This is a genomic window from Amycolatopsis sp. cmx-11-12, assembly GCF_046269425.1.
Classification (GTDB): Bacteria; Actinomycetota; Actinomycetes; order Mycobacteriales; family Pseudonocardiaceae; genus Amycolatopsis.
Window position 1 is genome coordinate 1 of the sequence record NZ_JADNQM010000038.1, and the last position, 57,671, is coordinate 57,671.

Below are 57,671 nucleotides of genomic sequence, written 5' to 3' on the forward strand. Positions count from 1 at the left end.
TAACTACATGGAGAGCCCGTTGCGGCGAGAGTCGCACGGCGGGTTCGGCGGGCGGCCTCTGGGAAACGCACCCGAGGAAACTCGGGCGGCGCGCCCAGGGCCGACCCATCTGCCACCGCCCCGCCCAAGCCTGCGACCTCGACCATTCGGTGCCCTGGCAACACGGCGGCCACACCAACGCCGACGACCTCGTCAGCTTCTGCCGCCGCGACCACCGGCTGAAAGACGAACCCGGCTGGACCTACCAGCTCGCCCCCGACGGCACCCTCACCGTCACCACCCCGACCGGACAGACCTACGACAGCACACCACCGCCTCTTCACGAACCCCGCGAGCGAACACCTCTCACCGACGAACCACCACCGTTCTGAACCCCATTACCGGAAAACGGCTACCGGTTTTGTCCCATGCGAGTCAGGCCGGGGTTCGGGCAAGTGTCGCCGCCCTCCTCGTTGCCGGAAATCGGCCACGCGTTCTTCCGCGTCACGCAAAGACCCGGTGCCGCCAGTTCCGCGGGTTGTCGGTCGTTCTGCCAGTGGAACCGTCGTCGCTGGATCGGTGAGGTGTGGTCTGTTCTCCGTCACCGTTCTGGGCCCGTTGCCGAAATTCGGCCATCGCTCTCCGGACCGCTCACGAACTCAGTGTTGCCGGCTGCGTGGTTGTCGGTCCTTCCACCAGAGGAATCGTTGTCGGTTTTTGTTCCTGCGACTCAGGCCGGGGTTCGGGCAAGTGTCGCCGCCCACCTCGTTGCCGAAAATCGGCCACGCGTTCTTCCGCGTCACGCAAGGACCCGGTGCCGCCAGTTCCGCGGGTTGTCGGTCGTTCTGCCAGTGGAACCGTCGTCGCTGGATCGGTGAGGTGTGGTCTGTTCTCCGTCACCGTTCTGGACCCGTTGCCGAAATTCGGCCATCGCTCTCCGGACCGCTCACGAACTCAGTGTTGCCGGCTGCGTGGTTGTCGGTCCTTCCACCAGCGGAATCGTTGTCGGTGGATCGGTGCTTACCGTCCCTATTTCCACACACCCCCTACTCGACGCCACCTTTGCCGTACCCCTCGATAACCCGAATCGCCACTCACGACCCCCGCGCCCTACGAGAGCCGAACAGTGTGCCGAGCCCTGGCCGGACAGGCCGTGTGGCCAGAGCGCGCAAAGCGTCCCAGAGCGTGACCGCGGTCGCCGTAAGCACGGGTTTGCCGAGGCTGAGTTCGAGGTCGTCGAGCAGCGGGGTCGTGTGGAGCGCGGTTTCTGGGACGAGCACGGCTTCCGCTTCAGCGTGGTCGGCCGCGGCCGTGAGTTCGGCGATCCGGTCGCCGGACCAGGCGGTCAGCGCGCGATCCGACGGCGCGTCCGCGGAAACCGAATGAACGGTGGTGACGCCTGCCTCGGTAAGGAAGTCTACGAAGCTCGCCGTCGGGTCGCGGTGGTAGACCGACGCCAGTGCGACGCGATCGATGCCCAGGTGAGTGAGAGCGGTGAGGAAGGCCAGAGAGGTGCTGCTCGCGGGAACACCGAGTCGGCCGCCGAGCACTCGAGTCTGCTCACGCGCGCCTTTCAGACCGCGCGTGAAGCTACAGCTGGAGCAAAGCCCAGGGACGTACGCGAAGTCCACCGCCGGCTCCGGGGCCAGTTGCCTTGCCAGCGCGAGGAAATCGTCCTCGCCGCAAGATAGAGCAGGCCGATCCGCCGGGGCGGCTGACAGGGCGTGCTGGACAACGGTGGCCTCCTCCCGCGCGGGTTCTGCCACTCGGTGGCCCTTGTCCGGTCCGGGCAAGGGCCACCGAGTGGACGGTCAGAGTTTCAGCGCGAAGCCGGAAGCGCCGAACTCCGCTTCGATGATGCCGTCGAGCAGCGGGAAAGTCGCCCAGTCGTTGTTGGTGTGGACGGCCAGCGTGTGGGAACCGTCGGGAGTACCCATCACGAAGGTGCACGTGCCATAGCTTTGCCCGGTGCCGCCGCGCAGCGTCATGCCGTTGGACAGGGTCAGTTCGTACAACCCCAGGCCGTAGCGGGTGTTCGCGAGCCAGTGTGCGCCTTCGGTGGAGACCGTGGTCCACATCTTCTCGTGCTGCGCGGGTGGCAGCAGGCTGCCTTTGAGCATCGCGGTGAAGAACACGAGCAGCTCGTCGAGCGTCGACACCACGTTGGCCGCGCCCCACCCGGCCGAAGTGTTGACCTCCGTGACATCGAAGGGCGGCAGTGCCGGGTCTTCCAGCATCGAGAGCCAGTTCTCCGGGGTGACCTCGTCCGGGCGGATCCCTTCCCTGAGGAAGACTTTCGAGTAAGCCCGGGGATGGCGTCCCCGGTACCCGGTTTCCTCGCGGTTACGCGCGAATGTGTGCTTCAGCCCCAAAGGTTGCACCAGCGTCCGGTCCACTTCGGACTCGAAGCTGCTTCCAGTGGCCTTCTCGACGATCGCCGCGGCGAAGCCGAATCCGCCGTTCGAGTACCAGAAGGCTTCTCCCGGCTGGTACGCCGGAGGCTCCGACACGGCGAGTTCCAGTACGGCTGCGGGCTCGAAGACTTCGAAGCGGTGCTCGTCGAAAGCGGACCGGACGTTGTATCGGCGCTGCACCTCCTTCGCCATGCCCGTGGCAAAGAGGCCGCTGGTGTTGGACAGCAGCTGCCGGACGGTGATCTTGGTGCCGTCGTAGGCACTCCCGTCCATCGTTCCCGGCAGCCAGTGCTCGACGGTGTCGTCGATGTCCAGCAACCCCTCGGCCTCGAGCTGGAGCACGGTTGCCGCGGTGAACGCTTTGGAGATGCTGCCGGTGTGCAGGTGCTCGCCGGGCACCCGCTGGGCGCCGGTCGCCGTGTCGGCCTGCCCGGTGGAGCCGTACCACGTGCCGTCGCCGTCCTGGATCTGGACGACGACGCTGGGCGCGCCCAGCTCCCTCACCGCGCGGTCCATGGCCTCGCGTACCTTCGGGCGTCCCGTGCTCTCGACGTTTGTCATGCCGATTCCTCTCAGCTGGTTGTCGTAGGCCCCAACGGTGACCGTCGGTGATGACAACCGGCTTACAAGACGCTGACAGGGGCTGAGTGCGCTGCCAGCCGGGTGGTCGCGTCGTGCCAGGTGAGCTGCGCACCCGCCCGGAACGCGTTGTCGTAACCGCGTTCGCCGAGCCGTCGAACGAGTTCGGCGACCAGGTCGCGCAGCTCCGGATCGCCATGGTCGAAGGCTCCGCGAATCGCCTGGCTCAGGCCGAGCGCCGTCGCCGCGCCGACCGGGTCGTCTTCGAGGAACAGCAGCCGCGCCAGCTGTTGGGCGGCCGGGGCGGAGGCTCTGTTGGCCTGCGCCGCGGCGATCGCGGCAGGCAGCAGTTCGCGGGCGCCGTCCGCGTCCCCGGTCGTGAGGCGGAGAGCGAACCTGGCCGGTGCCAGGACGGTCTCCACCTCCGGCAGCCTCAGCCGTCGCGCCAGCGCGGCCAGCTCGTCGAGTTCCCGCTCCGACCGTCGGAATTCGCCGGAGCGCCGGTGGATCTCGGCGCGGCCAAGGCGGATTTCGAACTCCATGTATCGCAGGCCGAGGGCCCGTGTCAGGTCTTCGGCTGCGTCGATGTCCCGTCCGGCGCCGTCGAGGTCGCCGGCGCGCATCCGTACCGCGGCCAGCCCGACCAGGTGGGCGACCTGGTCCTGCGAGCCGGACCCGGCGGACAAACCGACGGAGTGTTCCAGTGCGGCGATCGCCGCGTCGTGGTCACCGCGGACGAGGTGGACCTCGGCCAGGAGGGCCGTCGACACGGCCGTCCACAGCCGGTCACCGGTTTCGGCGAACTCGGCCGCTGCTCGCCCGCGTGCGGCGGCCGAGTTCGCCCAGTCGCCTCGATTCCCGGCCGCGGTGGCTTCCAGCAAGGACACGCAGGCCCAGGCCCAGGCGTCGGAACCGTTTCGCGCCCTGGCCATCTCTGCCGCGACCAGGTCGTCGAGACCCATCTGCTGGGCAAGGGGCAGTGTCACCAGCAGCAGAAACGGATACCGCTCGAAGGCGCCGGTCTCCGAACATCCGGCGACAAGGGCACGCATCCGGTCCGGATCGGTGCACGGCGCGTTCTCGCCGATCAGGGCGTCGATCGCGGCGAAGGTGGCACGGGCGTCGCGGGGGAGCGCGTCACCCAGTGTGAGCGCCTCGGCGATCAACGACTCCGTCCGGGCGTCGTAGCGCACCGCGTACCAATACCAGTGCAGCAGTCCGAGCAGCCGCACCACGGCGTCCGCGTCCCGGCCATCGAGCGCCACCCTCAGCGCGAACACCAGGTTGTCGTACTCGGCCGCGACGACCGCCAGTGAGGAGTGTTGGGAGTGAGACCGTGCGAGAGCTTCGTGTTCGGCGGCCAGCGCGGCGAAGTGGCGGAGATAGCGGTCTTGGATCATGTCCCGTTCGCCCGCTCGGGAAAGCTCCTCGGCGGCGAAGGCGCGGATGCTCTCCAGCATTCGGTAGCCGTTCTCGCCCCGCTCCACGAGCGACTTGCCGACGAGCGAGTCGAGCACGTAGAGGGTGTCCGAGCAAACCGCTTCGATCGCCTCGAAGGTGGCGGTGGCCGGGAAGAAGGCCAATCGGCGCGCCACTGTCCGTTCGCGATCGCTCAGCAGGTCCCAGCTCCACTCGATCACCGCGCGCAGGGTGCGCTGGCGGGGAAGGGCCGCCCGGTTCCCGGTGGAGAGCAAGCGGAACCGGTCGTCGAGATGCCGCGCGACCTGGCCGACGGTCATCGAACGCAACCGTGCCGCGGCTAGTTCCAGAGCGAGCGGCAAGCCGTCGAGGCGGCGAACCACCTCCACCACCGAGTCCACTGTGGACTCTGTGAGGGCGAAGCCGGGTTGAACGGCGGCCGCGCGGTCGGTGAACAGCCGCACCGCGGCCGATTCGCCGGGATCGGTGTGCTCGGCGGGAAGGTCGAGCGGGTCGAGGCGGCAGAGCGCTTCGCCCAGGACGTCCAACGGCTCCCTGCTGGTGGCCAGGACGGTCAGCCGCGGCCGGGTTTCGAGCAGGTACTGGGCGACGCGCGCGACTTCGGCGACGAGGTGCTCGCAATTGTCCAAGACCAGCACGGCGTCATCCCCGCCGAGCAGGATGGCCGCCCGATCCAGCGGCTCGGTGGCGCCGGCGGTGAGACGGGCGCCGCTGAGCGCGCCGAGGACCGCGTCGGCGACCCCTTCCGGCTTCTCGACGCCGGCCAGCGGGACGAGCCACAGCCTGCCGCTTTCGTACGCGGGATGCCGGGACGCCACTTCCAAGGCCAGCCGGGTCTTGCCGACACCGCCGGTACCGGCGACGGTGACCAGACGGGAAGTCTCCATCAGGTCCGCGAGTAACGTCGAATCACCGCCGCGGCCGACGAACGACGTCAGCCGGGACGGCAGCCTGCCCGGCGTGGGCCCGGAGCGGGCCGTCGTCCGATCCACCTCTCCGCGCAGCACGGCGAGGTGGGCCTGCCGCACCACAGCGGAAGGATCGACACCGAGTTCGACGGCGAGCCTGCCCCGGATGTCCTCGTACGCGGCGAGCGCCTCGGACTGGCGGCCCGCCGCCGAAAGCGCGCGCATGCGCAACGCGGCCAGGCGTTCCCGCAAAGGTCGCCCGGCGCACGCCGCCTCCAGATCGGGCAGTACCCCGGAGTGCCTGCCCAGCCGCAGTTCCGCTTCGAAGCGGTCTTCAAGTGCGGCCGCTCGCAATTCCTCGAGGCGCGCACCGGCGATTCCGGCGTACGGAGCCGCGAGTATGTCCGCGAACGCGTCACCGTGCCACAACGCGAGCGCGTCCCCGAGCGTCGCGGTCGCCTGTTCGGGAGCGTCGGCCAGGAGTTCGCGCCTGCCACGCGCCGTCAAGACTTCGAACCGGTGCGCGTCCACGCTGTCCGCGGGCAGGGCGAGCCGGTAACCCCCGGCCGGCGACTCCACGACTTCCGGTTCCGGCAGCGCCCTGCGCAGCCGGTGCACCAGCGCGTGCAAGGTGTTCGTGGTGGCCGACGGCGAGTCCGTTCCCCAGATGTCCGCGATGAGCGCACCGGGTGACACCGTCTCGCCCGCCGACAGCGCGAGCCTGGCCAGCAGCATGCGCGGCTTCGCGCCGCCGGTATCGACCTGTTCGCCGTCGTCGCCGAAGACCCGCACCGGTCCCAGCACCGTCACCCTCAACCCCACGGCAAGAAGCCTAGGCCTTGCTAGTCGTCGGGACCGCGCAACGTCAGGACGACCCGGAGTACGTGTTCGACGGCGGCGGGGAACACGGCCCCGCGCAATTCGCCGCGGCTGGCGAGGGTGAGCCCGGCGAAGTCCAGCATCCGGTCTTCACCAAGACGCCGGACGGTCAGCGTGGCTACTTCTTCGAGGTCGAGGCCGGGATGGTCCAGGCGGGTCAGCGCGAATTCGACGATGAGCTGCTCGTCCGTCACTTCACCACCACCTCCTCGTGCGTTCGAGAATAGTTCGGGTGGCTGACCGCGTCGCAAATGCCCGATTAAGCCTGCGCGGCAGCGGGTAACCGTACCCATGGCGGAGCGACCGTGAACGAAACGGAACTACTGCACACCCTGACCAAGGTGGTGACCACTTTGGACGGTACGTCGGTGCGGTTCGCCGTCGCGGGCGGCCTCGCCGTCTACGCGAGAGGTGGCCCGCCGTCCGACCACGACGTCGACATCTTCCTCAAACACGAAGACGTTCCCGAGGCGGCGGAAGCCCTGGTAGCCGCGGGGCTGAGACGCGTGCACCCGCCCGAGGACTGGCTCACCAAGGTCTACGACGGTGACTGCCTTGTCGACCTGATCTTCCGGCCGAATCACCGCCCGGTGACCGACGAAATGCTGGACCGCGCGTCGCTGATGCGTGTCGGGGCGACCGCGGCGCCGGTGCTCAACGGGACGGACCTGCTCGTCGACAAGGTTCTCGTGCTCAGCCCGCATCGGTGCGATTTCGCGCCCCTGCTGCGGATCGCCCGCGATCTCCGCGAGCAGGTCGACTGGCACCGGGTGGCTGAAGAGACTTCCGAATCGCCGTACGCGTGGTCGTTCCTGACCCTGCTCGCGGCACTGTCCATCATCGACGGGAAGGAGCTCCCGATGCCCGCGGAAGCACCCCAGTACCTGGTCGCCAGGCTGACCAAGGCGCTGGCGGAGGACCCGAGGACCGCCGAACTCGGCGTGCACGTCACCGTGCGCGGCGACCAGGTCCGGCTCAGCGGCGAGGTGGCGTGCGCGAACCGCAAGGCCGACCTCGAGGCCGTCATCTGCGAACACATCGCGGCCGAACTGGTGCACAACGACGTCCGGCTCGCCGATGTGCGCGAGCCTGCGCGGGCCGAGGAGATCCGGTGATCCGGGTCGCCGCGGTCGGGGACGTCCACCTCGGGGAGGACAACCGGGGCCTGCTGCGGCCGGTACTGGACAACATCGCCGAACACGCCGACGTCCTGCTGCTCGCCGGTGACCTCACCCGGCACGGCACCGTCGAGGAGGCCAGGGTGGTGGCCGACGAGTTCGCCGGGCTCGACGTCCCGGTGGTTTCGGTGCTGGGCAACCACGACTACCACTCCGACGCGGCCGAAGCGGTCAGCGGTTTGCTGGAGGAAAGCGGGATCACCGTCCTGGAGGGCTCCGCCACCACGGTGAAACTCGACGGCGGCACACTCGGCGTCGCCGGGGTGAAGGGTTTCGGCGGCGGGTTCGCGGGCAAATGCGCGAGCCGCTTCGGCGAACGCGAAATGAAGGACTTCGTCGAACACACCATGGCGGCGGCCAAGCGGCTGCGGACCGCGCTGGAAGGGCTCGAACACGAGGGCGCCGACGTGATCGTCGCGCTGACGCATTACTCGCCGATCCCCGGGACGCTGCACGGTGAACCGCCCGAGATACACCCGTTCCTCGGGTCCTATCTGCTGTGCGAGCCGATCGACGACGCCCAGGTCGCCCTCGCGGTGCACGGGCACGCGCACTACGGCAGCGAACAGGGTGTGAGTCCGGGCGGTGTCCCGGTGCGGAACGTCGCCCAGCCGGTGATCCGGGCCGCCTACGCGACGTACATCCTCGAACCGGCGAAGGCCTTGGTATGAGGGAACGATTCCAGGGACAACTGAGTATCCTCGGCGACCGGTTGTCGGATATGTGCGGCATGGCGTGCGACGAGCTACGCCTGGCCAACCGGGTCTTTCTCGACCGCGACCTCGCGGCCGCCACCGAACTGGCGACCGTCGAGGCGTGGATGAACGCGGCACGGACCGAGTGCGAGGAGACCGCGCAGAAGCTGCTCGCCTTGCAGGCGCCGGTGGCGGGAGATCTGCGGACCGTACTGGCGGCGGTGTACTGAGCTGACCGGCTGGAGCGGATGGGCGACCTCGCCCAGCACATCGCCGAACAAGCCGCCCGGGCGCCGAAGTTCGCCGTCCCCGAGGTGCTCTCCGGGCGATTCTCTGAGATGGCCGGGCTCGTCTGCTCGATGGCGGAAGACCTCGGCGCGGCGATCGAAGGGTCGCCTGCCGAGGTGTTCCACTCGCTGGCCCGGTCCGATCAGCGCGTCGACGCGCTTTACGAGGAACTGATGACCGAAGTCACCGACCCGGCTTGGACCCACGGTGTCGCGCCCGCCATTTCGGTGGCGCTGCTGGCGCGGTTCTACGAGCGGTTCGCCGACCAGGTCGTCTCCGTGGCGCGGCGAGTGGACTTCGCGCTGACGGGGGAGCTGCCCGAATCGGCCCTGCGGGACGCTTCCACCCCGGTTGGCGGGAGCGCTCTCCGATGAGGCTGCCCGGAACTGATCACTTGCGATGTGGCCGGTTCCTGGGGTTCTGGGCTCGTGAAGGATAGGTGGGAGATCCGGGGTAGGGCAAAGGTGACGCCGGGTGAGAGGTGTGTGGAAATAGGGACGTTGAGTGTCCCTATTTCCACACACCCCCTCCAGATCCCGGCGGTCACAGGGACTTTCGTGCGGGACTGTGTGGATTTTGGGTCATCTGACGTCCCAAAATCCACACGGTGAGGGTCGCGGTCCGGGATCGGGACCGGTCACCGAACATGACACCTTTGCCTTACCGTCAATAGCCGCCAGAAAGTGTCCCTTGTGGACAGTCAAGGGCGCGGCCGGTTCTCGTGGGCCGGTCCGGCCCGCGCCGCGGTCATCACAGCACCGCCAGCAGTTCGGCGGCGGCGCGGCGGCCGCTGTCGATCGCGCCGTCGATGAAGCCCGGCCACCGCTGGGCGGTGTGCGCGCCGGCGAAGTGCACCATGCCCTCCGGCACGGCGAGATCCTGTTCGTAGCGGGAGATCTGCCCGGCCCGGAACGTCGTCCAGGTGCCGCGCGACCATTCGTCGTCCACCCATTCGTATGTGGTCGCGGCGACGACTTCGGCCTCGGGCGCGAACTCGCGCACCGCCCGCTGCACGTCCGCCACGTCGTGTCCGTCCACCCGGTCGTGCTCGGGTGCGAAGCACACCAGCACCACGCCCTCGGGCACGGTGTACATCGCGCCGACGTAGTCGAACGCGGTACCCCAGCCGTACCCGCTCAGGTCCTCCGGCACGTTGCGGGCCAGCGCCCACACCTTCTGCCCCTGACCGGCATGGTTCTCGGTGGAGATGGCCAGTTTCGCCGCGGACAGCGCGGGGGTGAACTCGATGTGCCGCTGCACGCCGATGGGGACGGTGATCAGCACCCGCCGTGCCGTGACCGTGCCGCCATCGTGGCCGACGACCACGTGGTCCGCTTCCTGGCGCACCCACCGCACGGGCGTGCTCAGCCGGATGTCCGTGCCGCCGTCCTCCGCCAGTGCCGTGGCGAGTGAGGCGGTGCCGTCGTCGAAGGTCCGGCCGAGCACGCTGGCCCGGACCATGCCCCAGACGGAGTTGCCCATGGCGGCGAGCCAGCGCAGCACGTCCAGGGCGGAGCCGGTGTCGGCCGAGGCGTTGCCGCATCCGCAGAACCAGGAGATCAGCAGTTCCCGCGCGTTGCCCTTCAAACCGGCCTCGTCGGCCCACTGGCGGATCGGCACGTCGAGATCGGCAAGGCCCTGTCCGGCCAGTGGGCGGTCCACGTCGAGCCGCGCGCCCGCGGCGATCAGGGCGCGGACCGCCTGTTCCAGGTCCTCCAGTTCGGCGGGCGGCACCGGCAGCAGCGACTCCAGTACGCGGCCACGGTCGGACCAGGTCATCCGGGCGGGCAGTTCGCTGTCGCTGACCGCGATCCCGTAGCGGCGGACCTCCTCGGTGACGAAGGTCTGCTCCGGGACGATCCACGTGCCGCCCATCTCCAGCCCGACCCCGTCGAACAGGTCGGTCCGGTACCAGGTGCGGCCGCCGATCCGGTCGCGCGCTTCCAGCACGCGCACCGTCCGCCCGGCCGCGCCGAGATCGCGTGCGGCCGTCAGCCCGGCGAATCCAGCGCCCACGATGACGACATCGACTTCCGGAGAAACCATCGAACACCTGCCTTCTGTCAGCGTGCACGGCAACGTACGTGCGCCGCCCCGCACCGGTCGATGGACACGAAGTCCAATTCAGTCGATCACTGTGGACGCGGTGACGAATCCCGGCCGGTCTCGGCGTAGGCGAGCGCGTCCCTGGCCTCCAGCGCGAGCCACAGCTCGTAGCGCGCGGACGCGGTCGCCAGCGTCCGGCCGGTGAGATGCTCGATCCGGTCGATGCGGTTGCGCACGGTGTGCCGGTGCACGCCGAGGCGCTGCGCCGTGACGTCCCAGGCGGAGTTGGCGTCCAGCCACGCCCGCAACGTGGCCAGCAGCTGCCCCCTCTGGTCGGCGGCGTCGACAGGCGCCAGCACGGTGTCGGCGAACGACGCCAGCAGCTCCGGTGGCCCCAGGGTGAGCAGCAGCCTGCTGGTGCTGTGCTCCCCGGCCTCGGCGGGACGGCCAAGGCGCGCGCTGGTGGCCAGCAGCGCCCGCGCCTGCCGCAGCGAGACGGCCGCCGAGCCCGGCCGCAGTGCCGCGCCGACGCCCGCCGGGCGCTCCGGTGCGAACCGGTCGAGCAGCGCGGTCACGTCCACCTCGTCCACGACCAGCGCCTCCACGGTGTCCTCGGACCACCGCACGAGACCACCGGGCAGCACGAGAGCGAGATCGGCCGCCAGGTCGTCCGCTTCCCCTACCCCAGCCACCACCGCCAGGCCGCGCACCGAGGGAGAGGCCAGCCCGAACGTGGTCAGCAGCGACTCGGCCCGGTCGTCGGGCAGCCCGTCCAGCAGCCGGGCCAGCGCCTCCGCACCGGCTCGCCGTCGCGGTTCGTCGGCCAGATGCCTGCGTTCCAGTTCCAGCGTCAGCAGCGACACCAGCGCGGCGTCCAGCGTGCCCGGCTGCGGTTGGGGCGGCCGGGCGAGCAGCACGTGCCCGCGCAGCCGCCGGGCACCGATCGGTTGCACGGCAACGGTCAGCCCGTTCACCGCGACCGACGCGCTGCCCAGCAGACCGCGGCCGCCGACCTCGTCCAGCACCGTGCGCCCGGCGGCGAGCAGGGCGGGCGCGGATTCGCCGACGGCGACCAGTTCGCGGCCGAGCAGGTCGGTCACCACGGCGGCGCGACCGGTCGAGTGCAGCCACACCTTGAGGATCGCGTTCAGGCCACCGCCCGAGGTCGCGGCGACGGTCAGCCTGCGTTGCACGTCGACGGTGTGCTCCAGTGCGCGCCGGTCCTCGGCGGCCAGCGCGGCGAAAACCGCCTTGGTGACCGCGATGAACGGCACCTCGTCCGGCACCACGAGCAGCGGCAGCCCGGCGGCCTCGGCGGCGGCCACCAGCTCACCGGGCGGCTCCCGGTGTGGCTGGCCGTGGCCGACGCCGAACGCCAGCGCCGCCGCGCCGCCCTCGACGACGTCCCGCACGAATCCCCGGCAGGACCGCCGGTCCGTCGGCAGCACCACACCGGCCGTCATCAGCAGTTCCCCGCCGTGCAGCCACTCACCGGGGCGGGCCAGCTCCGAGACGTGCGCGGCCTCGATCACCCGGTCCCGGCCGCCCTCCCCGGCGACCAGGGTCAGGCGGAGCGCGCGCAGGGCGAGCAGGTCGGCGACAGTCAGCGGCATGGACGCAGTGTCCACAGTCACGCGAAAAGTTCAACCCCGCGTCCATCGACGCGGCCGGGCGGCCCGCCCTACCGTCCCCACACCCCGTGACCCACGTCTCAGTCCACAGGACACCGCTGGAGGCCCCGCCGTGATCCAAGACCCAGCCAGTAGAGCGGCACCCGAGCCCGTCTCCGCCCAGGCCACCCGCATCGAGACGCACGGCATCGACGTCATCGGCGACGAGGAGCGGCACGGCCGGGCGCGCGACCTGTTCGGCGTGTGGGCCGCGCCGAACGTCAGCTACCTCAGCCTCGTGGTCGGCGGCGCGCTCGTGGTGCTGGGCCTGAGCCTGTGGCAGGCACTCGGCGTGATCCTGGTCGGCAACCTGTTCTGGCTGCTGGTCGGGCTGATCTCGGTCAGCGGTCCGGCCGCGGGCACGCCGAGTTCGGTCATCACCCGGACCATGTACGGCGTTCGCGGCAACCGGGTGCTGGTCACGGTCAACGGCTCGCTGATCTCCGTGTGCTACGTGGCGCTGAGCCTGTCGGCGGCGTCGGTGACGGCGTTCAGCCTGTGCTCCAGGTTCGGTCTGGAACTCGACACGACGGGCAAGATACTGGTCATCGTCGGCGTGGCGGCGGTGACGCTGGCGATCAGCGTCTACGGGCACGCCACGATCATCAGGCTGTACCTGCCGCTCGCCGCGGCACTCGCGGTGGTGTTCGCGGTCCTGGCGTTTTTCGTGCTGGGCAACGCCGACTGGGGTCACCGGCCGCCGCAGGAGCTCCAGGGGCCCGGCCTGTGGGCGGCGCTGGCCGCCGGGCTGGCCATGGTCTCCTCCGCTCCGCTGTCCTACAGCACGAGCGCCGACTTCGCCCGCTACCTGCCGCGCACCGCCAAACGGTCGGCCATTGTCGGCTGGACGGCGGCGGGCGCCTACCTGCCCAGCGTGCTGTGCACCCTGCTGGGCGCGATCGCAGCCACCACGCTGGACATGAGTGATCCGCAGACCGCGCTCACCGGCCTGCTGCCCGGCTGGTTCTCCCCGGTCTTCCTGATCGCCATGATCCTGGGCGCGATCGCCAACAACGCGCTGATCATCTACAGCTCGGGACTCGCGCTCCAGGCGATCGGGATGCGTGTCCGCCGGTCGCGCAGCGTGCTGTTCTACGGCACGGTCAGCATCTTGCTGACCATGTACGCGCTGCTGGTCTCGAACTTCCTGGACACCGTCAGCCGGATGCTGCAGATGATGGTGGCGGTGCTGGCCCCGATCATGGCCATCTACGTCACCGACGTGCTGCTGCGGCGCAACCGGTACGACGGCCACGCGCTCAGTGACCTGAGCCGGGGCGGTCCGTTCTGGTACCGGGGCGGGGTCAACTGGGCCGGTTTCGCCGCGCTGGTGGTCGGCGCCGCGTTCGCCGTCGAGTTCCTGGCCGTACCCGGCGTGCACATCGGGTTCCTTGCCGAGCTGGCAGGCGGGATCGACCTGTCGCTGCCGGTGGGGCTGATCGTCCCGGCGCTGATCTACGTCCTGGCGATGCGTTCGTCGTTCGACCCTGCACCCAAGGAGTGACATGAGCAAGCCGGAACGGGTCCACTACCGGGGTGGCCGGATCTTCACCGCCGACGAGCCGGCGTGGGCGGAGTCCATGGTCGTGCGCGGGGAGTCGATCGAGTTCGTCGGCGACACCGCGACGGCGGACGGGATGGCAGGCGGCGCGCGACTGGTGGACCTCGGCGGGGCGTTCGTGCTGCCCGGTTTCGTGGACGCGCACACCCACCTGCTGGGGATGGGCGAGGCGCTGCGGCAGGTCGACCTGTTCGACGCCGCCGACGTGGCCGAGATCCAGTCCAGGGTCCGGGAGGCGGCGGCCGCCGACCCCGGTGCGCCGCGTGTCCTGGGCCGAAGCTGGCTGTTCGGCGCGCTGGACGGGCGCGGCCCGGACCGGGGCCTGATCGATGCGGCAGCGCCGGACCGGCCGGTCTACCTCGCCGCCAACGACCTGCACTCGACGTGGGTCAACAGCGCCGCGCTGCGGGAGCTCGGGATCACGGCGGACACCCCCGACCCGATCGGCGGCCGCATCGGCCGCGACGAGGCGGGCGAGCCGGACGGCATGCTGTACGAGGCGGCCGCGTTGCAGCTGGCGCGGCGGTTCCTCGACGCGGCGGGCAGTGACGACGAGCGTGACGCCGCACTGGCCTCGGCGTTCGAGCGGTACCTGTCCGACGGCGTGACCGGTGCGGTGGACATGGGGCTGGGGCAGGACGACCTGGACGCGCTGGAGCGGGCACTGGCCCGAGGCGGCGGCCGGTTGCCGTTGCGGGTGGCCGGGCACTGGCTGGTCGAGCGGACCGGCCGCACCGAGGACGACCTGCGGCAGGTCCGGCGGGCGGTGGAACTGGCCGGGCGGCTGTCCGGGCCCTGGCTGCGGGTCACCGGCATCAAACTGCTGGTGGACGGCGTGATCGACAGCTGCACGGCGGCGATGAAGGCCCCGTTCGCCGACGGCAGCCACCCCGGGCCGATCTGGGATCTGGCCGCGCTTACCCCCGTCGTGGCGGCGGCGGACGCGGCCGGGTTGCAGGTGGCGCTGCACGCGATCGGCGACGAGGCGTCGGATATCGCGCTTTCCGCACTGGAGCACGCGATCGAGGTCAACGGGCCGCGCGACCGGCGGCACCGGCTGGAGCACGTCGAGGTGGTGACGGAGGAGAACGTGCGGCGGCTGGCCCGGCTCGGCGTGGTCGCGTCCATGCAGCCGGTGCACGCGGACCCGGCGATCCAGGACAACTGGCGGGCGATGCTCGGCGACGACCGCGTGCGGCGCGGATACCCGTGGCCGGAGCTGACCGCCGCCGGCGCGGTACTCGCGTTCGGCTCCGACGCGCCGACCGCGCCGCATCCGCCGTTGCCGAACATGTTCATCGCCACCACCCGGCGTTCGGCGTCCGATCCCGGGCTGCCGCCCAACATCCCGGAGTTCGCCCTGCCCATGGCCGACGCCCTCGCGCACGGCACCCGGCACGCCGCGTACTCGTGCCGATGGGAGGGGCTGACCGGGCGCCTGGCACCGGGGCTGGCGGCGGATTTCGTGGTGCTGGACCGCGATCCGTTCGCCGAAGGCCCCGACTCGCTGTTGCGGACCGAGGTGCGGCTGACCGTGGTCGCGGGAGTCGATCAGCTCGGCGAAGATCCTGCCGTCATTCTTGCTCGACGCGGAGGATGAGCTTGCCTGTCGTGCGGCGGGCGAGGAGGTCCTCGTGGGCGGTGGCGGCGGCGGACAGTGGGTATTCGCCGCCCACGAGGGGCTTGATCTGCCGGGTGGCGGCGAGGTGGAGCAGTTCCTGGAGCGGGGGCCCGGCGGCACCGGCTTCGTCGAGGATGGGCACCAACCAGAGGCCGCCCAGGATGGTGTTGCGCATGGTGAGGTGGCCTGGGTCCACCGGTGGCAGGCCCGTTCCCGCCGAGGCCCCGTAGGTGATCAGGCGGCCGAAGCTCGCGAGCGCGCCGAGGGCCTGATCGAACACCGTCCCACCGACCGCGTCCAGCACGACATCGACCCCGGCGCCGCGGTTGGCGTCCAGCACCCGCTCCCGGTAGCCGTCGGCGGCCCCGTCGACCGCCGCGTCGGCCCCCAGTTCCAAGGCAAGGGCCCGCTTGTCCTCGGTCGATGCCGTGGCGATCACGCGTCCGGCGCCGAATCGCTTGGCCAACTGGATCGCCAGCGAGCCGACTCCTCCCGCCGCCGCGTTCACCACCACGGTCTCCCCTGGCCGCACTCGCGCCGCGGAACGGAGCAGGTGCCAGGCGGTCAGCCCCTGGACGAGCAGCGCCGCGGCCTCACCCGCGCCGACACCGTCCGGTAGCTCGACCAGGTCCCGGATAGGGACGACGGCCTTGGAGGCATATCCGCCGTCGGTGAGATAGCCGAGTACGCGCCGACCGTCACCGGTCCGGCCCACCACTTCCATGCCAGGCACATGGGGGAACGTCTCGGGCGGGGCGTACTGCCCGGCGACGTTCTTGATGTCCCCGAAATTGACGCCCGCGGCCTCGACCTCGACCAGGACCTCGCCGTCGCCCGGCACCGGGTCGGGCCGCTCGACCTCGGTCAACACTTCCGGGCCGCCGAACCTGTCGAACTCGATAACGCGCACGGGATTCCCTTCACCACTCGATCGCTCTGGTCCTGTCAGGCTAGGTAGGCGTCGACCAGCGGAACCATCGGCGATCGCCGATGGTGACGGGATCATCCATGAACGACACTCATCTATTCAGAGTAGGCAAGGAGGCCTTCACGGCCAGGTGAACGCGTGCACCCCTAAGGCACGTTTGCCTTTAAAGTTCCGGACATGAGCACTGGGGATCTGACGGCAGGCGAGCTGCGCATTTTCATCGCCATCGAACGGGAGGGAAGCTTTTCGGCCGCCGCGCAGAAGCTTGGCCTCACCCAGTCGGCGGTCTCGCACGCCGTGAACACCGCGGAACGCAAGGTAGGAGCGGTGCTCTTCCAGCGCGGCCGCGGCGGCGCACAGCCGACCAAGGCAGGCAAGTCGGTGCTCGGGCACGCGCGGCGGATCCTCCGGTTGATGGACACGATGAAACAGGAGGCTCGCACCGCCTCGGTAGGGGAGACGACCGGAACCGTCCGGGTCGCGGCCTTTCGCGGCGCCGCGTTCCACCTGCTGCCCAGCGTGCTGGGCCGGTTCGGGCGGCGTTACCCCCGCATCACCGTGGACGTCAGCGTCGTACGAGAGACCGAAGCTGGCATCCCCGGACAGGTACGCGCCGGACTGGCCGACCTTGGCGTCGCCACTCTCTTCTCTCCCATCGAAGACCTGGTCAGCAAGGAACTGTTCGTCGATCCCTACGTGCTGGCCTACCCGGCCGGGCACCCGGACCCGCGTAGCCTCCCCACGATCCACTGGAACGAGCGCACCTCGGCCGAGACCGAAGGCTGGTGCGCACGACAGGCTTGGCTCCCTGCCAGCGACATCCGGGTAGAAGACGACAGCGTGGCCATGTCGATGGTCGGCCACGGTCTCGGCACCGCGGTCGTCCCCCGCCTGACCTTCGCCGGCGCATCGCCAAAGGTGGCCATGCAGACACTCGGCTCCGACGCACCCAGCCGCAGCGTCGGGTACGTCATCACCCCCGAGATGCACCATTCGGCAGCCGTCCGCGCGCTGATCGCCGAACTTCGCGCACAGCCTCTGTCTCAAAGCGGAGGTCAGCGACGACGAGCGTGACGCCGCACTGACCTCGGCGTCCGATCAGCTCTTGCGGCGGTAGAGCAGCATGGTCAGCGAGCCGAACACCACGACGAGCGCGGCCGAGATGATCAGCACCAGCACGATCTGACCGGCCGTCGCGGTGCCGTGCATGAGCCCGCGCACGGCCGTCGCGGCGTGGCTGACCGGGTTCACCCGCACGATCGCCGCCATCCAGGACGGCATGGTCTCCGGCATGGTGAAGATGTTGCTGATGAAGCTGAGCGGGAACAGCAGCATCATGCTGGTGTTCGTGATCGACTCCGGTTTGCGCACCAGCATGCCGAGCGTGGTGAAGATCCAGCCCACGCTGAACGCGAACACCAGCAGCACCAGGATCGCGAGCACGACACCGGCGAAACCGCCGCCGGGCCGGAAACCGAGCAGCAGGCCGAGTCCGACGGTCAGCACGATCGCGAAGGTGTAGCGGACGATGTCGCCGATCAGCGCGCCGACGATCGGCGCCGGCTGCCAGAAAGGCAGCGTGCGGAACCGGTCGAAGATGCCTTTCGCCATTTCGGCGTTCAGCGCGGCACCGGTGTTCACGGTCATGATCAGCACGGTCATCACCAGGATGCCGGGCAGGAAGTAGTGCAGATACTCGCCGCTGGAGTTCGCGATCGCGCCACCGAAGAGATAGGTGAACATCAGCACGAACATGAACGGCATGACGACGGCTTCGCTCAGCTGTTCCGGCGCGTGCTTGAAGCCGAGCATCGCGCGCCAAGCGAAGGTCAGCGACGCGTAGAGCGGATTCGGCCGGGACGGGCGGTCGTGCGCCGCGAGCGCGCCGCGGAGTTTGGTGTCCGGGACGGCGGTGGCCTCGGGCGCGGTCATCGGACTGCCTCTTCCTTGTCGACGTCGTCTTCGGTGGCTTCGGCGGGGTGGCCGGTGAGGGCGAGGAACACCTCGTCGAGGCTCGGCTGGCCCAGTGAGAAGTCCGAGACCGAGATCCCCGAGTTGGACAGGATCGCCAGCGCGGGCGCCACCCGGTCCGGGTCCGGCACCTGAGCGGACAGGGCGGTCGGCTCGCTGTCGAGGGTGATCGGCACGCCGAGCGCGATGTCGAGCAGCCGTTGGGCCTCGAGGCGGTCGTCCGCGTTCTTCAGCCGCACCCGCAGCGCGCCGGACCCGAGCGACGACTTCAGCTCGGCGCTGGTGCCCTCCGCGATCGTCCTGCCGTGGTCGAGCACCGCGATGCGGTCGGCGAGTTGGTCGGCCTCGTCGAGATATTGGGTGGTGAGCAGGATCGTGGTACCGGCCTGGACCAGTTCGCGGACGATATGCCACACCTGGTTGCGGCTGCGCGGATCCAGTCCCGCCGTCGGCTCGTCCAGGAAGAGCAGGTCCGGGGTGACCACGATGCTCGCCGCGATGTCGAGCCTGCGGCGCATGCCACCGGAGTACTTGGCCGCCTGCTTGCCCGCGGCCCCGGTGAGGTCGAACGCCTCGATCAGTTCGGTGGCCCTCGCCTTGGCCGCCGCCCTGGAGTGCCCGAGCAATCTCGCCACCAGCACCAGGTTCTCGTAGCCGCTGATGTTCTCGTCCACGGAGGCGAACTGCCCGGTGAGGCTGACCCGGCTGCGCACGGCGTCCGGTTCGGTCGCCACGTCGTGGCCGAACACCCGTGCCGAACCGGCGTCCGGGCGCAGCAGGGTGGCGAGCATGCGGATGGTGGTGGTCTTGCCCGCGCCGTTCGGGCCGAGCAGGCCGTGCACCACGCCGGGCCGGACGGCAAGGTCGACCCCGTCCACGGCGGTGGTATCGCCGAATCTCTTCAGCAGTCCGGTGGTTTCTATCGCGAGAGCGGTATTCGAAGACAAGGCGAAACTCCCAAAATAATCGACGCGGGCCTTCAGCGTTGAGTAACCGGCTCGCTACGCGGATGACCAAGGTACCGAAACCGGATCGCACGGCACAGCCGCCCCCTGAGTGGCAAGAACGATCTTTTCCGGCGCTGGAGAAGTGATCCCGATCCATCCGTTCGGAACTTCTTCGAGGTTGCTATTCCGGTGCCTTTCTCTTCAGCAATTGGAGAGAAGCGTTACCCGTATGGGTGGTCTTAGCTTCGTCGTGGCGCGAGGAGAGTTTTCGTGACACACAACCGCACCGCGATGGTCATCGGTGCCGGGCCCGCCGGGCTCGCCACCGCGATCGCGCTGCGCCGGGCCGGGTTCGGGGTCGAGGTCCGCGAGCGAGCGGCCGAGCCGCGGCCCGGGAACGGACTTACCTTGTGGCCCAACGGTCTTCGCGCGCTGGACGCGATCGGCGCCGGGGCCGCGGTGCGCGCGGGCGCGTTGCCGGCACCGGGTACTTCGATGCGATCGAGGACGGGCCGGTCCCTCTACGAGGTGTCCGGACCCGTCATGGACACGATCGGTGGACGCGGTGCGGGTATGCACCGCAAGGATTTGCTCGACGCGCTGACGGGAGTGCTCGGCGAACGCCCGGTCTTCGGCGCCCGCTGCGTCGGTGTGCGCACCGAAGCCGGGCGCGCGGTGGCCGATTTCGCCGACGGCACCGAGGGGGGCGCGGACCTCGTGGTCGGTGCCGACGGTCTCCGGTCTTCGGTGCGGGAGGGCATCGGGCTGACCGAGCCGCTCCGGTACGCCGGTTTCACGGTCTGGCGTGCGACGATCGAATTCGAGCTGCCGCCGTTTCCCGGGGTGCTCTCGATGGGCGGGCCGAGTCAATTCGGGATCTGGCGGCTGCCTGCCGGGCGGGTCTACTGGTTCGCGTCCACGCCCGCCGTCGAAGGTGCGAGCGAATCGAGGCCGCCCGGCTTCTTCGAAAACTGGCATGCGCCGATTCCGGAATTGCTCGCCGCGACCAGGAGCGAAGAGATCACCGCGACCGATATCTACGACAGCGAGCCACTGCGCGCGTGGAGCGCGGCCAGGGTGGTGCTGGCGGGCGACGCGGCGCATCCGAGTATGCCGAACATGGGGCAGGGCACCTCGCAGGCGTTCGAGGACGCCGCGGTGCTCGCCGATTGTCTCGGTGGCGGCGCGGGGATCGAGCCGGCGCTGGCGGAGTACGAACGGCGCAGACGACGCCGTGCGCGTGCCGCCTGGTCGCAGGCCCGGATGCTCGCCAGGATCGGCGGGTGGCGCAATCCACTGGCGTGCCTGCTGCGGGAAAAGCTGATGAGCGCCGCTCCGGAACGCGCGCAGTTGCGCCAGTTGGAACGGTTGTTCACATTTCATCCAGGATCGGGAAAATGATCATCGCCGCCTGGGTGATTCGTATGGATGAGTGATGGTACTGATCAGGTTCGGCCAGTAGGATGCTAAAGGAACATATGGCTATTCTGGTCGTTTCAGCGGGAGGTCGCAGGGGAGGCCGAGGTGAACGATCCGGGACTGGAGTGTTCGGTGGTGGAACCGGGAATCGTCCGGGTCGGGCTCAAGGCCACCGTGCCGGTCGAGAAGGCTTGGCTCGCGCTGGCCGATCCCGTGCGGCTGGCCAACTGGTTCGGTGAAATCGGCGAGCCGTGGCTGCCGGGCAGACGGGACCGGATCGAATTCGGTGACGGCGATTTCTTCGAAGTGCTCACCCACGAGGTCACCGAGTGTCGGGTGATCGATTTCGAATGGCGTTTTCTCGGGCTCTCGCCGATCGCGAGGATCCGCTGGACGGCGAAGGTGCTGCCGGATGGTACCGAAATCGCCGTCGAAGACCGCGACCCGCACCGGACCGCGGCGGAATCGGATGAACTGCTGACCGGCTGGACGGATTTCTTCCAGCGCCTGGCGCGTTATCTCGCCACCGGTGAATCCAGCCGTTACGAATGGCGTGACGACATCGACGGCTCGGTCGACCTGCCCTCGCCCGCCGCTTCGGCCCTGCACCGCGACACCCTGTTGCGCTGGTTGCCGATCGCGAGCGACGGATTCGCTCCGCGCTGGTTCTTCATCGTCGATGACGAGGGTCCGCGCCGGTTCCGGGTGGACGACTGGAGTGAGGAACCGGGCGGGCTGCGGTTCTCGATCGAGATCCCCGGCGCGGCCGCCCGCACCTGGTGCCGGGTCACGGTGGCGGGGAAGCGGCTTTCCTTCTCCCACAGCGGTTGGCGCGCGCTCGAACTCCCCGACCGGCGGGCGCTGCTGCTGCGCCGCCGGTTCACCGCGGCCTGGGTGGCCGCGCTCGAACAGGCCCGCGGCCTCGCCGAAGTCCGTTGACACCGTCACCATCGACGCCCGTGCCCCGGGCGGGAGAGACGAATGGGGGATTCTCCATGAATGGTGAGCGGGTCCCACTGGAGTCGGCAGGCTGTGCCACCGACCAGACCGCCGAGGACCGGATCGAAGCGGTCCTGCGCTCGGTGCGGATGATGCGGGAGAACGTCGGTGACGAGCTTTCCCTGCGTGACCTCGCGCAGTCCGCGCTACTGAGCCCGTTCCACTTCCACCGGGTGTTCCGGCAGATGACCGCGTCCACCCCGGCAAGGTATCTCGCCGCGTGGCGGATGGCGGAGGCGAAGCGGATGCTCGCCTACAGCTCGGTGAACGTCACCGACATCTGCATGCAGGTCGGCTATTCCAGCCTCGGCACGTTCACCTCGCAGTTCACCCGGCTGGTCGGGGTGCCCCCGCGCCGGTTCCGCGCGCTGGTCACCGCGTGGTCCGATCAGCCGTTCGCGGCCGTGCTGGCCGATCTCCGGTCCGTGCTGGTCGAACCGGACCCGGTGCAGCTGACCGGGACGATCACCGGCGGGGAGGGCGTGGACGCGTTCGCCGTGGTCGGGCTGTTCTCCTCCGGCATCCCGCAGGAGGCACCGGCCGCGTGCGCGATCCCCGAGGTGCCGGGGATGGCGGTGTTCGGTGGCCTGCCGGACGGCGAGTACTACCCGCTGGCGATGTGCTTCCCGCCGTCCGTCACCGTCGTCGAAGCGATGGTCGACGAACTGGACCGGGGCTACTTCGCCGCGAGCCGGGTGCCGGTGAGGATCTCCGGTGGGGTGGCGCTCACGCACTCGGCGTTCACCCTGCGGGTCCGGCCGCGGCGGCAGCTCGATCCGCCGATGGTGCTGGCGCTGCCGCTGGTGGTGGCGGCGCAGCTGCGGGAAACTCCGATGCCCCGGCAGCGCTCTCCGCGTGGGTAACGTTCTTCGCCGGTTCCCGCTCACCTGTGCCCGCCGGGCGTAGAATCCTTATCCAGGCTCACTACGAATTCGTATGGTCAACCTGGGTCAGGTGAACGGTACTTGGCGGAGAAGCGCTACTACGGCCAGTTCTGCGGGCTCGCCGCGGCGCTCGACGTCATCGGCGAACGCTGGACCCTGCTGATCCTGCGCGAACTGCTGATCGGGCCGGTCCGGTTCAACGAGCTGAGTGAGAACCTGCCGGGGATCGGCCCCAACCTGCTCACCGATCGGCTGCGGCTGCTGGCCGAACACGGCCTGGTGCGGACCGAGCCGGTGCCGGAGGACGGCCGCGGCAAGCGGTACCTGCTCACCGGACTCGGCACCTCGCTGCTGCCGTCCATCCTCGGCCTGGCGAAATGGGGGATGCAGTTCCTCACCGAGGACGACGCCGTGAACGGAGCCAGCCGGTCGGCATGGGGTTTCCTGGCCGTGCAGGCGATGATCGACCCCGCCGAAGTGTCCGAAGTGGACGAGAGCTACGAGTTCCGGGTGGACGACGAGGTGTTCCACATCGCCGTGCGCTCGGGACAGGCGACCGCCGCCCGCGGCGCCGCGACGGATCCGGTGATGGTGGTCGGCACCACCGCGGCCACCTTCATCCGGATCGGCGCGCAAATGCTCAGCCCGTTCGACGCGCTCGTCGCGGGCGCGCTCAAGATCGACGGGGATCCGGACGCGGTGCAACGCTGCACCCGGCTCATCGGCCTGTCCGCGAAACCCCCGCTCACCCGCGCCCGCTGAACACGCGAGATCTCCGCCCAATCACGCGTGATCTCCGCCCAGTCACGCGAGATCGCCGTCCAGTCACGCAAGATCGCCGTCCAGTCACGCAAGCAGTTACGCTCGGCTTGCCTTCAACCGCCGTAAAGGAGGACGGGTGCGGCATCGGCGGGCCCCGGTGGCCACCCGAACAAGCGCACGAGGGCGTTCATACCCGCGCGCAGCGGCACCGGGGTCATGCCCATTCGCCGCGCCTGCTGGACTGCGCCCGCCTGCTGGGCCATTCCCGCGCCGCTCCACAGCGACCACTGGGCCGCCACGGTCGAGCATCGGGGGAGGCCGGCCGCGGCCCTGATGGTGGATCTGCGCAGAAGTTCGTTGGCCAGCCCGTAACAGCCGAGGCTGCGGTGTGGTTCCTCGGCGGTGATGGAGCCGAAGGTGATCAGCTGCCGCAGTTCGGCCGGGTCGATCGCGGCGAGTACGGCTTCGAGACCGGCTACCTTCACCCTCTGTGCGCGGACGAGCGCCGTGGTGGTCGTGGTCGCGACCGGGCCTCCCGTGAGCAGCCCGGCACAGTGCACCACCGCGCCGACCGGAGGGGCGTCCGTTGTGGACAGTAGGCGCGCGATCCCGTGACGGTCGGTGACGTCCGCGGTGAGCACGGTCGCGCTCAGTCCGGACAGGTGCCTGGCGGAGCCCGGGGGCAGCTGCGCCGGTTCGAGGACGTCGATCAGGATCGGGTGCAGTCCGTACACTTTGGACAGTACGACGGCCGCGCGCAGCCCCAGGCCGCCGAGGCCGCCGGTGACCACGACCGAGCGACCCGTTCGGGTTCTTCCTGTGACGACAGGAGGCAGCTCTGCCGGGCACCAGCCGGTGGTGGTGATCCGGCCGTCGTCGCCAACCTGCGCGAGCGAGGGGAGCGCGCCCTCGGAGTTGAGCAGTGACACCGCGACCCGGATCGCCCGCGCGGACGGCTCGGCGGAAAGCTCCACGCACCGCACGTCGAGCGCGGGATCCTCCTTGGCCGCCGCTCGCAGCAGGCTGGCGCCACCCGCGCCGAGGTGCACCAGCGCCAGCCTGCCGCCGTCACGGCCGGCCGCGGCGATCCCGTCGAGCAGTCTCGCGTTGTCCTCCCAGCCGAACTCGGCGCCGAGCAGGATCGCCGTGCCGTGGGCGGACCCGGGTGGCGCCGACCTGGCGCGGAGCTCGGCCACGACCGGGTGCGTGTCCGGCCCGATGAGGTGCCAGCAGCGGCGGCGGAACTCCCCTGGCGGCACCGGGATCCGCCGCGGGAGGAAGGCGGGCATCAGGTGCGCAACGCGGTGAGCAGGGTCGGGACCGCCTCCGCCTGGAAATCGACGTCCACATCGAACTCGTTGATCATCCCCTCCAGTACGAGCAGCGAGACGAGCGGGAACACGAACTCGGGTGCGGCGGCGACACTGGATCGCCGTTGCAGGTCGAACAGTCTGGTCGCGAACGGCGCCAGCCGGAACTGGCCGGCGGTCCGCCGGTGCGCGGCCGTGACCAGCTCCACGATCCCCGCGCGGAAGCCGTCGAGGTCCGCGTCCGGCGGCACGTACTCGCTGCTCTGGAGCACGACCTCGGCGCATTCCGCGCCCCGGCCCATCGACATGTTCAGGAAGAACTCGGCGAACTGCCGCTTCACCACCGGGTCCAGTCGCACCACGAACCCGGCGTCCAGCAGGACGACCTCGGAATCCTTTGTCAGATAAAGGTTTCCTGGATGCATGTCACAGTGCACCAGTCCGTCGAGGAAGAGCATCTGGTACACGCCGTGCAGTACCTTTCGGACCAGCACCCGCCGTTCTTCCCTGGTGAGTTCGCCGGGGCCGAACCGGCCGAGCCCTTCGAGATACTCCATCACCAGCACGCCCTCGCCGCACGCCTCGGGGAGCGGCTCCGGGATCCGGAAGTACTCGAGCCCGGTGAGGTTGGCCCGCAGGGAGGTCAGCGCGGCCGCCTCGGCGTCGAGGTCGAGCTGGCGCAGCACCGCGAAACCGACCTGGTCGACCATCCGCCTGGCGGGCACCTTGCGCATGCCGGGCACCCGTTGGATCACACTGGCGCCCTTGCCCAGCAAGGCGAAATCGGCGTGCATACGCTCGCGGATCCGTGGCCTGCGCACCTTCACCGCCACCTCGCGGCCGTCGTGCAGCCGCGCGCGGTACACGCAGGCGATGCTGCCGCTCGCCGACGGCGTCCAGTCGAATTCCTTGAACGGCCAGGTTCTTTCCCGGTACGCGTGTGTGCACACCTCCTCCGCCTGCGCGCGGGTCATCGGGTCGACGCGGTCGTGCAGGCGGCCGAGCGCCGCGCACAGGTGCGGCGGAAGCAGGTCCTGGCGGGTGCCGAGGAGCTGACCGCCCTTGACGAACGTCGGTCCCAAGGAGACGAGCATGGTGGTGAGCCTGTCCCGCCCCGGCTGCCTGCCGTTCCGGTTCAGCCTACGACGTAAGGACTCCGCCGCGCCGACGGTTCCGTGCCGCGCGGCGGTGCCCGCCCAGGTCCCTGCCCGGCCCAGCATTCTGCCCCAGCCCACCGTCGCGGGCCCGGTCAACGGAAGTGTGCCCACTGATCGCCCCCATCGGCTGAAGGATGGCAGGGAAGCTCTACGTACGTGAAGTGTTCTTGTCATGGTGAGCGGCGCGGTGTCGTCGGGGCGACCGCCGTCCGAGTGACGGACCTCGTTGCCAGCAGGGGGAACTTGCGCGAACGCGGACAGCGGCAAGCTGCGAGAAGGTGCGGCGTGGGGTAGCCGCCTAACTTTGCTGATACCGATCCATGGAGACGGGAAAGGATTGCCGCGATGGCTATCGATCTTTGCAACAAGTCCCCGGACTTGGTAACGGAGCGCGGCCCCGGTTCGTGGGCCGAGGCCGTCCCGTCCGAGCCCGCCCTGCTGGACGATCTGGGCACGGAGCAGCGAGACGCGCTCAACTTCGCGTACCGGACCACGTTGAGCAACGTCGATCCCCGTTTCGTCGCGGGAGATCCGGCCGCGTGGGCCAGTGACTTCGGGTACGCGCTCGACCGCGTCGCCATCCGGCTGGACAACCGCAGCAACGAGGAACTGCGCGAGCAGGCCCTGCGGCATCCGGACCCGGTGATGCGCGAACAGGCGCTCTACGAGTACGCCGACCGCGACCACGCCGACGCGATCGAACTGCTGGAGGAGGCCGCCCGCACCGACACCAACCGCGAGGTGCGCTGGGATGCGTTGTGGGCCATCGAAAAGCTCGGTGGCGCCACCGCGGTGACCACCTTGCAGAAGTTCCTCACCGACGACGATCCCGAGATCGCCGAGTGGGCCAAGCTGTTCATCTCGGAGTTGCAAACCGGGGACCCGGCGTTCGACGGCAGGTCCGGCCTCTACACCCCGGGCCGCACCTTCGACGAGACGATCTACCTGCTCATCCACTGCGATCTCTACGTCCGGCTGGACGAGAGCAACACGCACTGGGGCAAGATCTCACTGGCCCCGCAAGGACTCGCCCGGATCTACGGCCAGGCGCACGCCTGTCCGAACGTGAGCACCCGCGAACGTCAGCTGGTGATCGCGAAGACGATCTCCGGGCTGCACAAGGACGGCTCGCCGCACTGCGACAACTACCTGTTCCGCGGGTTCACCGACCGCACCAGGCGCGACCGCGGCAACTTCTTCTTCGAGTCGCTCGTGCCGAGGACCTTCTTCAAGTCCGGCCGCGCGGACGACCCGAGCCAGGGTGTGCGGCAGGCCAACATCGGCTTCGCGCGGTACGGCACCTGGCACCTCGAGCCGAAGTTCCAGGTGCGCGAGGAGGCCGCGATCCGGTACGTGCGCGGCCGTTTCCAGGGCTGGGGCCACGTGAACCTGTCCAGGATCGCGGGCAGGCCGCTGGAAGAGGTGCTCACTCCCGGCAACGGAGTGCTGTCCACCTTGCACGATCCCGAGGTCGGCCCGATGACCAACGCGTTCATCCTCGGCACGTTCAAGGGCAAGCTGAACGACTGGGACGGCGACGGCGTGATCGACTTGAACTCCCGGAACGTGTACTCGACCGCGGAGGGCGAGATCGACTCGGACCAGGACGGGATCCCGGACAAGGCGGGGCAGACCTGCTGCGACTACACCAACCTGCTGCCCTGACGGGCTTTCCGATTCCGTTCAACTCTGAGAGGCAATGATGGCTACACCCACGAAGCCGTCCGTGATCTATGGCCGTCCGGTCACGACCGAAGGCGTGCCCAATGTGTACGCAGGCGCGAAGGTGGTTCCCTGGACCGCCCCCGACCCCGGTATCGACAACCTCGGCATCAACTCCATCGACACCTTCGCGGTGCCCGGTGTCGGGGAGTACACCGTTCCCTTCGACGGCTGGGTGCGGGTCGTCCGCTCCGAGCCGACCTCGCGGGAGTGGTCCAAGGCCGAGGTGTACACGAACCTGATCGAGATGAAGATGGTCGGCGAGTGCGAAGAGCTCGGCCGGATCACCGTGACGCTGAACCCGGATTGCCTGTCCACCGGGCAGATCCGCACGCCGTTCGACCCCTACGCCGGTGAAGGACCGTCGGCGAAGGCGTGCCGGATGGCGGTCGGCGCGATCTTCGACATGCCCAAGCTGGGGATGAAGCTGGTCAACAAGGAGCCGATCATCCTCACCATCGACGACGTGCGGCAGATCCCGCCCGCCGGCGCGCCGGGCAAGGGCCAGATCTACCGGATGCTGCCCCTGCACGACAGCAGGTACCTCGACCAGCAGCCGGTGGCGTACGTGACCAGCCTGCGCTTCAACATGGGCGGGTATCTCTCGCCGGAGGAGCTGGCCGCGAAGTAACGGCGTCCCATCCAGGATCCGGTCAGGGGTGTGTCCGCCACGGCTTCGTGGTGGGGGCACCCCGATGCCGGGTTTTGCCGAAGGCAGGAGACGGTATGGTCGCGCCGGTCACCGGACGGCTGAGTACACCGCCGATGATCAAGGGACTGCCGCTGCTGGGCAGCCTGATCGAATGGCGACGGGATCACTTCGCCGTGTTCATGCGCGCCTACGAGCGCTATGGCCCGGTGTTCGGCATCCAGCTCGGCCCGCAGAAGGGCGTCGTGCTGATCGGGCCCGAATACCACGACTTCTACTTCAAGGAGGTCGACCGGAAGCTGTCGGTGCCCGATCTCTACAAGTTCGTGGTGCCGATGTTCGGCGACGTCATGCTGGCCGCATCGGAGTTCGAGCGCAGGCGCAGGCACGTTTCCCTGTTGCAGTCGGCGTTCCAGGGCGGCAGGCTCACGCATTACACCGAGGTGATGGCCGAAGAGGTCGAGACCTGGCTGGACGGGCTCGGCGAGCACGGCGAGTTCGATCTCTGGGACACCTTCGAACCGCTGGTGATGCGCATCGCGGCGAGTGCGCTGATGGGGCCGGAGATTCGCGCGCACGTCGACGAGTTCCGGCCGCTGCTGGTGGATCTGGCCAGGGGGATGGAGTTCATCCTGCCGCCGAACCTGCCGCTGCCCAAGTTCTTCCGCCGCGATCGCGCCCGCAGGCTGCTCACCGAAATGCTCCGCCCGGTGCTCGAAACACGACGTCGAGACCCCGGCGGGCACACCGATTTCCTCCAGACCCTTGTTGACGACGACGATCTGCGAGCCGAGGGCGACGAGGTGCAGATCGGCATGGCGCTGTGCACCATCTTCACCGGCTACATCACCACGGCGGCGCAGGCGGCGTGGACCTTGGTGCAACTGTTGAGGAATCCCGGCTACCTCGGCACCGTGGTGCGCGAGCTGGACGAAGGCGACACCCGGGTGCCGAGGCTCGACTGGGCGTTCAAGGAGTCGTTGCGGCTGCGGCCGGTGATGGGCCACTACGCCAGGATGACCGCGGTCGAGTACGAAGTGGACGGTTACCGCGTGCCGAAGGGCTGGATGACCATGCTGTGCCCCGGCGTCGCGCACCGGCTGCCCGAGATCTTCACTGAACCCGGTCGCTACGACCCGGAGCGGTTCGCGCCCGATCGAGCCGAGGACAAACGGCATCCGCACGCGCTGATCGGGTTCAGCGGTGGCTTCTATCGTTGTCCCGGCCAGGCTTTCGGCACCGCGGAGGTGACCACGATCCTCGGCGCGCTGTTGTCCCGGTACGAACTCGCGCCGCTGGAGGCGGACCCGCCGTCGGACTTCGATCTCGGCGTGACGCGGCCCGGTTCGCCTTGTGTGATCAAGTATCGGCGGAGGTAACCGCAATTCCGGAGAAGTAGTCGGCTCGCCGGTCGTCCTAGCGTCTTGGGAACAAAGGGAAACCAGCCGAAGGGGCAGGCGATGGCAGCGCGACCAGCAGGAGGGTTCGCCGGCATCCCGGCCGCACCCGGGTTCGATCTGACCACGACCGCGAGTGCGTTCGCCCCGCTCGGCGGGGTCTCCTTCCCGGTGGCGCAGGACCGGTGGGAGCGGCTCGTCACGATGGGCCAGATCCCGGCCACCGCCGATGTCGTGTGGGACGCGTTGACCGACCCACGGCATCTGCGTGAATGGCTCGGTGTCGCGCACGGCGGGTGGGCGACGGCCAATGCCGAGTCCACATTGGACTTCGAAGACGGCGAGTTCTTCTACTGTTCCACCGCGCGCGCGGTCGCGCCGACGTCGTCGAGGCCCGGGACCCTGGAGTACCTGTGGCGCTGGGTCGGGGTGGGCCCGGCGACGTCGGTCACCTGGACGCTCACCCCCGGCGCCGACGGCACCACGGTGACGGTGGTGGAGGAGGCGACCAACCCGCCTTCGGACTGGCGGTCCTGGAACGGCATGGGTTGGCCCGGCATCGTGGACCAACTCGCCGGTTATCTGCGCACCGGGACGAACACCCGGTGGCCGTGGCGCCGGATGGGGCCGTACTTGCAGATTCCTTTACCCGCCATGCCGTTCCAAGCGTGGGAGGCGCTGACCAGCCCCGGTGCGGTGAAGCACTGGATGCAGCGGACCTCCGGCTCCCTCGCCGTCGACGACCCGATGACGCTGATGATGGGTGACGCCAGCGGCGCGGTGGAACTGCGGGTGACGAAGGCGGTGGACACCGCGCAGGAATTCCCCTCCTACATGCCCTATTTCGAGTTCGAGCTGCGGCGGCCGTCGTGGCGGTCGGCGCTCGGCGGCCGGATGTGGATCGAACCGACCGGGCTCGGGCAGAGCCTGCTCCAGGTGTTCCACTACGACTGGGAACGCCTCGACATCCAGAACCCGGTGACCGAACGGAAGCTGCTCACCGGGTTCTGGATCAACGCGGCCGCCAGGGCGCAGATGCTGTTCGCCCCGCAGGGGCCGCCTGCCGGACCGCACGGCTGGTCCTCCGGCGGCGGCAGCGCGAACGGACAGGCCGCCACCGCCGAGCTGGACTTCCCCGCCGCCATCGGGTTCGCGGAGAAGGTGATGGGTGACCTCGGCGGCGCGATGGCCTCGGTGCTGGCGGCGCTGGGCGTCCGGCTCGGCCTGTTCGGCGCACTCGCCGGTGGTCCGGCGACGGCGAAGGAACTCGCCGCGCGGACCGAGCTGGCCGAACGGTATGTGCGGGAGTGGCTATGGGGCCTGCACAGCGCCGGGTACCTCGAATTCGATCCCGGCAGCGAGCGGTTCACGCTGCCTCCCGAGCGGGCCGCCGTCCTCGCCGACGAACGGTCGCCGCTCTGCCTTGCCCCGGCGTACGGTCTCGTGCCACCGCTGGCCGGAATGCTCGACGAAGTGGCCGAGGCGTTCCAGACCGGGCAGGGCATCCCGCATGAGCAGTACCCGGACGGTCTCTACCAGGCAATGGAACGGATGAGCGCGAGCTGGCTCGACACCATGCTGGTCGAACAGTGGCTGCCTGCCGTCCCCGGGCTCACCGCGGCACTGGAGCGGGGCGGCAAGGCGGCCGACGTGGGCAGCGGCAGCGGGCGGGCCGTGCTCGCCATGGCACAACGGTTCCCCAGCAGCGAGTTCACCGGGTACGACCTCCACAAGCCCAATGTGGACAGAGCGGCCACGGCCGCGGAGGAAGCAGGCCTGAACGGGCGGGCGCGGTTCGAGGCCACCGACGCGACGACCGGGCTGTCCGGACCGCTGGACCTGGTCACGATGTTCGACGTCCTGCACGACGCGCCCGACCCGCCCGCGCTGCTGGCGGCCGCGCACCGCGCGCTCGAGCCGTCGGGTGGTGTGCTGCTGGTACTGGAGAGCAACGCGGCCGCCGACGCGCAGGACAATCGCGGCGCACCCGGGACCATCCTGTACGCCACCAGCACGCTCTACTGCGTGCCGTCCGCGCTGGCCGACGGCGGGCCCGCGCTGGGCACCCTCGGCCTGCCGTTCGCGGAACTGGCCGAACTGGCCGGCCGGGCCGGATTCGCCAGCACCGAGGAGATCCCGTTGCAGAGCCCGATGAACGCGCTGTACCTGCTTCGTCCCTAGGTGCCTGTTGGCGGAGCTGTGACGTGCCTCGCGAAGGGACATAACGCGTGAACCCGCCCCGGCCGAAGGCCCCGCTATCGCGGTGGCAGGGCGCCTTCGTCGTCAACGTGAGAAGTTCGACCAGATCGCGCCCTTCCGACGCGATAGCGGACGCGGGTTCACCAACAGACACTAGGAGGCCGCCGTGCCGGACATCCCTGTTTCCCGCTGGAGGCTGTTCACCAGGTTCGTCACCATCGTCGCCGTGCTGCTCGGCTCCGGATTCGTCGTGCTGCTCCTGATGCTGGGCGGGTTCGTGACGGGTGGCCCGAAGCGGGCGAAACGAATGGCCTACCGGGGTTTCGTGCGGACCCTGCAGATACTCGGGCCGACCTTCGTGAAGTTCGGGCAGACCTCCAGCACCCGCCGCGACACCATGCCCGCCGCGCTCTGCGACGAGCTCAGCACCCTGCACGACTCCGTGCGGCCGATGTCCCGGCGCAAGGCGGCCCGTGCCCTCCGGGAGGCGGACATCGAGGGGCTGGAAGTGGCGCCGGACCCCAGCGCCAGTGGGAGCATCGCCTGCGTGTACCGGGGCGAACTGCCCGACGGACGGGTGGTCGCGGTGAAGCTCAAGCGCCCCGGCATCGAGGGCCGCATGCGCGCCGACCTGGCACTGACCCGGTCGATGGTGCGCCGGATGGAGAAGATGCCGAAGATGCGCGGGATGCCGATGGCCGACCTCGTCGGGTACATCAGCACCGCCATCCTCGGGCAGCTCGACTTCGCCCGCGAGGCCCGCAACATCGCCCGGCTCCGGCAGTGCCTGTCCGAGATCCCGCAGATCCGGGTACCCGCGGTGTACCCCGAACTGTCCACAGCGGACTGTCTGCTGTTCGAGTACCTGCCACAGCTGGACACCGCGACGCCGGAAGCGCTGCCGACCGACGTCCGCGCGACACTCGCGAAGCGGACACTCGAAGCGGCCAACCGGATGATGTTCGCCGAGGGGTTCGTGCATTGCGACCTTCATCCCGGCAACGTCTATCTCACTCGTGACCAGCGCGTGGTGATCCTCGACGCCGGGTACTGCGTGCAGCTGCCGGAGCGGGTGCGCGAGCTGATCGGCGAGTTCTTCTCCTGCCTCGCCCTCGGCGACGGCGACCGTTGCGGCGAGATCGTGCTGGAGAGCGCGGTCGATCCGGGAGAGGTGGATCGTGCGGCGTTCGTCGCGGAGACGGCGGCGATCGTGGCCGAGCACGCGGGACCGGACGTGGAGTTCGACATGAAGGTGTTCGGGGACAAGGTGTTCCAGTTGCAGCAGAAGCACGGGATCTACACCGCATCGGACTTCGCGTTCCCGCTGATGTCGCTGACGGTGCTGGACGGGACCATCCGGCGACTGTCGGAGGAAGCGGACTTCCAGCAGGTCGGCGTCGCCCGGGGTGGTCGTGAGTGGCGTTAGGCCTTCACGGACGTGCCTCAGCCGAGGAACTCCTTGCCCAGTACATGATGGCCCCCTTCCTTTACCTAGGCGCAAGGAAGGGGGCCATCATGTACTACTGGCGAGTGCGGACGTGGCTTTGCTCGCGCGTGTGCCGGTCCAGCGTGTCGCGAAAGCCACTTTCGCGACGTCTGGTGTCCCGAAAGTGGCTTTCGCGACACCCTTCAGAAGAGGGCGAACTCGCGTGATACGTCTCCAGGCACGCGTGATACGGCTCTGATCACGCGGGTTCGATGGACTGGCGGTGCCGGAAGACGTTGCGAGGGTCGTATACCGTTTTGATCCGGCGCAGCCGGGGGTAGTTCCCCTTGTAGTACAGGGTCGACCACGGGACGCCCGAGGTGTTGAACGCGGGGTCGGACAGGTCGGCGTCGGGGTAGTTGACGTAGCCGCCGTCGGTCACCGCGTTCGGTACCGGGACGCCTCCGGTCGCCGCGTACGTCCGGTGGTACAGGCCGCGGATCCAGGCCAGGTTGGCCGCGTCGTCGGCGGGATCGGACCAGTAAGTCTGGTACAGGACCTTGATCACCGAATCCCGTTGCGCGACCGCGGTGGCGTCCGGGGCGACGGCGTTGATCGCGCCGCCGTAGGAGACCATCTGGACGAGCGCGGCGGCGTGGGGGAATTCCCTGGTGGCCAGCCATTCGTAGGTCGCCGCGAGCTGGTCGGGGGTATGCCTGGCACGCAGATGCGCGGCTTTCGACTTGATCCGGAAGTCCCAGGTGCCGCCGCTCATCGCGTAGGTGGCGCGCATCCAGGGCTTTCGTACCGGCTCGTCGTCCGTGGTGGTGGGCACGCCGACGCCGTCGCGCATCGCGGCGAGGAACTCGTCCAGCATGCGGCGGGCGCCCGGTACGGTCGCGTCGACCTGGGTGGCCAGCGCGATCTCGTTCTGGAACGGTGTTTTCGCGTGCAGGTCGAGCAAGCCGAACAGGGCGTTGTACGGGGAACCCGGCGCGCTGTGCTGTTCGTGCCAGGCTCCGAAGTTGGTCACCAGGCGGTGGAACGCGGCTTCGGTGAGGCCGTCCCAGCTCCATCCGGTGCTGTGTACGAGCAGCTCGGCGGGAGGCCGGGGCAGCGCGGCGAACAGGAACCGCGTGACCACCCCGAAGTTCCCGCCGCCGCCGCCGGTGCAGGCCCACCACAGGTCGCGGTTCGGATCGCCGGGTTCCCTGGTGGCGACCACCGTGCGCGCCCTGCCCGCGGCGTCCACCACGACCATTTCGACGCCGTGGAGGTGATCCACGGTCAGCCCGAGTGAGCGCGAGAGCAGGCCGTAGCCGCCGCCGGTGATGTGGCCGCCGACGCCGACCGTGCCACACGGGCCGCCGGGGATCGTGACGCCGAGCGCGGTGTACAGGGTCTGGTAGAGGGTGATCAACGTCGCGCCGGCGCCGACCGAGATCGCCTTGTAGACCGGGTCGTAGCCGACACTGTCCATTGCGGACACATCGAGCACGACCTGGACGTCGGTGCCGAACACGAAGTCTTCGAAACAGTGTCCGCCACTGCGGACCGTGATCCGCTGACCCGCGTTCACCGCCTCCTGCACGGCCTGGCGTACTTGCTCGGCGGAGTTGGCGACCCGGACGTACCGGGGCGTGCCGACCCAGCGTTCGTTGACCCCGCGGACCAGATCGACGTAGCGGGGATCGCCGGGCCGGACCGTCGCGGCGGGCAGCGCGCCCGGAGCCGCCCCGGCGGCCGACGCGGTGGAACCGGCCGCGATGGGGAGCAGAGCGCCCGCGCCTGCCAGGAAACTCCGTCGTCCCCATTCGGCCATGATTCCTCCAGTGCGGATCAGGCCATCGCGGCCAGGTACTCCTCGGGCACCAGGCCGACCTGCTCCATGAGATGCAGCTCGTCGGTGACGCCCCAGTGCTCCACGAGCTTGCCGTCCTGGACGCGCGCGACGCCGAAGACCGAGCAGCTCACCTTGTTGCCGGTGGCTTCCTTGCCCATGTAGGTACCGGTGTGCGTGCCGGTCGCGGTCATCCTGGTGGCGACGCGGTCGCCGTCGGCGAGGATATCCTCGATGGTGAACCGCAAATCGGGGAACGCCCGCATGAAGTCGGACACGATGGTCAGCACGGACTCGAAACCGTGGCTGCCCATCCGGGTGTGGTGGACCATGTCGGGCGCCCAGAACTCCGCCATGCCTTCCAGGTCCCCGCGGTTCCACGTCGCTATGTAGCGCTGGACCAGATCCTTGTTCTCCTCAGTCGACATCGCGAGTCGCCTTCCTTGTGCCGGACGGCACCTGCCCGCGGGAGCGAGCGGTGAGGGTCATTTCCTGCCAACCGAAATGCTGTCCCCTCGAAGGAAGAACTACTTCTTCAGCCTTGCCAGGCCGCTTAAAGCAACACTGAAGAAGTAGACAAAACCCGGTACGGGGCAGACTCGCCACCAGCGATCACCGAGAGGTCGACGAAGGAGCGGGTCATGTCGGTGGAGAAGCAGCAACGCAGCCAGAGCGAGAAATGGACAGACCTGACCAAGGCAGAACTCGACCAGACCATCGGCGAGTTCACCGTCGAGGAGAACGGCGCGCAGGCGGCCGGGCTCACCGAGGAGCAGATCGCCGAGACGCGGGCCGCGATCAAGAAGCTGGTCGCCGACGCCACCACGATCAGCGACAAGTACATCAAGATCAAGGCGCTGGCGAAGAGTTCGGGCAAACCCGTGGCGGAACTGATCGACCAAGCCGAGGTCGACGCCGACCGGGCGCTGCTGAACCACCTCGTCGGCGAAGAATACCGACTGGTGGCTCCGCACGGTGAGATCGTCGGCAAGCAGCGTTGTATCGATCGGATGATGTCCGGCGCGATCCGCCCGCAGGCCTTGGGCCGCGACGGCTTCGAGACCACCGAGGACGTACTCCAGGTCCACGGCAACACGGCCGTGTACACCGGCACGTTCAGTATGCAAGGCAAGTGGCTCACCGAGGACGAAGGCACCGGCCAGATCACCGAGAAGCCGCGCGAGTTCACCTATCGGACGATCCACACGTACACGTTCCGTGATGGCCGTTGGCAGCTGACCGCGTCGCAGATGACCGACGCGCCCAAGCCGAAGGTGCGGTTCGCCACCGGTCCGGGTACCGACCGTCCCGCGGATTGGCGTCCGGAAGACTGAACCGGTTCAACCGCAAGCCGGAAGAAGCTCCGCGCACCCCTTTCCGCCGGACAATGATCAGTTGACCGGCAAAAGGAGGAAACCCATGTCCGTACCGGAAACGCGGCTTTCCGAAAAGCAGCTCGAAGAGACCATCGGCCACTTCACGGTGGACGAGTCCAGTGCACGGTCCTGTGGGCTGGACAAAGGCGAGATCGAGCGGATCCAGCAGGGTGTGCGGGCGGTGGTCGCCGAATCGGCGCAGATCACCGCCAAGTACAACGAGATCGCCGGGCGCACCGGCGCGGAACCGGTGAAAACCCTTGGCGCTGAAGAGGTCGAGGCCGATCGGTCGAGGCTGGAAGCGCTGATGACCGAGGACTACAGTTTCGTGACCCCGTTCGGCCACAACGAGAACCGGGAGCGGAGCATCTCCGTGATCCTTTCCGGGCTCGTGCACTTCGATTCGTTCGGCCACGACGGTTTCGAGACGACCGAGGAGTCACTGCATATCCACGGCCCCGGCGCCGCGGTGCTCACCAGCACCGTGAAGATGAGCGGCTCCGGGGAGACCAAGAACCTCAGTACCGGTGACGTCCACGAGGCGGACTTCTCCGGCACGTACCGCACCACGCACACCTACGTGTTCGAGAACGCGCATTGGCGGCTCGAGGCTTCGCAGATGACGGAGATCCCTTCCGGCGGTGAAGAAGCCGTGGTGGCGCATTCGTAGTCAGGCGTCCAGAACAGGATGAGGCATCGATGAGATACGCGCTGCTGGGCCGGAGCGGGCTTCGGGTGTCGGGGCTGTGCCTCGGCACGATGACCTTCGACGCGGCGGGCCGCGGCTGGTGTGTGTCCAAAGAGGATGGACATCGGATCTTCGACGCCTTCCTGGAGGCGGGCGGCAACTTCATCGACACGCATACCTACGGCCCGACCGAGGACTATCTCGGCGAGTACCTCGAAGGCGACCGGGACCGGGTGGTGCTGGCGACCAAGTTCGGCGGCACCCTCGCCCCGGACGACGTCAATGCCTCGGGCGGGCACCGGAAGAGCATGCTGCGCTCGGTGGAGAACAGCCTGCGCCGGCTGAAGACCGACTACGTCGACCTGTTGTGGCTGCACGCCTGGGACGCGCTGACCCCGGTCGACGAGCTGATGCGTGGGCTGGACGACCTGGTGCGCGCCGGGAAGGTGCTCCACGTCGGCGTGGCCAACGCGCCGGCGTGGGCGGTGGCGAGGGCCACCACGCTCGCGGAACTGCGCGGCTGGACACCGTTCTGCGCGTTGCAGGTCGAGTACAGCCTCGTCGAACGGGACGTCGACCGCGAGTTCGTCCCGATGGCGAAGGAACTCGACCTCGCCATCGCCGCGTGGACCCCGCTGGCCAGCGGCTGGCTGACCGGCAAGTATCTGCCGAACCGCGACGACTCCGCCGCGGGAAGGCCTCGGCGGCTCGACGATCCGGTGATGAGCCGGTTCCTGCCGAGGACCGAACGGACCGTGGCGATCGCCGAGGAGGTGTGCGCGATCGCCGGCGAGATCGGCTGCCTGCCCGCGCACGTCGCGCTCAACTGGCTCCGCCGCCGTGGCACCATCCCGATCTTCGGTGCCACTTCGGTGGAGCAGGTCAAGGAGAACGCCGCCTGTTTCGACTTCGAGCTTTCCGCCGACCAGGTCGACCGGCTGAGCGCGGTGAGCCGGATCAAACTCGGTTTCCCGCACGACTTCCTGCGCAGCGGCATGGTGCGCAGACTGATGTACGGCGATCACGGCGACCTCATCGACAGTGGCCGCGGCTAGCCGGGCGGGGCGGAGATGAGCACGCCGCGGTGGTGGTCCGGGGTCGTCGACGGGGTCGTGGAGTTCCAGCGGGAACATCCCGAGAACCTGCCCGGCGCGGTGTTCGCCGCCGAGACCCGCGCGGACGGGCCGCTGATCGCCGCCGTCGGCGAGGGCTGGTCCGCCGGTTCGATCTGCAACATCGGCTCGATGACCAAGACGTTCACCGCCACCGCGGTGCTGCTCGCGCTGGCCGAGGCGGACCGGCTCGACGTCGAATCGCCGGTCGCCGAGTTCCCCGGGATGGAGATCTACCGCGAGGATCCGGTGAAACGCCGGATCAAGGTGCGGCACCTGTTGCAGCACACCACCGGGATGCCGGTCTTCCTTGCCACCGACGAAGAACCACCCGTTCTGCCCGGTGCGGAACTGGTCGGGCCGACGGTGCCGTGGATCGGTTCACCCGGGTACACCAACGAGCCGATCCTGGTGGACGGCCGGTCTGTGCCGTCCCGCCTGCTGAACCTGGACCAGGTCAGCGAGCACATCATGCGGGCCTATCCGCTTCGGCACGAGCCCGGCGCCGACTACACCTACAGCTCGGCGAACTACGTGGTCGCGGGCAGGCTGGTGGAACGGCTGACCGGCAAGTCACCGAACGTCTTCCTCGCCGAGAAACTGTTCCGGCCGTTGGGGATGCGGGATTCGTTCTTCGTCGCGCAGCCCACCGGTGACGTGCATATCGACGAGGATGTGACGGCTGAGCAACGGGCGCGAATCGCTGAAGTCTCCCTGATCACCCGGGACGGACAGTGGCCACCGGAGGTCGCGCCCGGCCCGGACGGCGGATGGGACATCCTGCGGCGGAACTGGCGCTTCGTGTATCCCGACGGCGGGATGTACACCACCGCGGCCGATCTGCTCACGTTCCTGCGCGCGGTGCGCGACGACGGTGTCCACGAAGGCGAACAGGTACTGCCGCCCGCGGTGGTGAAACTGATGGTGACCGACCACGGTTTCGGCCACACCATGGCGTTCGGCTACCGGCGGAGCACCACTCCGTACGGCCAGGGGCCGGGCACACTCGACCACCTCGGCAACATCATGACCTACTTCTGGTGCGATCCCCGCGACGGCGATCCGCTGCACGGGGTGTTCCTGAGCCAGCGGCTCGCCAACGCCATCGTGAACAACAACATGGTCGACGGGATGCGGGCCATCTTCCGCGGTTTCGTCCCGTTGGTGAGCAAGGGCGCGCGATGACCGCGCCCTGCCTGCACGAGGTGGTGAGCCGGCAGGCCGGTCGCACACCGGACGCGACGGCGATCGACGGCGCGGACGCCCTGACCTACCGCGAACTCGACCGGCGCGCGAACGCGGTGGCTCATCTGCTGCTGGCCAGGGGGATCGGCAGGGGATCGCTGGTCGCGGTCTGCCTGCCGAGATCCGGTGACCTGGCGGTCGCGATGCTGGGAGTGCTGAAGGCGGGCGGGGCGTACCTGCCGATCGATCCCGCGCTGCCGCCCGCCCGGATCGCGTTCCTGTGCGCCGACGCGGCTGTCACACTGACGCTCACCTCGCGGCGATGGTCGGACAGGCTGCCCGGCGATCCGCTGTGCCTGGACGGACTGTCCGAAAGGGACGATCCGCCGGATCGGGGAACCACGCCCGCGGATCCGGCGTGCGTGATGTACACCTCCGGGTCGACGGGGCGGCCGCTGGGCAGCGTGATCCCGCACCGCGCGGTGCTCCGGCTGGTGCGCGGGAACGAGTTCTTGCCGATCGCCGCGACCGATCGGGTGGCCCACGCGTCGAACATCTGCTTCGACGCGTCGACCTTCGAGATCTGGGGCGCTCTCGCCGCCGGGGCCTGCCTCGTCGTCTTTCCCGACGAACTGGTGCTGGACCCGCGAAGCTTCGCCGCCGAACTGCGCACACAGCGTATTTCCGTGCTGTGGCTGACTTCCGCGTACTTCGACCTGATCGCCGCGACCGCGCCGGACGCCTTCGCCACCGTGGCGCAGCTGCTCGTCGGCGGGGACACCGTGCATGCCGCGACGGTGCGCGCGGTCCTCGCGGCCGGTCGTCCCGGCCGCCTGCTCAACGCCTACGGGCCGACCGAGAACACCGTCTTCTCCGCGTGGTACGAGGTGCGTGACGTTCCGCCGGACGCGGTCACCGTGCCGATCGGCTTTCCCGTGCCCGGCACCGAAATCCAGCTGCTCGACGACCGCCTGCGGCCGGTGGGCCCGGATGAGGTCGGCGAGCTGTACCTCGGCGGCGACGGCCTCGCGCTCGGATACCACCGGCGGCCGGACGCGACCGCCGCCCGGTTCGTCGCGGTGGCGGGCGCCCGGCTGTTCCGGACCGGTGACCTCGGCCGGTACCGCCCGGACGGTGCGCTCGACCATCTCGGTCGCCGCGACCGGCAGGTGAAGCTGCGGGGGTTCCGGGTCGAACCAGCGGAGGTCGAGGCAGCGCTGACCGCACGGCCCGGGGTGGCCCAGGCCGTGGTGGTGGCCAGGCGCGAGCCCGCCCGTCTCGACGCCTGGGTGGTGCCCGAACCCTCGCGTGGCGAAAGCGTGGTGGGGCAGTGGAGGCGGCTGTACGACGAGGTGACCTACCGGGGGATCGACGGTGGCGAGCCGCGGTTCAACATCACGGGCTGGGTCAGCAGCTACACCGGCGAGCCGTTGCCGGAGGCGGAGATGCGCGAGCAGGTGGAGCAGACGGTCGCGCGGTTGCGGGAGCTGCGCCCCCGGCGGGTGCTGGAGATCGGGTGTGGAACTGGCCTGCTGCTGTTACCTCTGGCCAGTGAGACCGAAACCTACTGGGGCACCGACTTCTCCACCGTCGCGCTCGCCGAGCTGAGCCCGCAGGTCGCGAAGCTGCCGCAGGTCCGGCTGCTGAACCGGCAGGCGGACGACTTCTCCGGGATCGCCGGTGAGACCTTCGATCTGGTGGTGCTGAACTCGGTGGTGCAGCACTTTCCCGGCGTCCACTATCTGCTCCGGGTACTGCGCAAGGCCGTCCGGGTGATCCGGCCCGGCGGCGCGATCTTCCTCGGCGATCTGCGCAGCCTGCCGTTGCTGGAGGAGTTCCACCGCTCGGTCGGCTCGCGACGCGGACGGCAGGCGGTCGCCGAACGGGTCCGGCAGGAGCCGGAGCTGGTCCTCGACCCAGACCTCTTTCCCGCGCTGGCGCAGTGGTTCCCGGAGATCGGGGACGTGCGTGTCCAGCTCCGGCGAGGATGGGCTGACAACGAGCTGACCCGCTTCCGGTACGACGTGGTGCTCCGGATCGGGGACCGGGCCGGTACCGGCGAGCCGGACTGGCTCGACTGGCCGCTGGACGGGGAACCGGCGGACGTCCTGCGGGAGCGGATCCCGCCGTTCGGTATCCGTGGCGTGCCGAACGCGCGGCTGGCAGGGCCCGGTGTGCACCCGGAGGAATTCTGGCGGCTGGCCGAGCGGCTCGGGCTCGCCGCGGAGATCGGCTGGTCCGCCGATCCCCACGCGTTCGACGCCGTGTTCCACCGTCCGGGGACACCGGCCCTGGCAAGTCCACAAAGGACTCCGGTGCGCAGGCCCGCCGACTACGCCACTGATCCGATCTTCGCCGAGCAGGCGCGGACGCTCGGCCCTCGGCTGCGTCGCGAACTCGCGGCGAGCCTCCCGGACCACCTGGTGCCGTCGGTGATCACGGTGCTGCCCCGGTTACCGTTGACGTCCAACGGAAAGGTGGCTCTCGACGCGCTGCCGGAACCCGCGCTCGGGGCGCCGACACTCCAGCCTGCCAGGTCCGTCACCGAACGGACGGTCGCCGAGATCTGGGCCAGGGTGCTCGGGGTGCCGGAGGTGAGCGTGGCGGACAACTTCTTCGACATCGGTGGCAACTCGCTCAAAGCCGCGCAAGTGGTCGAGGAATTGCGACGGACCTTCGACCCGCGGCTGCCGCTCGTGCGGCTCTTCGACTTGCCGACCGTGCGGGCGTTTTCGGCCGCCCTCGACGATCGCGGGCGCACACCCGGCTTCAGCGAGGAGAGGGACCGTGGGCGGCTTCGCCGGGCACGCAGGCGGGTCGGTGAGCCGGGATGACCGGCGCCGACCTCGCGATCGTGGGGATGGCCTGCCGGTTCCCCGGTGCGCGTGACCTCGGCGAATACTGGCATAACCTGCGTTCCGGGGTGGAGTCGATCTCCTTCTTCGAGGAGGAGGAACTGCGGCGGAACGGGGTCGAGCAGGCGCTGCTGGATCGTCCCGACTACGTCCGCGCCGCGCCGGTACTCGATGACCCGTCCCTGTTCGACGCCGAGTTCTTCGGATACTCGCCGAACGAGGCCGCGATGATCGATCCCCAGCAGCGGATCTTCCTGGAATGCGCGTGGTCGGCGCTGGACCACGCCGGACAGGACCCCGGCGCGCAGCCGGGACCGGTCGGCGTCTACGGCGGTGCGGCGATCAACACGTATCTGCTGTTCAGCGGGCTCCTGTCGCGGTTCACCGGGGAGTACGTGCGGACCCTCACCGCCAGCGACAAGGACTTCCTCAGCACCAGGGTGTCCTACAAACTCGACCTCACCGGTCCGAGCCTGACCGTGCAGACCGCCTGCTCCACCTCACTGGTCGCGGTGCACCTCGCCGCGCAAAGCCTGCACCACGGCGAATGCGACCTCGCGCTGGCCGGTGGGGTCTCGGTCCGGGTCCCGCACCGGGCCGGGTATCGCTACGAACGCGGCGGGATCCTCAGCGGTGACGGGCACTGCCGCCCGTTCGACGCGGACGCGGACGGCACGATCTTCGGCAGCGGCGCCGGTGTCGTGGTGCTCAAACGGCTGGCCGAAGCGGTGGCGGACGGGGACACCGTGCACGCGGTGCTCAAGGGTTCCGCGGTGAACAACGACGGCGCGGAGAAGGTCAGCTACGCCGCGCCGAGCGTGCACCGGCAGGCGGCGGCGGTGGTGGAGGCACTCGCCGACGCGGACGTCGACCCGTCGACCATCGGCTACGTGGAGGCGCACGGCACCGGTACCAGGGTCGGCGATCCCATCGAGGTCGAGGCGCTCACCCGCGCGTACCGGGAATGGACCGGCGATCGCGGATACTGTCTGCTCGGCTCGGTCAAAGGGAATCTGGGGCATCTCGACGCGGCGGCCGGGGTGGCCGGGCTGATCAAGACCGTGCTCGCGTTGCGGGAAGCGGAGATCCCGGCGAGCCTGCACTACACCCGCGCCAACCCGGACATCGACTTCGCCGCCACCCCGTTTTCGGTGTGCCACGCGCTCACTCCCTGGCGGGGGACCGGGCCACGACGGGCTGCGGTGAACGCGCTCGGCGTCGGCGGCACGAACGCGCACCTCGTCCTCGAACAGGCGCCGGAACCACTGCCCGCCGGACCGTCGCGGCCGTGGCAACTCCTGGTGTTGTCGGCGAAAACCCCGTCCGCGCTGAACACCGCCACCGCCGCGCTGGCCGCGGATCTCGCCGACCGGCCGGACGCCGGACTGGCCGACGCCGCCCATACCCTGCGGGTCGGCAGGCGGCCGTTCCGGCATCGCCGGGTGGTGGTGTGCACCAGCGCGGCGGAGGCGGTGACCGGCCTGCACGCACTGGACGCAGGTCGCGCCTGGACCGGTGAGTGCCCGGAAGGCACCGCGAATCCGGTGTTCCTGATCCCGGGCCAAGGCGCACAGCGGCTTCGGATGGGCGCCGAGTTGTCCGCGTCGGAGCCGGTTTTCCGTGCCGCGTTCGATCGTTGCGCGGGGCTCTTCGCGGCTGAACTCGGCGCGGACCTGCGGGAGATCATCGGCGACGAACGACTGGCCAGTACCGAATACACCCAGCCCGCCCTGTTCAGCGTGTCGTTAGCGCTCGCCGAACTGTGGCGGTCCTGGGGGGTGCGGCCTGCCGCGTTGCTGGGGCACAGTATCGGGGAACTCACCGCCGCCTGCCTCGCCGGGGTGTTCACGCTCGCGGACGCCGTGTCGGTGGTCGCGACGCGCGGGCGGCTGACGCAGGGACTACCCGAGGGGGCGATGATCGAGGTCGGCCTCACGGAAGCGGAATGTCAGTCCTATTTGGACGATGACATCTCGCTCGCCGGGATCAACGGCCCTGCCAGGTGCGTGCTGGCCGGGCCGCCGGCCGCGATCCGGGAACTCGGCGCCCGGCTGAAGGTGTCCGTGCATCCCCTCGGCGTCTCGCGCGCGTTCCACTCCGCGATGGTGGAACCGGCGGTCGCGCCGTTACTGGAGAAACTGTCCGCGTGCACGCTGCGACCGCCGGAAATCCCCTTCGTGTCCGGCGTGAGCGGCACCTGGATCACCGCCGACGAAGCGACTTCGCCGGAGTACTGGGCGGCACAGCTGCGACGGCCGGTCCGGCTCCATGACGGGTTCCGGACGCTCGGCGTACTGAATCGCCCGGTGCTGCTCGAAGTCGGCCCTGGGCACACGCTGTGTGGTCTGGCGCACCGTCAGCCCACGACTTTCACCGCCTTGCCGTCGCTCTCCGGCGAGCCGGAGCAGGCGGGAATGCTCGCCGCGCTAGGCAGGCTGTGGCTCTCCGGGGTCCCGGTGGACTGGCGGGCGCTGGCCGGGGACGAAAAACGACGCCGGGTGCCGCTGCCGGGGTATCCGTTCGAGCGACGGCGGCACTGGTACGAACCGGACGGCGCGGCGGCAGCCGCGCCGGTCCCGCCGCCCCCGGAGGAGACGCGCGAAGAAACGTCCGATACCGAGCAGGCGCGTACTCCCACCGAGGCCGCGGTGATCGGTGTCTGGCAAGCCGTGCTCGGCGTGCGGGGCATCGGGGTGCGAGACAACTTCTACGACCTCGGCGGGCATTCGGTGCTGATCCCGGACGTGGTGGCGCGGCTCGGCGCGACCTTCCAGCTCGACCTGCCGGTGCTGAGCCTGGTCGAGGCGCCGACGGTGGCGGAGCTGGCCGAGCGCATCGAGGACGTCTTCCGGATCCGGAGCGAGCTGGCGCGATCATGGAGGTAGGGATGAACAGTCCGGAGTGGTGGGCGCGGGCCGTCGAGCGGGTGGCCGAGGCGCGGCGTGCGGATCCGGCGAACCTGCCGGGCGCGGTGATGGGGGTCGAGACACTGGCGGACGGTCCGCTGATCGCCGCGGTCGGCGACGGCTGGTCCGAGCGGACCATCTGCGAGATCGGCACCATGAGCAAGGCGTTCACCGCGACCGCCGTGCTGCTCGCGCTGGAGGAGGCAGGCCTGCTCGACGTGGAGACCGAGGTGTGGCGGCTGCCGGGGATGTCCGCCTACGGCTCTTCGCCGTCGAAGCGGAAGATCCGGATCCGGCACCTGCTTCAGCACACTTCCGGGCTGCCGACGATCCAGCACTACACCGAAGGCCCGGCGACCCCGTGCAACGACCCCGGCGGCCCGCCGCCGTCGTTCGCCGACGCCGACACACACCTGGGGCCGACCTCGGAATGGACCTGCTACCCGGGCGGCACCAACGAATACCTCTTTGTCGACGGGCGGCCGAGGCCGTCCCGCACGCTGACCGTGGAGCAGGTGAGCGGTGCCCTCATGGAGTACTACGAGCCGGTGAAGGAACCGGGTGCGGAGTACTTCTACAGCCCGATCAACCACGTGATCGCGGCGCGGATCGCCGAGACGCTGACCGGCATGTCGATCAACGTCTACCTGAAACGGCGGTTGTTCGAACCGCTCGGGATGACCGACTCGTTCTTCGTCGCGCAACCGACCGGGGACGCGGAACTCGACGCGTGGATCGGCGAGGGGGTCACCGAAGAACAGCGCGCCCGGATCGCCGACATCACCATGATCACCCGCGACGGCGGTCTGCCGCCCGAGGTCGCGCCCGGTCCGGACGGGGTCTGGGACAAGTTCCGCCGGGGCTGGCGGTTCGTCTTCCCGGACGGCGGAATGATGACTACGGTCGGCGATCTGCTCGCGTTCCTGCGGGTGTTGCGCGACGGCGGTCGAGTGGGAGAGCGGCGGATCCTGTCGCCGGAGATCGTGAAGCTGCTCGTCGACGACCACGGTTTCGGGCACACGATGGGCTTCGGCTACCGCTCCGCGAACACCCCGTACGGGCAAGGTTCCGGCACTCTGGAGCACCTCGGCAGCAAGATGACCTACTGCTGGCTGGAACTGAACTCGGCCGATCCGCTGCTCGGCGTGTTCTTCAGCCAGCGCCTGCCGAACATCGCGACCACCCCGAACATGGGCGCCGGGCTGAAGGTCATCTTCCGCGTCTTCGTCCCGGCGGTGGGTGACGCCAGGACCGGCAGCCGATGACCTGGCTCGGGCTCACGGAGTTCCCGTACCTGGCCGATCATCGGGTCCAGGGCACCCTCGTGCTGCCCGGCGCGGTGTACCTGGACCTGGCGCTGAGCGCGCTCGAAGACGCCGTCCCGTCCATTGTGGACGACGTCCGGTTCGAGCGGGTGTTCGTGGTTCCGGCGGAGGGTGCGAAGGCACTGAACACCACGATCGGGCGGCCGATCGAAGGCTGGCGGGAGTTCACCGCGACCGGCGATGACGGGGTCCGGTACGCGAGTGGCCGGATCCGTCGCGGTGCGCTTCCCGCCGGTGAATGGGAACCCCTGGTCTCCGGCGAGGATTCTCCCGGTGCGGATCTGTACGCCGCTCTGCGGAAGGCCGGGAACGATTACGGCCCCGCGTTCCGGGGGATCGACCGGTTCCGGGCGGGGGAGGGGGCCGCCACCGCCGAACTGCGGATCCCGGTGCCGGTCGACGGGCACGTCCTGCATCCGGTGGTACTGGACACCGCGATGCAGTTGCTGGCCGCCTCGGCCAGGCGGACCGTGGTGCTGGCGGGGTGGGATCGGCTGGTCCTGCACCGTTCGCCGGACCGGATGGGTACGGTACGCGTCCGGTTTCACGAGCGCGGTGACGAACTCGTCGGGGACATGCTGTTGTCCGATTCGGACGGTCAGGTCGTCGCCGAGGTCTTCGGCGCGCATTTGCGATTCCTGGAGTCTTCGCCGCTGCGGATCGCTGTCGCCGCGACGTTCACGGCCGAGCCCATCGAGGAGACGTTGTCCTTCTGGGCGGATCAGCTCGGTGTCCCGGTGTCGGTCGAATTCGCCGGGTACCAGCAGGTGTTCCAGGAACTTCTCGACCCCGGAGGCCTGCTGTCCGGCAACCGTGACGGCGCGAACGTGCTGCTGATCCGGCCTCAGGACTGGCTTTCCCCCGTCGCTCCGCTGGTGTCCGAAGTGGACTCGGCAACACAGGATTCGATACTGGCTGATTCCCTGCGGCACCGGCTACCCGGGATCGGAGACGTCGCGCACCTGGTGCCGTACGAGACCGACTACCTCTATGAGGAGATCTTCACCCGGCAGTCCTATCTGCGGCACGGCATCGACCTGCGCGACGGCGACATCGTCTTCGACGTGGGTGCGAACATCGGGCTGTTCAGCCTGTTCGTGCGGAGTCGCTGCCCTGGCGCCGACGTGTACGCCTTCGAACCGAACCCGCCCGCGTTCGAGGCGCTGCGCCGTAACACCGCGCTGTACGCCCCCGAAACGAGGATCTTCGAATACGGACTCGCCGCTGTCGAGGGTGAACTGCCGTTCACGAGCTATTCACGATCGCCCGCGTTCTCCGGGTTCGCCGCGGACGCCGAACGTGACCACGCCGCCGTGACCGCGGTCGTCGCGAACGTACTCCGGAACGACTCCGCCGAACTCGTGGATCACCTCACTCGTGACCGGCTGGCCGCCGAGGTCCTGCCGAGGCGGGTACGGACGCTGTCCGCGATGTTCACCGAGCAAGGCGTCGAACGGGTGGACCTGCTCAAGATCGACGCCGAGGGCAGCGAGGAGGGCATCCTGGCCGGGATCGGAGACGAGCAGTGGCCTCGCATCCGCCAGCTGGTGCTGGAGGCGCATGATCCCGACGGCGCGGAGCGGATCGCGAGCCTGTTGCGTGACAAGGGTTTCCAAGTCGTCGTGGATCGAGATGACGAACTGCTGCGCGGTACCGGATTCGCCGGTGTCTTCGCGCGCCGGCCGGGCGAAACCCACACCGTCGACCTGGACCGGGTGACCGATGAGTTCATCGAAGCTGTGCGCGGTGCGGATCTGCCTTGCCTGATCGCGCTGTGCCCACCCTCGGCAGATGCCCGGGGGCCCGCGCTGGATCGCGCGGAGCGGCGTCTGGCCGAGGGGCTCGCCGGGCTCCCCGGGGTCGAGCTGATCACCACCGGCGAACTGGCGCGGGCTTACCCGGTGGCCGATCCCGACGATCCCGACGCCGAACGGCTCGGGCACATTCCCTACCGGCCCGCCTACTTCACGGCGATGGGCACGATGATCGCGCGCAAACTGTCCACGCACCGGCCGGTCAAGGCGCTCGCGCTCGACTGTGATCAGACGCTGTGGGCGGGCTATTGCGGCGAGGACGGGCCGGACGGCATCCAGCCGCGAGCCGCCGTGCAGGAGTTCGCGCTCGCGCAACACCGGGACGGGGTCCTGCTTTGCCTGTGCAGCAGGAACAACGACGAGGACGTGCGAGCGGTTTTCGACCGGCGGACCGACCTGCCGATGCGGGACGAGCACATCATCGCGCGGCGAGTGGGCTGGCAGCCGAAATCGGCGGGAATCACCGGACTCGCCGACGAACTCGGCTTCGGCACGGACAGCTTCGCTTTCCTGGACGACAATCCGGTCGAGTGCGCGGAGGTGCGCGCGAACCTTCCCGAGGTCTTGACCCTCCAGCTGCCCGCACAGACCGAGGAGATTCCCGATTTTCTCGCTCACGTCTGGGCTTTCGATCGGGCACGGCCGACCGAGGAGGACCGGGAGCGTCCGGCCAGGTATCTCGCGGAGCGTCGACGGCGTACCGCGCGGGAGCGGGCACTGACCTTCGAGTCCTTTCTGGACGGTCTGGAACTCGTGGTGCGCATCGACGCGTACGCCGAACGTGATCTGCCCCGGATCGCCCAGCTCACGCAGCGCACCAATCAGTTCACCACCACCGCTGTCCGCCGTACCGAGGCGGAGCTGCGGGAACTGCTCGGCACGGGGGAGCTGGACTGCCACACCGTCCGGGTCGCGGACCGGTTCGGCGACTACGGACTGGTCGGGGCCGTTCTTTCCAGAGCGGACCGGGATTCCTTGTGGGTGGACACGTTCCTGCTCAGCTGCCGGGCACTCGGGCGCGGTGTGGAACATCGGATGCTGGCCGCGCTGGGGGAGTCCGCGTCGCACCGGGGGCTCACCCGGATCGAGCTGTCTTTCACCCCGACCGGACGCAATGAGCCCGCCCGCCGTTTTCTCGAAGAAGTCGCCGGTGAGCACTTCACCATCACGGCCGAAACGGCTTCCCGGGTGGAGTTCCAGCCGTCCTCCGCTCCGCTGCCGGTCCCGCGGACGCCCCGAACCGTGTCCGGTGGTCTGCCGTCCACCTGGTATCAGCGGGTCGCGACGGAACTGCGGGCCCCCGAGGACATCCTCGCCGCGGTGCGCCGGGCCAACCTGCGGTCGAGACCGTCGCTGCCGAACGCTTTCCGCGGTCCGGACGACGACGTGGAGCGCGAGCTCGCCGTCTTGTGGCGGAAGGTGCTCGGGCTGCGCGAGGTCGGGGTGGACGACAATTTCTTCGACCTCGGCGGCAGTTCGGTACTCGGCGTCCGGCTGATGACCGGGCTCGACGAACTGGCAGGCACCGCCCTGCCCCCGACCAGCCTGTTCGAACGGCCGACCATCCGCACGATGGCCGCGCTGCTCCGGCCGGGTGAGCAGGCGGCGGACCCCGTCGGTACCTCAGGCCAGCGCCGGGGCGCGCGCAGGCGCGAGATACCCCAGCGGGCCCGGAGGCGTCATGGATAACGGCCACGAGATCGCGGTGATCGGCCTCGCCTGCCGGTTCCCCGGTGCCAAGGGCAGCGCGGAATTCTGGGCGAATCTCGAAGCAGGCGTGGAATCCGTCACCGAACTCACCAACCGTGACCTGCGGTCCGCCGGGGTCGGATGGCGCGAGCGGACCCGGCCGGGATACGTCCGCGCGGCGCCGCTGCTCGACGGTCACGACCGGTTCGACGCCGCCTTCTTCGGTTACTCGCCAAGGGAAGCCGCGGCACTCGATCCCCAGCAGCGGGTGTTCCTCGAATGCGCGTGGACCGCGGTGGAGGACGCGGGCTACGCGCCGAGCCGGTTCCCCGGTGCGATCGGCGTTTTCGCCGGTTCGGCCTTGAACACCTACCTGCTGCACAGCGGCGTCGCGGACCGGCTGCGGGACGACTATCTGCTCACCCTGATCGCCAACGACAAGGACTACCTGGCCACCAGGGTGTCGTACAAACTCGGGCTCACCGGGCCGAGCATGTCCGTGCAGACCGCGTGTTCCACGTCGCTGGTGGCCGTGCACCTGGCCTGCCAGAGCTTGCTCACCGGCGAATGCGAACTCGCGCTGGCCGGGGGAGTGTCGGTGAAGGTCCCGCAGAGGGCGGGCTACCGGCACGAAACCGGCGGGGTGCTCTCGCCGGACGGGCACTGCCGGGCCTTCGACGCGGACGCCGGCGGCACCCTGTTCGGCAGCGGCGCGGGAGCGGTGGTCCTCAAGCCGCTGGCCGACGCGATGGCGGATGGTGACACCGTACGCGCGGTGATCAAAGGCTCGGCGGTGAACAACGACGGTTTCGCCAAGGTGGACTACACCGCGCCGAGCGTCTCCGGCCAGGCGGAGGTGATCGCCGAGGCCTTGGCGCATGCCGAAGTCGACCCGTCGACAGTGTCCTATGTGGAGGCGCACGGCACCGGGACCGCGCTGGGCGATCCGATCGAGATCGCCGCGCTGACCGCGGCGTTCCAGCGCGGCACCCGGCGCACCGGCTACTGTGCGATCGGTTCGGTGAAGACGAATGTGGGTCACCTCGACGCGGCCGCCGGGATCGCGGGCCTGATCAAGACGATCCTCTCCCTCGAACACGAAACGCTCCCGCCGAGCCTGCACTACCGGCGGCCGAACCCGCGGATCGATTTCGCGGCCACTCCGTTCTATGTCAACGCGGAGCGCACCCGGTGGCCGTCGGCCGAGGGGCCGCGCCGGGCCGGGGTCAGCTCGCTCGGGATCGGTGGCACGAACGCACACCTGGTGGTGGAACAGGCCCCGCCGAGCCCGCCGCCACGACCGTCCAGGCCGTACCAGTTGCTGGCCCTCTCGGCCGCGACGCCTTCCGCGCTGGAGACGCTGACCGCGAACCTCGTCACGCGGCTGGATAGCGAAATCGATCTCGCCGATGCCGCGTACACCCTGCAGATCGGCCGCGAACCCGGCGCGTACCGGCGGACCGTCGTCTGCCGTGACCGGGCCGAGGCGGTTACCGCGCTGCGTGAGGTGTCTCGCGTGAGCCGGACACCACCGGAGACCCGGCCGGTCGCGTTCCTGTTCCCCGGCGGTGGCAGCGCGGGCAAGCCGGGTCTCGTCGCCGAGCTGGCCGCCGCCGAACCGGTGTTCCGGGAACGCCTGGAAACCGGGCTCGCCGAACTCGCCGCGCTGGGCGGGCCCGACCTGTCCGGCGCGCTGCTCGGCGGCGAGCGGATCTCCGACCGGCCGTTGACCCAGCTGCCCGCGCTGTTCCTGGTCGAAGACGCGCTCGCGGTGTTGTGGCGGTCCTGGGGTGTGCGCCCGGCCGCGATACTGGGGCACAGCCTCGGCGAGCTGACCGCGGCCCATCTCGCGGGGGTGCTCGATTTCCCCGCCGCACTCGGGGCGGTGCTGACCAGGGCGAGGCTGGTCCAGAGCACCGCGCCCGGCGCGATGCTCAGCGTGGTACTGCCGGAGCGCGAGACCCGCGCGCTCATGGGGGAGCGTCTCGACCTCGCCGCGGTGAACACCCCCGGCACCTGCGTCGTGTCCGGCGCGGCGAAGCTGATCGACGACCTGGAATCCCGGCTGGCGGCGCGCGACGTCACCGCCGCCAGGATTCCGCTGAGTACGGCTGGGCACTCACGGCTGTTCGACCCGATCGTGGCTCCGTACGAACGCTATTTCGCCGGGGTGCGGCTGTCCGCGCCGTCGATCCCGTTCCTGTCGAACCTCACCGGCACCTGGATCACCGACGAGCAGGCGACCGACCCGGCGTACTGGGGACGGCAGCTGCGGGGCACCGTGCGGTTCGCGGACTGCGTGACGGCCCTGCTCGACCACCCCGGCCGGGTGTGCCTGGAGGTCGGGCCCGGCCGGACGCTGAGCAGCTTCGTCCGGGCACGGACGGACCGGCTGGCAGTGTCGTCACTGCACCCGGCTTCGGGGCCGCCCGCGCTGCTCGACGCGCTCGGCGGGCTCTGGCGGGCCGGGGTGGAGATCGACTGGGCGGGTTTCGCCGCGCGGGAAGACCGGCGCCGGATACCGCTGCCGACCTATCCGTTCGAGGGCGAACGGCACTGGTACGCCAAACGCGGCCGTCCCCGCCGGTCCCGCGGTTCCGGGCAGACCGTGTCCACAGTGTCCACTGTGGACTTTTCGGGGCCGGGTACCGAGACCGAACGGGTGATCGCCGCGATCTGGCGGGAGGCGCTCGGCGTGCCGCGGCTGTCCGTGCACGACGACTTCTTCGAACTGGGCGGCAGCTCGCTGCTCGTCGCCGAGGTGATGAAACGGGTCAACGCGCGCTTCCGGACCGAACTCTCGCTGCTCACCCTGATCGAATCCCCCACCGTGGCCGGTCTCGCGGACTGCGTCGACGCGGTACGCGCACAATCGGGTGACCGGGCGCCGGATCGTGCACCGGGGCGCGATCCGGCGGCAGAATAGGACAGGCACCACCACCGTCTCCACAAGGAGCCCGCAGATGAGCGAAGTGACTGAACCCTATGCGCCCGGAAGGCCGTGCTGGTTCGATATGACCGTTCGTGAGCCGGAACCGGTGCACGCGTTCTACCGGCACCTGCTCGGCTGGGAGTTCGAGGACAGCGAGTGGCGGTATCACCAGGCCACGATCCGGGGCAAGGCGGTCGCGGCGATCAGCACCGGGGAGCCGGAGGACGACTCCCACTGGACCATCTACCTCGCCACCCGGGACACCGCCGCCACCGCGCGCGCCGTGGAAGCCGCCGGTGGCAAGGTGATCAAGGAACCGCACGACGTCCCCGGCGGCACGATGGCCATCGTCGCCGATCCCACCGGCGGATACTTCGGCTTGTGGCAGGGCGATTCGTTCGACGGCAGCGAACTGGTGAACGAAGCGGGCGCGCCCTGCTGGGCGGAGGCGTCGAGCAAGGACACCAAGGCGGCCGGGAAGTTCTTCGCGACCGTGTTCGGCCTCGAAGCCAAACGCCCGTTCCCCAAATACAGCTATGTCCAGCTGCGCGCCGAGGGCACGGAAGTCGCCGGGATCCTCGGCTACAGCCACGAAGGCAGGCCGAAGAAGGGACACGCGGCCTGGCTGGTGTACTTCCAGGTCGACGACACCGACGTCGCGGTACGGGTCGCCACCGAGCACGGCGGCACGGTGGTCGAAAAGCCGGAGGACTCCCCGTTCGGCCGCATGGCGGTACTCGCCGACCCTGCCGGCGCGCGCTTGGCCGTCATCGCCCGTCCCGCGAAGTAGTTGAGGGGAGGGCGAAGGTGGCGCGTGGGCACCCCGCGCGCGTCCTCCTGGCGGTGAAGGCCTCCTTGCCTACCCTGAAGGTAGTGAAGGAGGCCTTCACGGGCCGGCCACCCGCCCGGCCCACCCAGCAAGAGCGAAGAAGCTGCGAAGACGACGAAGTGACACCGTTCGAGGGTGACGACCACTGTCGTTCCCGGCCCGCGTGCTCTGCCGCTGGTCGGCGTCCGCGGGAACTTCGCCGTCTTCGCCTTCGACGCGGTGAAGTATCTGCGGCGACTGCACAGCCAGTACGGGGAAATCGCGTCGCTCGCGCGCGGCACGACGGACTACGTCTTCGTGTTTTCGCCGCGCTACAACCAGATCGTGCTCCGCGACAGCGAGCTGTTCCAGAACATCGACGCGGCGTCGACGCCGGTGCGGATGTCCGAGGGGTCGCCGCTCAGCCGGCTCTACGCGGGGCTGACGAACATGAACGGCGCGAAGCATCGGCGGCAGCGGAAGCTGATGGCGTCGGCGTTGCAGCGACGGCATATCGAGGCGTACGCGCCGGACATCGCGGACATCACGCGGCGCGGGATCGAGGGCTGGCGGGTCGGCGCGGAGGTCGATCTGCTCGCCGAGATGCGCGCGATCACCATGGCGGTCGCGGTGAAAACGCTGCTGGGGCTGGAACCCGAGCGGGAAGGCCGTGCCACGAGCGCTCTCCTGCAAGACTGGATGGACACCGTGTTCTCGGTGCCCGCGCTCGCGGTCCCGGTCGATCTGCCCGGCTTTCCCTATCGCAGGCTGACAAAGCTGTCCGGGAGCCTCGAAACCACCGTCCGCGGGCTCATCGAGGCCCGCCGCCGCGGCGGGGAGACCGGCGGCACGGACGTGCTCACCCGGCTGACCAAGGCCAACGACGACGACGGCACCGGCCTTTCCGATGACGAGCTGATCGGCCAGACCACCTTCCTGTTCATGGCCGGGCACGCCACCACCGCCAGCGCGCTCACCTGGACCCTCCTGCTGCTCTGCGCGCACCCCGGAATCCTGGGCGACGTCATCGACGAACTCGACGGAGCCGAGGACTCGAAGCTTCCGTTGCTGGACAGGGTGATCAAGGAGAGCCTCCGGCTGCTGCCACCGGTGATGTGGTGGAGCAAGGTCGCGTCGGCACCGGTGGAACTCGGCCCGCACCGGCTGGACACCGGCGCGCACGTGATCTTCAGTTCCTACATCACCCATCGCCTGCCGGAACTGTATCCCCACCCGGACCGGTTCGTCCCCGACCGCTGGCTGGACAACGATCCCGGACCGTACGGCTACCTGCCCTTCGCCGCCGGACCCAGGATGTGCCTCGGCTCGGGGTTCGCGACGATGGAGATGCGCCAGATCCTGGCGATCCTGTTGCGGCGGTGGCGGTTCGAGATCGCGCCGGGGTCGCGAGTGGACTGCGGCGGCCTGATGGTCTCCCAGCCCAAGCGGGGGCTCCCGGTGCGCCTGCGCGCGCCAGGAGGCCCGGTCGTGGGCTGGACCGATCTGCGTGGCGGGATCCGGTCCATGGTCGATTTCGGCTGAGGCCGCCCAGCAACGCCGAAGAAGTAACCGCCACGAAGCCGGTGAAAGAATCGATTTCGACGGTGCGGCAAGACTTTCCGCACGGTCGAACCGAATCGCCATGGAGTTGGTTCGGCCGGAAGATCCTGCCGCGGCGACGGTTGGTTCCCGGGTGGCGACCCGGGCAGAGCGACTGATCACCAAGCTGCCACTCCCGGGAGGGTACCCATGAGCGCGACGAGTCACACGGAGAACGACCAGCAGCCCGACGAGAGCGCGCTCCAGGAACTCCAGGGCCGCTGGTTCGAGTCCGCGGGCGGACTGACGAACGGTGCCGGCACGACCAACGGCAGGCCCGTCTCCGACGTCGCGACCGCGGAGCGGGAGGAGCCCAAGGACCTCGGCCTCGCGCTGCGGGAGAACCTCTCCCTGATCACCCGGCTGCCGACCCCGGCGCGGGAGCAGTTGTTCGACCAGTTCCTGGCCACCGTCTCCGGGCAGATCAACGGGACCATCACGGTTTCCCAGTCCCCGGTCAGCCAGGACCTGCGGCAGCAGAACATCGACATCTTCTACAAGTACATCGAGTACGAGAACTCGCGGAACTACGAGGGCATGGAGAACCTGTTCCACCCCACCGAGTTCCGCAGCAAGACCTACTTCGGCAACGACCCGATCAGCCCGAAGGCGCACACCAGGATGCTGCTCGGCCTGTTCCGCTCGTTCCCGGACTGGTTCATGGTGATCAACGAGATCGTCTCGGCGGACAACGAGGCGGTGGTCGGGCTGATCACCGGTCGTGGCACCCAATACGAGGAGTTCGCAGGCAGGCCGCCGAAGGACCACCAGATCGCCATCCCCACCCTCCACGCGATCAAGGTGCGCGACGGTCTCATCGTGGAACACCGGCACATCAACCCGTTCGAAGACATCTTCGCCAATCAGATCATGGCACCGCTCACCGAGGACATCATGGCGGTCCGTGCCCAGCAGGGCTTCGACAGCAGCATGGCGCAGCGGGCGTACGAAGCCGCGGTCGCGGCAGGCGCCGACCCGCAGAAGCTGACCGAGCTGAAGACCCTGATCGACGTGAAACGCCGCCAGTGCCAGGTTTTGCTGAAGGGCACGCTGCGGCGCTGCGCCATGATCGCCCCGCCGGGCGAGATCTACTGCGAGCACCACCAGGAGCACGGCTATGGCATCGACGGCTTGGAATAGCGCGCTCACAGGGAAAGGCCCGATCCGGCCCAAGATGAGGAGAGAGTGAAGATGACTTCCGCCAGGCAAGGCACCGAGCAGCAGAGCAGGCATCAGTCCGAAGTGGACGCGGCCGCGAACCGGCTCCGTGAGTTGCTGGGCGCGGACCTGAGCGCCGAGGAGATCGTGCAGGCGGTACTGGACGTGCCCAGGATCGAGGAGAACAAGAAGGTGCTGCTGCGCTTCCAGAAGGAAGTGTTCAACGGCCACGACTGGAGCACCGAGACACTGGCACGGAACCTGACCGAGGATTTCGTGGACCACGCCGCGATGCCAGGGGACCCGCCGGGGTTCGAAGGCGTGCAGATGCGGTTCTCGGCATGGGCCTCGGCGTTCGAGGACCCGATGGAGGACAACATCGCGATCATCGGCGAGGGCGACCTCCTCGGTGTGATGTACAACCTGCACGCCCACCACAACGGTGAGTTCATGGGTGTGCCGCCGACCAACCGCGAGGTCGTCATCCCCGGGATGGAGGTCGTCCGGATCCGCGACGGCAAGATCGCCGAGCACTGGGGCATCTACGACTTCCTGCGCACCGCCGAGGAGATCGGAACCAACCTCACCTTCGTCCAGCGTGACGTGCCGGACGCGGTGAAGCGGCCCGAGGTGCCGTGGGCGGTCAAGATGACCGAGGCGGACGCCGAGAACGTGAGCACCGCGGCGGAGGATTACCTGCGCCCGGAGCGCCCGGAACGTGGGTGGTCGTCCAGCTGACCCCGTTTTCGCGATCCCACGGCCACGACGTGCGCCGGGTTGTCACACGGCCCACGTCGTGGTCGTGAGCGTGCGGACGGGAGGAAACCCATGATCTCCAGTGTGCTGAAGGTCGCCGTCTACGTCCGGGATCAGCAGCGGGCGCTGGACTTCTACACTGGCGCGCTGGGGTTCGAGGTGCGCGCCGACCAGCCGATGGGGCCCGGCGCGCGCTGGATCGAGGTCGGCCCGCCCGGCGCGGCGACGGGCGTGACCCTGTGGACGCCGCCCGATCTCGCCGACCGGATCGGCACCTTCACCGGGATCGTGTTCGGCTGCGCGGACATCGAGGCCACCGTCGCCGGACTGCGCGGGCGAGGGGTGACGTTCACCGAGGAGCCGTCCGGCCAGGCGGGCGGGGTGATGGCCACCTTCCTCGACCCCGACGACAATGTCTTCGTACTCCGCGAAAACACCTGACGCACCGGCGATGCGCCGCGCCTGGGAACGGCTGCACCGCGAATACGCGACGGATCTGCTGGTGTCCTCGCTCGCCGCGGACGTCGAACTGTCCAGCTTTCAGTTCAACCGCAGGTTCACGGCCTGTTACGGCGAAACGCCGGGACGGGTGCTCAAACG

General features: G+C 69.2%; 45 protein-coding genes (1 of these 45 running past the window's edge). 32 read left to right on the top strand and 13 right to left on the bottom strand.

Annotation, left to right across the window (positions count from 1 at the left end; all coding sequences use genetic code 11):
* Positions 1-371: HNH endonuclease signature motif containing protein (locus ACLARN_RS35795; RefSeq protein WP_409495904.1), on the top strand; the 371-nt coding region annotated here is incomplete at its 5' end.
* 702 nt (positions 372-1,073) lie between these two features.
* On the opposite strand, the gene ACLARN_RS35800 is transcribed toward ACLARN_RS35795, so the two are convergent.
* The 4 genes from ACLARN_RS35800 to ACLARN_RS35815 all read right to left on the bottom strand — a co-directional run bounded on the left by ACLARN_RS35800 (position 1,074) and on the right by ACLARN_RS35815 (position 6,393).
* Positions 1,074-1,745: a decarboxylase gene (locus ACLARN_RS35800; protein WP_409495905.1), complete on the bottom strand. Its 672-nt coding sequence runs from the start codon at positions 1,743-1,745 to the stop codon at positions 1,074-1,076.
* A gap of 45 nt (positions 1,746-1,790) precedes the next feature.
* Positions 1,791-2,954: a serine hydrolase domain-containing protein gene (locus ACLARN_RS35805; RefSeq protein WP_409495906.1), complete on the bottom strand. Its 1,164-nt coding sequence runs from the start codon at positions 2,952-2,954 to the stop codon at positions 1,791-1,793.
* Between the two features lie 62 nt (positions 2,955-3,016).
* Positions 3,017-6,142, bottom strand: coding sequence for a BTAD domain-containing putative transcriptional regulator (locus tag ACLARN_RS35810; protein ID WP_409495907.1), 3,126 nt, complete (start codon positions 6,140-6,142; stop codon positions 3,017-3,019).
* Positions 6,143-6,162: 20 nt separating this feature from the next.
* Positions 6,163-6,393 (bottom strand): hypothetical protein, encoded by a 231-nt coding sequence (locus ACLARN_RS35815; RefSeq protein WP_409495908.1) that lies wholly within the window; start codon positions 6,391-6,393, stop codon positions 6,163-6,165.
* A 111-nt stretch (positions 6,394-6,504) separates the two neighbouring features.
* On the opposite strand from ACLARN_RS35815, the gene ACLARN_RS35820 reads away from it, so the two are divergent.
* The 4 genes from ACLARN_RS35820 to ACLARN_RS35835 are packed head-to-tail and all read left to right on the top strand — an operon-like array spanning position 6,505 to position 8,734.
* Positions 6,505-7,314 carry a hypothetical protein gene (locus ACLARN_RS35820; protein WP_409495909.1) on the top strand — a complete coding sequence of 270 codons (810 nt, stop codon included), beginning with the start codon at positions 6,505-6,507 and terminating at the stop codon, positions 7,312-7,314.
* Positions 7,311-8,048 (top strand): metallophosphoesterase, encoded by a 738-nt coding sequence (locus ACLARN_RS35825; RefSeq protein ID WP_409495910.1) that lies wholly within the window; start codon positions 7,311-7,313, stop codon positions 8,046-8,048. Before ACLARN_RS35820 ends, ACLARN_RS35825 begins: the two co-directional genes overlap by 4 nt.
* Positions 8,045-8,302 carry a PhoU domain-containing protein gene (locus tag ACLARN_RS35830; protein WP_409495911.1) on the top strand — a complete coding sequence of 86 codons (258 nt, stop codon included), beginning with the start codon at positions 8,045-8,047 and terminating at the stop codon, positions 8,300-8,302. Before ACLARN_RS35825 ends, ACLARN_RS35830 begins: the two co-directional genes overlap by 4 nt.
* Before the next feature lie 18 nt (positions 8,303-8,320).
* Positions 8,321-8,734 (top strand): phosphate signaling complex PhoU family protein, encoded by a 414-nt coding sequence (locus ACLARN_RS35835; RefSeq protein ID WP_409495912.1) that lies wholly within the window; start codon positions 8,321-8,323, stop codon positions 8,732-8,734.
* Between the two features lie 376 nt (positions 8,735-9,110).
* Here ACLARN_RS35835 and ACLARN_RS35840 read toward each other — a convergent pair whose 3' ends face one another.
* Positions 9,111-10,406: a flavin monoamine oxidase family protein gene (locus ACLARN_RS35840; RefSeq protein WP_409495913.1), complete on the bottom strand. Its 1,296-nt coding sequence runs from the start codon at positions 10,404-10,406 to the stop codon at positions 9,111-9,113.
* Positions 10,407-10,492: 86 nt separating this feature from the next.
* Positions 10,493-12,019: a PucR family transcriptional regulator gene (locus tag ACLARN_RS35845; RefSeq protein ID WP_409495914.1), complete on the bottom strand. Its 1,527-nt coding sequence runs from the start codon at positions 12,017-12,019 to the stop codon at positions 10,493-10,495.
* A gap of 130 nt (positions 12,020-12,149) precedes the next feature.
* On the opposite strand from ACLARN_RS35845, the gene ACLARN_RS35850 reads away from it, so the two are divergent.
* Complete coding sequence (locus ACLARN_RS35850; protein ID WP_409495915.1) at positions 12,150-13,580, top strand: purine-cytosine permease family protein; 1,431 nt, start codon at positions 12,150-12,152, stop codon at positions 13,578-13,580.
* A gap of 1 nt (position 13,581) precedes the next feature.
* Complete coding sequence (locus tag ACLARN_RS35855; RefSeq protein WP_409495916.1) at positions 13,582-15,237, top strand: amidohydrolase; 1,656 nt, start codon at positions 13,582-13,584, stop codon at positions 15,235-15,237.
* Here the strand turns inward: ACLARN_RS35855 and ACLARN_RS35860 are convergent.
* Complete coding sequence (locus tag ACLARN_RS35860) at positions 15,212-16,168, bottom strand: zinc-binding alcohol dehydrogenase family protein (RefSeq protein ID WP_409495917.1); 957 nt, start codon at positions 16,166-16,168, stop codon at positions 15,212-15,214. The two genes, ACLARN_RS35855 and ACLARN_RS35860, sit on opposite strands and share 26 nt — an antisense overlap.
* Positions 16,169-16,363: 195 nt before the next feature.
* Between ACLARN_RS35860 and ACLARN_RS35865 the strand changes: the two genes are divergently transcribed.
* Complete coding sequence (locus ACLARN_RS35865) at positions 16,364-17,260, top strand: LysR family transcriptional regulator (protein WP_409495918.1); 897 nt, start codon at positions 16,364-16,366, stop codon at positions 17,258-17,260.
* Positions 17,261-17,284: 24 nt separating this feature from the next.
* On the opposite strand, the gene ACLARN_RS35870 is transcribed toward ACLARN_RS35865, so the two are convergent.
* Together ACLARN_RS35870 and ACLARN_RS35875 are read right to left on the bottom strand one after the other, a co-directional pair.
* Complete coding sequence (locus ACLARN_RS35870) at positions 17,285-18,118, bottom strand: ABC transporter permease (protein ID WP_409495919.1); 834 nt, start codon at positions 18,116-18,118, stop codon at positions 17,285-17,287.
* Positions 18,115-19,104, bottom strand: coding sequence for an ATP-binding cassette domain-containing protein (locus tag ACLARN_RS35875; protein ID WP_409495920.1), 990 nt, complete (start codon positions 19,102-19,104; stop codon positions 18,115-18,117). The genes ACLARN_RS35870 and ACLARN_RS35875 overlap by 4 nt, the downstream gene beginning before the upstream one ends.
* Positions 19,105-19,374: 270 nt before the next feature.
* On the opposite strand from ACLARN_RS35875, the gene ACLARN_RS35880 reads away from it, so the two are divergent.
* The 4 genes from ACLARN_RS35880 to ACLARN_RS35895 all read left to right on the top strand — a co-directional run bounded on the left by ACLARN_RS35880 (position 19,375) and on the right by ACLARN_RS35895 (position 23,168).
* Complete coding sequence (locus tag ACLARN_RS35880; protein ID WP_409495921.1) at positions 19,375-20,505, top strand: FAD-dependent monooxygenase; 1,131 nt, start codon at positions 19,375-19,377, stop codon at positions 20,503-20,505.
* 123 nt (positions 20,506-20,628) lie between these two features.
* Positions 20,629-21,462 carry an SRPBCC family protein gene (locus ACLARN_RS35885; RefSeq protein ID WP_409495922.1) on the top strand — a complete coding sequence of 278 codons (834 nt, stop codon included), beginning with the start codon at positions 20,629-20,631 and terminating at the stop codon, positions 21,460-21,462.
* 56 nt (positions 21,463-21,518) lie between these two features.
* The gene (locus tag ACLARN_RS35890; protein WP_409495923.1) at positions 21,519-22,385 is read left to right on the top strand and encodes a helix-turn-helix transcriptional regulator; all 867 of its coding nucleotides are present in this window, start codon (positions 21,519-21,521) and stop codon (positions 22,383-22,385) included.
* Positions 22,386-22,487: 102 nt separating this feature from the next.
* Positions 22,488-23,168 (top strand): winged helix-turn-helix transcriptional regulator, encoded by a 681-nt coding sequence (locus tag ACLARN_RS35895; RefSeq protein ID WP_409495924.1) that lies wholly within the window; start codon positions 22,488-22,490, stop codon positions 23,166-23,168.
* A gap of 113 nt (positions 23,169-23,281) precedes the next feature.
* Here ACLARN_RS35895 and ACLARN_RS35900 read toward each other — a convergent pair whose 3' ends face one another.
* Both ACLARN_RS35900 and ACLARN_RS35905 read right to left on the bottom strand, forming a co-directional pair.
* Positions 23,282-24,457, bottom strand: a complete 1,176-nt coding sequence (locus ACLARN_RS35900) for a KR domain-containing protein (RefSeq protein WP_409495925.1) — start codon at positions 24,455-24,457, stop codon at positions 23,282-23,284.
* Positions 24,457-25,746, bottom strand: coding sequence for an ABC1 kinase family protein (locus tag ACLARN_RS35905; RefSeq protein WP_409495926.1), 1,290 nt, complete (start codon positions 25,744-25,746; stop codon positions 24,457-24,459). Before ACLARN_RS35905 ends, ACLARN_RS35900 begins: the two co-directional genes overlap by 1 nt.
* A gap of 234 nt (positions 25,747-25,980) precedes the next feature.
* Here ACLARN_RS35905 and ACLARN_RS35910 point away from each other — a divergent pair, with 234 nt between their 5' ends.
* The 5 genes from ACLARN_RS35910 to ACLARN_RS35930 all read left to right on the top strand — a co-directional run bounded on the left by ACLARN_RS35910 (position 25,981) and on the right by ACLARN_RS35930 (position 33,028).
* Positions 25,981-27,300 carry a HEAT repeat domain-containing protein gene (locus tag ACLARN_RS35910; protein ID WP_409495927.1) on the top strand — a complete coding sequence of 440 codons (1,320 nt, stop codon included), beginning with the start codon at positions 25,981-25,983 and terminating at the stop codon, positions 27,298-27,300.
* 37 nt (positions 27,301-27,337) lie between these two features.
* Positions 27,338-27,988 carry a DUF6073 family protein gene (locus ACLARN_RS35915; RefSeq protein ID WP_076158202.1) on the top strand — a complete coding sequence of 217 codons (651 nt, stop codon included), beginning with the start codon at positions 27,338-27,340 and terminating at the stop codon, positions 27,986-27,988.
* Between the two features lie 95 nt (positions 27,989-28,083).
* Entirely contained in the window at positions 28,084-29,385 is a 1,302-nt protein-coding gene (locus tag ACLARN_RS35920; protein ID WP_409495928.1) for a cytochrome P450, read from the top strand.
* 81 nt (positions 29,386-29,466) lie between these two features.
* A complete protein-coding gene (locus tag ACLARN_RS35925) occupies positions 29,467-31,584 on the top strand; it encodes an SRPBCC domain-containing protein (protein WP_409495929.1) in 2,118 nt (705 codons plus the stop codon).
* 184 nt (positions 31,585-31,768) lie between these two features.
* Positions 31,769-33,028, top strand: a complete 1,260-nt coding sequence (locus ACLARN_RS35930) for an ABC1 kinase family protein (RefSeq protein ID WP_409495930.1) — start codon at positions 31,769-31,771, stop codon at positions 33,026-33,028.
* Positions 33,029-33,287: 259 nt separating this feature from the next.
* On the opposite strand, the gene ACLARN_RS35935 is transcribed toward ACLARN_RS35930, so the two are convergent.
* Both ACLARN_RS35935 and ACLARN_RS35940 read right to left on the bottom strand, forming a co-directional pair.
* Positions 33,288-34,850 (bottom strand): FAD-binding oxidoreductase, encoded by a 1,563-nt coding sequence (locus ACLARN_RS35935; RefSeq protein WP_409495931.1) that lies wholly within the window; start codon positions 34,848-34,850, stop codon positions 33,288-33,290.
* Between the two features lie 17 nt (positions 34,851-34,867).
* Entirely contained in the window at positions 34,868-35,296 is a 429-nt protein-coding gene (locus ACLARN_RS35940) for an ester cyclase (protein WP_409495932.1), read from the bottom strand.
* 213 nt (positions 35,297-35,509) lie between these two features.
* On the opposite strand from ACLARN_RS35940, the gene ACLARN_RS35945 reads away from it, so the two are divergent.
* The 15 genes from ACLARN_RS35945 to ACLARN_RS36015 form a co-directional block, all read left to right on the top strand.
* Positions 35,510-36,202, top strand: coding sequence for a nuclear transport factor 2 family protein (locus ACLARN_RS35945; protein ID WP_409495933.1), 693 nt, complete (start codon positions 35,510-35,512; stop codon positions 36,200-36,202).
* Between the two features lie 85 nt (positions 36,203-36,287).
* The gene (locus ACLARN_RS35950) at positions 36,288-36,914 is read left to right on the top strand and encodes a nuclear transport factor 2 family protein (protein ID WP_409495934.1); all 627 of its coding nucleotides are present in this window, start codon (positions 36,288-36,290) and stop codon (positions 36,912-36,914) included.
* Between the two features lie 29 nt (positions 36,915-36,943).
* Positions 36,944-37,987, top strand: coding sequence for an aldo/keto reductase (locus ACLARN_RS35955; protein ID WP_409495935.1), 1,044 nt, complete (start codon positions 36,944-36,946; stop codon positions 37,985-37,987).
* A gap of 15 nt (positions 37,988-38,002) precedes the next feature.
* Entirely contained in the window at positions 38,003-39,229 is a 1,227-nt protein-coding gene (locus tag ACLARN_RS35960; RefSeq protein ID WP_409495936.1) for a serine hydrolase domain-containing protein, read from the top strand.
* On the top strand, positions 39,226-42,063 hold the full coding sequence (locus ACLARN_RS35965) for an amino acid adenylation domain-containing protein (RefSeq protein ID WP_409495937.1): 2,838 nt from the start codon (positions 39,226-39,228) through the stop codon (positions 42,061-42,063). The genes ACLARN_RS35960 and ACLARN_RS35965 overlap by 4 nt, the downstream gene beginning before the upstream one ends.
* Positions 42,060-44,969 (top strand): type I polyketide synthase, encoded by a 2,910-nt coding sequence (locus ACLARN_RS35970; protein ID WP_409495938.1) that lies wholly within the window; start codon positions 42,060-42,062, stop codon positions 44,967-44,969. Before ACLARN_RS35965 ends, ACLARN_RS35970 begins: the two co-directional genes overlap by 4 nt.
* A 2-nt stretch (positions 44,970-44,971) precedes the next feature.
* Complete coding sequence (locus ACLARN_RS35975) at positions 44,972-46,255, top strand: serine hydrolase domain-containing protein (RefSeq protein WP_409495939.1); 1,284 nt, start codon at positions 44,972-44,974, stop codon at positions 46,253-46,255.
* On the top strand, positions 46,252-49,818 hold the full coding sequence (locus ACLARN_RS35980) for an FkbM family methyltransferase (RefSeq protein ID WP_409495940.1): 3,567 nt from the start codon (positions 46,252-46,254) through the stop codon (positions 49,816-49,818). Before ACLARN_RS35975 ends, ACLARN_RS35980 begins: the two co-directional genes overlap by 4 nt.
* Positions 49,811-52,744: a type I polyketide synthase gene (locus ACLARN_RS35985; RefSeq protein WP_409495941.1), complete on the top strand. Its 2,934-nt coding sequence runs from the start codon at positions 49,811-49,813 to the stop codon at positions 52,742-52,744. Before ACLARN_RS35980 ends, ACLARN_RS35985 begins: the two co-directional genes overlap by 8 nt.
* Before the next feature lie 37 nt (positions 52,745-52,781).
* Positions 52,782-53,540, top strand: coding sequence for a VOC family protein (locus ACLARN_RS35990; RefSeq protein ID WP_409495942.1), 759 nt, complete (start codon positions 52,782-52,784; stop codon positions 53,538-53,540).
* Between the two features lie 174 nt (positions 53,541-53,714).
* A complete protein-coding gene (locus ACLARN_RS35995; protein WP_409495943.1) occupies positions 53,715-55,100 on the top strand; it encodes a cytochrome P450 in 1,386 nt (461 codons plus the stop codon).
* A 207-nt stretch (positions 55,101-55,307) separates the two neighbouring features.
* A complete protein-coding gene (locus ACLARN_RS36000) occupies positions 55,308-56,297 on the top strand; it encodes an ester cyclase (protein ID WP_409495944.1) in 990 nt (329 codons plus the stop codon).
* Between the two features lie 51 nt (positions 56,298-56,348).
* Complete coding sequence (locus tag ACLARN_RS36005; RefSeq protein WP_409495945.1) at positions 56,349-57,053, top strand: ester cyclase; 705 nt, start codon at positions 56,349-56,351, stop codon at positions 57,051-57,053.
* Between the two features lie 90 nt (positions 57,054-57,143).
* Positions 57,144-57,512 (top strand): VOC family protein, encoded by a 369-nt coding sequence (locus ACLARN_RS36010; protein WP_409495946.1) that lies wholly within the window; start codon positions 57,144-57,146, stop codon positions 57,510-57,512.
* On the top strand, positions 57,484-57,671 hold the start of the coding sequence (locus ACLARN_RS36015) for a helix-turn-helix domain-containing protein (RefSeq protein ID WP_409495947.1). 229 nt of this gene lie beyond the right edge of the window; 188 of the gene's 417 nt are visible here — the first part of the coding sequence; the start codon lies at positions 57,484-57,486; the stop codon falls past the right edge of the window. The genes ACLARN_RS36010 and ACLARN_RS36015 overlap by 29 nt, the downstream gene beginning before the upstream one ends.

Coding starts and splice junctions, on each gene's coding strand:
- ACLARN_RS35805 (WP_409495906.1), bottom strand. CDS start 2,954: ATGACAAACGTCGAGAGCACGGGACGCCCGAAGGTACGCGAGGCCATG.
- ACLARN_RS35830 (WP_409495911.1), top strand. CDS start 8,045: ATGAGGGAACGATTCCAGGGACAACTGAGTATCCTCGGCGACCGGTTG.
- ACLARN_RS35835 (WP_409495912.1), top strand. CDS start 8,321: ATGGGCGACCTCGCCCAGCACATCGCCGAACAAGCCGCCCGGGCGCCG.
- ACLARN_RS35840 (WP_409495913.1), bottom strand. CDS start 10,406: ATGGTTTCTCCGGAAGTCGATGTCGTCATCGTGGGCGCTGGATTCGCC.
- ACLARN_RS35845 (WP_409495914.1), bottom strand. CDS start 12,019: ATGCCGCTGACTGTCGCCGACCTGCTCGCCCTGCGCGCGCTCCGCCTG.
- ACLARN_RS35855 (WP_409495916.1), top strand. CDS start 13,582: ATGAGCAAGCCGGAACGGGTCCACTACCGGGGTGGCCGGATCTTCACC.
- ACLARN_RS35865 (WP_409495918.1), top strand. CDS start 16,364: ATGAGCACTGGGGATCTGACGGCAGGCGAGCTGCGCATTTTCATCGCC.
- ACLARN_RS35870 (WP_409495919.1), bottom strand. CDS start 18,118: ATGACCGCGCCCGAGGCCACCGCCGTCCCGGACACCAAACTCCGCGGC.
- ACLARN_RS35890 (WP_409495923.1), top strand. CDS start 21,519: ATGAATGGTGAGCGGGTCCCACTGGAGTCGGCAGGCTGTGCCACCGAC.
- ACLARN_RS35900 (WP_409495925.1), bottom strand. CDS start 24,457: ATGCCCGCCTTCCTCCCGCGGCGGATCCCGGTGCCGCCAGGGGAGTTC.
- ACLARN_RS35910 (WP_409495927.1), top strand. CDS start 25,981: ATGGCTATCGATCTTTGCAACAAGTCCCCGGACTTGGTAACGGAGCGC.
- ACLARN_RS35915 (WP_076158202.1), top strand. CDS start 27,338: ATGGCTACACCCACGAAGCCGTCCGTGATCTATGGCCGTCCGGTCACG.
- ACLARN_RS35920 (WP_409495928.1), top strand. CDS start 28,084: ATGGTCGCGCCGGTCACCGGACGGCTGAGTACACCGCCGATGATCAAG.
- ACLARN_RS35925 (WP_409495929.1), top strand. CDS start 29,467: ATGGCAGCGCGACCAGCAGGAGGGTTCGCCGGCATCCCGGCCGCACCC.
- ACLARN_RS35935 (WP_409495931.1), bottom strand. CDS start 34,850: ATGGCCGAATGGGGACGACGGAGTTTCCTGGCAGGCGCGGGCGCTCTG.
- ACLARN_RS35940 (WP_409495932.1), bottom strand. CDS start 35,296: ATGTCGACTGAGGAGAACAAGGATCTGGTCCAGCGCTACATAGCGACG.
- ACLARN_RS35945 (WP_409495933.1), top strand. CDS start 35,510: ATGTCGGTGGAGAAGCAGCAACGCAGCCAGAGCGAGAAATGGACAGAC.
- ACLARN_RS35950 (WP_409495934.1), top strand. CDS start 36,288: ATGTCCGTACCGGAAACGCGGCTTTCCGAAAAGCAGCTCGAAGAGACC.
- ACLARN_RS35955 (WP_409495935.1), top strand. CDS start 36,944: ATGAGATACGCGCTGCTGGGCCGGAGCGGGCTTCGGGTGTCGGGGCTG.
- ACLARN_RS35960 (WP_409495936.1), top strand. CDS start 38,003: ATGAGCACGCCGCGGTGGTGGTCCGGGGTCGTCGACGGGGTCGTGGAG.
- ACLARN_RS35965 (WP_409495937.1), top strand. CDS start 39,226: ATGACCGCGCCCTGCCTGCACGAGGTGGTGAGCCGGCAGGCCGGTCGC.
- ACLARN_RS35970 (WP_409495938.1), top strand. CDS start 42,060: ATGACCGGCGCCGACCTCGCGATCGTGGGGATGGCCTGCCGGTTCCCC.
- ACLARN_RS35975 (WP_409495939.1), top strand. CDS start 44,972: ATGAACAGTCCGGAGTGGTGGGCGCGGGCCGTCGAGCGGGTGGCCGAG.
- ACLARN_RS35980 (WP_409495940.1), top strand. CDS start 46,252: ATGACCTGGCTCGGGCTCACGGAGTTCCCGTACCTGGCCGATCATCGG.
- ACLARN_RS35985 (WP_409495941.1), top strand. CDS start 49,811: ATGGATAACGGCCACGAGATCGCGGTGATCGGCCTCGCCTGCCGGTTC.
- ACLARN_RS35990 (WP_409495942.1), top strand. CDS start 52,782: ATGAGCGAAGTGACTGAACCCTATGCGCCCGGAAGGCCGTGCTGGTTC.
- ACLARN_RS36000 (WP_409495944.1), top strand. CDS start 55,308: ATGAGCGCGACGAGTCACACGGAGAACGACCAGCAGCCCGACGAGAGC.
- ACLARN_RS36005 (WP_409495945.1), top strand. CDS start 56,349: ATGACTTCCGCCAGGCAAGGCACCGAGCAGCAGAGCAGGCATCAGTCC.
- ACLARN_RS36010 (WP_409495946.1), top strand. CDS start 57,144: ATGATCTCCAGTGTGCTGAAGGTCGCCGTCTACGTCCGGGATCAGCAG.